This is a genomic window from Azospirillaceae bacterium, assembly GCA_028283825.1.
Lineage (GTDB): Bacteria > Pseudomonadota > Alphaproteobacteria > Azospirillales > Azospirillaceae > Nitrospirillum.
The window spans coordinates 403701-461371 of sequence record JAPWJW010000005.1 but is presented as its reverse complement, the minus strand read 5'-3'; the positions used below and the strand labels follow the sequence as shown (position 1 = coordinate 461371).

Below are 57671 nucleotides of genomic sequence, written 5' to 3'. Positions count from 1 at the left end.
TGACGGTGGGCGACGGGTCCTTCCTCTACAATCCCATCGTCCAGGGCCTGGCGCTGGCGCGGGATCAGAAGCTGCCGGTGCTGATCGTCATCCTGAACAACAAGCGCTATCTGTCGATGCAGCTGAACCACCTGCGCTTCTATCCGGACGGCGTGTCCAAGGCGGAGGGCGACTTCCCCGGCGTGGATCTGTCGAGCCAGCCGCCGCTGGAGGCCTTCGGCCAGCCTTTCGGCATGTACACCGCCGAGGCGACGACGCATGAGGCCCTGGCCGATGCGCTGCGCGACGGTATCGCCGCTGTCCGGGATGGCCGCACCGCCATCGTCAATGCGTACGTAGACAAGTAAGCTTTACCTTAAAAGAACAAACATGCCTGGCAAGAAAAACGGGTCTTGCTCGCCATAGGGGGAGGACAGCCGAATGGCTTACGCGAATTCCAAGGGCACCCAGATTTATTATGAGACGCATGGCGGCGGCCCGGCGATCCTGTTCGTGCACGGATCGGGCGGCCACCATGTCGCCTGGTACCGCCAGGTCGCCTACCTGTCGCAATGGTACAAGGTGGTGACGGTGGACCTGCGGGGTTTCGGCAATTCCGACCCCGTGGAGGGCGGCCCTGACAGCCTGGACTTCGTCGACGATATCGAGGCCGTGCTGGCCGCCGCCGACATCAACCGCTGCGCCATTCTGGGCCAGTCGATCGGCGCCGCCCCGGCCCTGCGCCTGGCCCTGCGCCGGCCGGATCTGGTGTCCGGCGTCATCCTGGCCCATTCCGTGGGTGGGATCAGCGACCCGGAACTGGCCACCCTGGTGAAGGCCAACCGGCATGAGGCGGAAAAGCTGCCGGTGATCGACCGCCTGCTGACCCCGCAGTTCCAATCCGGCCAGCCGGCGCTGAAGTTCCTGTTCCAGCAGATGGGCACCTTCAACCACGCCAAGATGCAGGACCTGCGCAACCTGCAGGCCCAGGGCCCGACGGCGGCGGAGGTGGCGGCGTCCGGCGTCGGCATCCACTTCCTGGCGGGGGAACGCGACGCCGTGCTGCGCCCCGACACGGTGCGCCAGGCGCACCGGCTGCTGCCCGCCTCCACCCTCACCATCGTGCCCAACGGCCCGCACTCGCTGTACTGGGAAATGCCGGACGTGTTCAACGCGGCCGTCCACCAGATCCTGAAGCAGGTCTATCCGGAGACGGCATCGTGACAAGCGCCCGCTATCCCCGCATCCAGCTGTACATCGACGGCGCCTGGACCGACGGCACCGCCGAGCGCTGGACCGATGTCATCAACCCGGCGACCGAAGAGGTCATCGGCCGCGTGCCGCATGCCAGCGTGGCCGACCTGGACCGCGCCCTGGCCGCCGCCCAGCGCGGCTTCGCCCTCTGGCGCGACACGCCGGTGGCGGAGCGCACCCGCATCCTGAAGACCGCCGCCCGCATCCTGCGCGAACGCTCGGCCGAAATCGGGCGCATCATGACCCTGGAACAGGGCAAGCTGGTGGCAGAAGCGACCGGCGAGGCGCAGCGCGTGGCCGGCACCCTGGAATGGGATACGGAGGAGGCGCGCCGTGCCTACGGCCGCATCATCCCGACGGAGCCCAATCTGCGCCTGTACGTGCAGCGCCAGCCCATCGGCCCGGTGGCGGCCTTCGTGCCGTGGAACTTCCCGGCCGGGTCGCCCATGCGCAAGATCGCGGCGGCGCTGGCGGCCGGCTGTTCCGTGGTACTGAAGTCGGCGGAGGAGACGCCGGGCACGGCGGTGGAACTGGTGCGCTGCTTCGCCGACGCGGGCCTGCCGGCGGGCGTCTTGAACCTGGTGTTCGGCGATCCGCCCGCCATCTCATCCCACCTGATCGCGTCGCCCATCATCCGGCTGGTCGCGTTCACCGGCTCCATCCCCGTGGGCAAGCTGCTGGCGGAACAGGCGGCGCGGCGGATGAAGCCGGCCATCATGGAACTGGGCGGCCACGCCCCGGTCGTCGTCTGCGCCGACGCCAACCCGGTGGCCGCCGCCAAGGCCTGTGCGGCCGGCAAATTCATCAACGCCGGCCAGGTCTGCACCTCCCCCAGCCGTTTCATCGTGCATGAAAGCATCCACGACCGCTTCGTGGACGCGTTTGTGGACGCGGCGCGCAGCCTGCCGGTGGGTGACGGCTTTGGCGAGGGCATCAAGATGGGCCCGCTGGCCAACGCCCGCCGCCTGGCCGCCGCCGAACAACTGGTGACCGACGCAAAAGAGCGCGGCGCCCGTGTGCGTTTTGGGGGCAACCGCATCGGCAATCGCGGCTTCTTCTTCGAGCCCACGGTGTTGGACCGGGTGCCGCTGGACGCCCGCATCATGGTGGAGGAACCGTTCGCCCCGGTGGCGCCGGTGGTGCCCTTCACCGACCTGGACACAGCATTGGACATCGCCAACGGCCTGCCCTTCGGCCTGGCCGCCTACGGCTTCACGGAAAGTGCCGCCACCGCCGCCACCCTGGCCGACCGGCTGGAGGCCGGCATCCTGTCGATCAACCACACCGGCGGATCGGTCAGCGAGGCGCCGTCGGGTGGCGTCAAGGAAAGCGGCTATGGCCGCGAAGGCGGTGCGGAGGCCCTGGACGCCTACCTCGTGACCAAGCGGGTTTCGCACAAGCTGCGCTGAGGCGCGGTCGCGAAAACCGACTTACTGGAAAGGGTATTGCTATGAATACCGAAGCGCCCCTCGTCGGGCGGCACTTCATCGCGGGCGCGTGGCATGACGGCGCCGGGCAGGTTCCGGATATCAATCCGTCCGACACGCGGGAAACGGTCGGCCTGTTCCCGGCCGGCACCGCCGATCTGGTGGCAGAGGCGGCACGGGCCGCGCAAGCCGCCCAGCCGGCCTGGGCCGCCACCTCCCCCCAAATCCGCCACGACGTGCTGCAACGCATCGGTGCCGCGCTGAACGACCGCCGGGAAGAGATCGGCCGCGTGCTGGCGCGGGAGGAAGGCAAGACCCTGGCCGAGGGCATCGCCGAGACGGTGCGCGCCTCGCAGGTCTTCACCTTCTTCGCCGGCGAATGCCTGCGCACGCCGGGGGAACACCTGGCCTCATTGCGCCCGGGCGTGGAGGTGGAGATCACGCGGGAGGCCGTGGGCGTGGCGGGCGTTATCGCCCCCTGGAACTTCCCCATCGCCATCCCGGCATGGAAAGTGGCACCGGCCCTGGCCTACGGCAACGCCGTGGTGTTCAAGCCGGCGGAGGTGGTGCCGGCCACCAGCCTGCTGCTGACCCGGATCATCGCCGACAGCGGCCTGCCGGCCGGCGTGTTCAACACGGTGTTCGGCGCCGGTCGCGTCATCGGCGAGGCCATGGTGGCCAGCTCCGACATCAACGCCATCAGTTTCACCGGCTCCGTCGCCACCGGCCGGCACATCGCCAAGGGCTGTGTGACCGCCAACCCGATGAAAAAGGTGCTGACGGAACTGGGCGGCAAGAACCCGCTGGTGGTGCTGGACGACGCCGACCTGGACGTGGCGGTGGAGGTGGCGGTCAACGGCGCCTTCTTCTCCACCGGGCAGCGCTGCACCGCCTCCTCCCGCCTGATCGTCACCCGGGGGATCCATGACCACTTCGTGGAGCGGGTGGTGGCGCGCATGGCCCAGCTGAAGGTCGGCAACGCCCTGGATCCGGCGACCCACATCGGCCCGGTGGTCGATGCCAAGCAGCTGGAGCAGGATTTGCGCTACGTGGCGCTGGGGCGGGAGGAAGGGGCGGAACTGGTCACCGGCGGCCAGCGGCTGGAGTTGGCCGAGCCCGGCTTCTACCTCAGCCCGGCCCTGTTCACCGGCGTGCGCAACAGCATGCGCATCGCCCAGGAAGAGATTTTCGGGCCCGTGGCCGCCGTGATCCAGGTGGCCGACTATGAAGAGGCGCTGGCCACCGCCAACGACACCGAATTCGGCCTGTCGTCCGGCATCTGCACCACCAGCCTGAAGTACGCCTCACACTTCAAGCGCGCCAGCAAGGCCGGGATGGTCATGGTCAACCTGCCCACCGCAGGCGTCGATTACCACGCCCCCTTCGGCGGCCGCCGCAACTCCAGCTACGGCGCGCGTGAGCAGGGCCGTTACGCGGTGGAGTTCTACACCACGGTCAAGACCGCCTACACCCTTCCAGGTTAATCGGGAGTCCACGGAACATGTCGGACCAGAACAAGACCATCCCCGCCGCCGACCTTAAGACCTTCGTCGCCGGTCTTTTCAAAGCCAAGGGCCTGGATGCGGAGTGGTCGGCGATCATCGCCGACGCCCTGGTGTGGGCGGAACTGCGCGGCGTGGAATCCCACGGCCTGGGGCGCGTGCCGCGCTATCTGGAGCTGTTGGACTCAGGGGAGGCCAACGCCCGTGCCGATCTGCGCATCGAACAGCCGCGCGCCGCCACCGCCATCGTGCACGCCGACGGCGCACCCGGCCCCGTCGCCATGACCCTGGGCATGCGCCGCGCCATCGACATCGCGAAGGAGGCCGGCGTGGGCTGGGTGTCGGTGCGTGGCACGGTGCACACCGGCGCCGTCGGCCACTATGCCGACCAGGCGGCCCAGGCCGGCCTGATCGGCATCGCCATCGTCGCCGGCATGCCCAACATGGGCTACACCGGCGTCAAGGGGGCGGCCGTCGCCACCAGCCCGTTGGCCATCGCGGTACCTTCGTCCGACCACGGCACCGTGCTGCTGGACATGGCGACCGCCACCATCGCCCTGGGCCGCATCGCCCAGCACCTGCAAAAGGGCATCCCCCTGCCCGAGGGGGCGGCGACCACCAAGGAGGGCGAGCCCACCACCGATCCGGCCGTGGCCGCCATCCCCACCCCCATGGCCGGCGCCAAGGGATCGGGCATGTCGCTGATGTTCGAGTTCCTGACCAGCGTACTGACCGACAACGCCATCGTGGCGCCCTTCCATGAGAAGGCGCCGGGCGGGCGCAAGCACCGCCAGAACGCGTCGCTGATCGCCGTGGACATCGCGGCGTTCCGGGAGCCGGCGGGCTATCGCGCCGCCATCGATGCCGCCATCCTGGCCATCAAGGGCCTGCCCCGCGCGGATGAGGGCACGGAGATCCTGGTACCGGGTGAGCGCGGCGGCCGCACCCTGAAGGCACGGTCGGCCAGCGGCCTGACCGTGCGGCCCAAGCTGTGGGCCCAGCTGGAAAAGGCGGCGGCCGACAATGGCGTGGCCCTGCCATGATCCTGGAAATCGCCCGTTTCGACATCAAGGCCGGGCAGGAAGATGCCTTCCTGACCGCCGCCACCGGGGCGGTGGCGACGGTGTTCAGGGACGCCGCCGGCTGCCGCAGCCTGCGGCTGGAACGCTGTATCGAACAGCCGTCGCGTTTCTACCTGCTGATCGAGTGGAACACGCTGGAAAACCACACCGTGGACTTCAAGGCATCCGGCCGCTGGGCCACCTGGCGCGCCCTGGTCGGCGACTTCTTCGACGGCACACCGGAGGTCCGGCACACACAGCTGGCCGCCCGTGGCTTTTGAAGATGCGGGGCCACAGGAGCGGCCCCGCTTTTCGCGTCTTTCTTGGCACGTCCCATACTGCCCCCGCCCTTCCCGGCGGGGGCTTTTTTATCGGGCCGCCGGTGGGCCGGCGATGCCGCTTGACAGTGCCACCGCCATCACTCATTCCAATTATATCGCAATCGCTTACGGCCCATGACCACGGGCCGCCGGCACATAAAAAAAGCGATAGGGGGATGAGCGCGCCAGGCCCGAAAAAGGGCCCGCCCAATGCTGATCACACGCGAACGACAACCGGAAGCGGGCTGATACCCGTCTCTCAAGCGGCAGGATGGCGATGGATCTTTTCGGCACGATGACGACCTTCGTGCAGGTCGTGAAACAGGGCAGCTTCACCGAAGCCGCCCATTCCCTGCGCATCTCACGGGCGCTGGTGTCCCGCCAGATATCGGACCTGGAAAACCACCTGGCCACGCGGTTGCTGGTCCGCACCACCCGGTCCGTCAGCCTGACGGAGGCCGGCAGTTCCTATTACCAGTTCTGCCAGCGCATCCTGGAAGAGGTGTCGGGCGTCGAGAAACAGATCTCCCAACGCATCGCCGAGCCGGCCGGGCAGTTGTCCATCATCGTGCCCAAGTGGATCGGGTCGCTGGACGTGGCCGACGCCGTCGTCGCCTTCTGCCAGGAATACCCGCGCATCTCCGTGGAGATGAATTTGGGCGGCATGTCGCGCAAGACCTACGATTTCATCGAGCGCGGTTATGACGTGGCCTTGCAGACCCGGCGCATCCCCAATTCCCTGGTCAAGGTGCGCAAGATCGCGGCCATCCGCTACGCGCTGGTGGCCTCCCCCGCCTTCATCGAGAAACACGGGCCAGCCGGCGAAGGCCAAGGACCTGCAGAACCTGCCCTGCGTCACCCAGTCGGAAGACCAGCATTGGGACCTGACGGAAGATGGCAAGACCGTGCGGGTGAAGGGCCAGATCGCCTTCGCCTCCAACACCTATCTGGTGTTGAGCAAGGCGGTGAAAAGCGGCCTGGGCGTGGGCCTGATCCCTTTCCACATGGTGGAGAAGGACTTGAGCGACGGCAGCCTGGTGGCCGTGCTACCCAACGAGAGCATCCCCGAGCGCCCGTTCTATGCCGCCTTCGCCCCCGGCGACGCCACCCCGGAAAAGGTGCGCGTCTTCGTCAAGTTCCTGGTGCAGTGGTTCCGCACCCATCCGCTGGACTAACCCGTCAAGCCTGACGGGTGGTGGATTGATCACGGAGGGTGACCTTGTCATTCACGACAAGGGGCCTTAACGCGCGGGCACCCGGCTGCCCTAATCGTTCCCCCGGCCCCGGGTGCGGGCCGCCTTGGACCCAGGGTTACCATGCTGGACTTTTGCATCGTCGGCGGGGGCATCGTCGGCCTCGCCACCGCCTACACGCTGATGGAACGGTTTCCAGGCTGTGAACTGGTGGTGCTGGAACAGGACGACAGCCTGTGCCGGCACCAGACCGGCCACAACAGCGGCGTCATCCATGCCGGCGTCTATTACGCGCCGGGCAGCCTGAAGGCCATGCTGTGCAAGGCAGGGGCGGAGGCGACCAAGGCCTTTTGTGCCGAGAACGGTATTCCCGTCATCACCTGCGGCAAGCTGCTGGTGGCGACCAACCCCCTGGAACTGGAGCGCATGCAGGCCCTGTTCGGCCGGGCGCGGCAGAACGGCATCGACTGCCGCCTGATGGGGGCCGATGAACTGCGCGAGGCGGAACCCAACATCATCGGCCTGGGCGCCATCCACGTCAGCGCCACCGGCATCGTCGATTACAAGCAGGTGGGTGCGGCGCTGGCCGCCCGCATCACCCAGGGTGGCGGCCAGGTGATGCGCAACGCGCGGGTGACGCGGATCGAGGAGACGCCGGGCGCCGTCGTGGTGCATTCCGCCACCGGCACCCACACCGCCCGCCAGCTTATCGCCTGCGCCGGTGCCCAGGCCGACCGCATCGTGGAGGCCGCGGGGCTGGAGACCGACTTCCAGATCGTGCCCTTTCGCGGCGAATACTTCCGCCTGCCGGCCGAACGCGCCGGCCTGATCAACGCCCTGATCTACCCCATTCCCGACCCGGACCTGCCCTTCCTGGGCATCCACCTGACACGCATGATCGACGGCGGCATCACCGTCGGCCCCAACGCGGTGCTGAGCCTGGCGCGCCAGCGCTATCCGAAGTTCGCCGTCGATGTCGCCGACGTGGCGCGCATGCTGGCCTTCCCCGGATTCTGGCGGGTGATCGCCAACAATTTCCGCTCCGGCCTCACCGAAATGAAGAACTCCCTGATGATCCGGGGCTACCTGGAGGCCTGCCGGAAGTATTGTCCCTCGCTGACGGTGGATGATCTGCTGCCACAGGAGGCCGGCATCCGCGCCCAGGCGGTGATGCGCGACGGCACCCTGGTGCACGACTTCCTGCTGAAGAAGACGGCGCGGTGCATCCACGTCTGCAACGCCCCCTCACCCGCCGCCACCTCGGCCCTGCCCATCGGCGCCATGATCGCCGACGACGTGCAGGCGCAGCGTGCGGCCTGGTAGCGGTTTCCAGTGCCTTTGGGCATAGGGGTCTTTATGGTGCGGGCATGAAAGCCCACTTCATAGGGCTGTCCCCGAGGAACCATCCCCATGCTGTTGCACCTGTCGACCTGGGCCGAAGTCGGCCAATTCCTGGAACGGTCCAAGGCGATCGTCATCCCCATCGGCTCCAATGAGCAGCACGGCCCCACCGGCCTGCTGGGCACCGACTGGCTGTGCCCGGAAATCATCGCGCATGAGGCGCACAAGTCGGGCGCCGACATCCTGGTGGGCCCCACCTTCAACATCGGCATGGCCCAGCACCATCTGGGTTTCCCCGGCACCATCAGTCTGCGCCCCTCCACCTTCATGGCCGCCATCGGCGATTGGGTGCGGTCGCTGGCCGGCCACGGTTTCCAGCGCATCTATTTCCTGAACGGCCATGGCGGCAACATCGCCACCATCGAGGCCGCCTTCTCCGAACTGTATGCCGAGGCCAGCTTCGCCCGCCGCCCCGCCGGCTTCGCCTGCAAGCTGCGCAACTGGTGGGATCTGCCGGGCGTCAACGCCCTGGCGCAGCGCCAGTTCCCGGTGGGCCACGGCAGCCACGCCACTCCGTCGGAAATCGCCGTCACCCAGTGGGCCTACCCCGACGCCATCAAGAGTGCGACCTACACGCCGCAGATCGCCGGTTCCGGCCCCATCCGCGAGGCCCTGGACTTCCGCGCCCGCCATCCCGACGGCCGCATGGGCTCCGACCCCGCCCTGGCCACCCCGGAAAAGGGCGGCGACCTGGTGCGCCTGGCTGTGACCGGCCTGGTGAGCGAGATCGCAGCCTTCGGGGCCGAAGCACCGGTTCTGTAAAGCAAAGGGGCTTTCCAGCTGGACACCGGAAAGCCCCTTCCCCATCCGCCGGTTAGAGCAAGATGCGATCAGGCATGATCGCATCTTGCTCTAAAGCTGTTCATGATAGAGCGGAACGCGATCAGGTGATTCCACCTGATCGCGTTCCGCTCTAAGGCGGCCAATCACATCGCGAAGCCCCACCAGCGCAGGGTGATGTCCACCAGTAGTTCCAGCTTGCGGCGCTGGTCGTCCCAGGTCAGGCCGCTGTCGCGCTGAAAGCCGCCACGGGGGCTGAGCGCCAGGCGCAGGCCATCACCCACCGCCGCCGCCGCGCGGTCGATGGCCTCCAGCACAATGTCCTGCTCTTCCAGCTGCTGCCTGGTGCTGTCGATCAGGCCCACCACCACCAGCTTGTCGGCCGGCACCGCCGCCAGGAAACCGAAGTCGGCATCTGTGCAGCCGATGTCCAGCAGCAGGCGGTCAACCGGCAGGTTGAACAGCGTTTGCAGGCCCTCCGGCACCACACCCGTGGGCCAGCGCGGGTTGGGACCGGGGCGGCCGATGCGAAAGCCGATGCGGGCCTTGTCCGGCCGCGTGACGGCGCCCAGCACCGCCGCGTCGAAGGCGGCGGCCGTTTTGATGGCGTCCAGCGCGCCGGGCTTGGATTCATCGTCCAGCAGCTTGGCGTAGGCGGAGCCGTTGAACTGGATGTAGGCGATGCCCGCCGCCAGCAGGCCGTCGATCTCACCGGCGTAGGCCTTGGCCAGAGCCGCCTGCGCGGCAGCCGCATCGAAGCCAGGTCCCGCCTTGTGCGCCAATTGGTGCAGGGCCGATGCGGGCGAGGGCAGCGAAACCTTGACGCCCAAATTGGTGGCGCGCAGCAGGAAGGCGCCCTCCTCATCCACCAGGGCGGGCGGTTGATCGGTCAGGCCGCGTTGCAGCAGCGCCTCGGCCAGGCCATGGCGGCGATATTCACCGTCGGTGACGACGGCCAATCCGGCGGCGCGCTGCACGATCAGGGCGCGTTTGACCCACTCATCCACCGTGGCGGATGACGGCGCCTCGGCAATCTCCGGTGGGATCAGCGCGCCGATGATGTCGGCATGATAGGTGTAGTTGTTGGCCATGATGCGGCCCTCCCCTTCATCCGCGCGTCACTTGCGCAAGCTGTTCCATTCGGCGAAGTTCAGGTCGTAACCCAGCTCGGCCAGCGTGGCCTCGGCGATCTGCTGGTCCTCATCGCCGGTGCCGCCGGAGATGCCGATGCCACCCAGGATGGGGCCGCCCCGGCGCAGGGTCAGGCCGCCGTCGGTGGCGACGATGGGCAGGTGGCCCATGGTGGACACCTGGGCGAAGAACTCCGGCTGGGTCTTGCACCATTGCTTCAGCATGTTGGTGGGGCGCTGCATCACGGCGGCGGTGTAGGCCTTGCTGGCCGCGATGCTGGGGGTCAGCGGCCGGGCGCCGTCCAGGCGTTCGCTGACGACGATGAAGCCGCCGGCATCCACCACCACCACGGTGATGGGCTTGCCAATGGCCTCGGCCTTTTGCTGGGCTGCGGCGACAAGTAGCTTCGCCTCTTGATGGGTAATGCTCATCCAAATGTTCCAATGTGCGGGTGGCGAACGGGCATGGCGGCCAGGCGACGAAAAGAAATGGCTGGGTCAGCCTTCCATCTTCACCGAGGCTTCGGTGTGCAGCTTGCCGTGGTAGGTCAGCTCGATGGTGTGGCCGTTCGGGTCGGCGATGTAGCAGTAGCGGGAGTTGTTCTGCGGCCGCTCCACCGTCATGCTGTGGCGCACCTTCAGCTCATTCAGATGGGCCAGGAAGCCGTCCCAATCCTCCACCTCGATGGCGAAGTGCGACGGCGCCATGCGGTGCCACTGGTCCTCCGGCACCGGCGTGAAATGCAGGTCGAACCCGCCCCGGGTCAGCAGCAGCACGTCGGTGTTGCTCTTGGGATCGACCCACTTCATCGAGAACACCTTGCAGTACCATTCCTTCGTGGTTTCCCGGTCGCGCATGGGGAAGTTCACGTGGTGAATCGAATGGGGTTTGTTGCTCATTACTTTCTCCCTAATACGTCCCTCAGTCGGCGGGCACCGGTATCCGCCGGCAGGCATTGCTTACTTTTCCGCCACGACCCGGTTGGCCAGGGTGGCCAGACCCGTCACCTCGACCTCCACCAGATCGCCCACGTTCATGGCGTGGGTGGCGTCGGTGCCCAGCCAGAGGATGTCCCCCGGCACCATGGTGATGTAGCGGGTGATCTCGACGATGAAGTCGACGGCGCTGAAGATCATGGAATCGGTGCCGTACTCGCTGGACTGCACGCCGTTGATGATCACCCGCGTGCGGGCGCCGGCGGGATCGAAGTCGGTCTCGATCCATGGGCCCATGGGCTTGAAGGTGTCGGCGTTCTTGCCGCGCCAGAAGGTGCGGTCGCTGCGCTGCCACTGCCGCGCGCTGACGTCGTTGCCTACCGTCCAGCCGAAGATGCCGGCCTGCGCCTCATTCCGGCTGGCGTGACGCAGGGGCCGGCCGATGACGGCCACCAGTTCGCCCTCATATTCCAAATTGCCCTCCATGTCGGCGGGCCGGACGATGTCGGCCAGATGGCCGGAAAGGGCGTTGTTGGCGCGATAGCCGATGTCGGGCCGCGTCGGCACCTTGGCGGCCTGGTAACCCTTGGCGGCGGCCGCCTGGATGTGGCCGGTATAATTCAGGCCGGCGCAGAAGAAGGTGTTGGGGATGGACGGGGCCAGCAGGGTGGTGCCGGACAGGGCGACGGCGCCGCCCCCCTCCCGCCAACCATCGGCGAAGGTGCCGTCCAGCGGCACGATCACCTCCCCCTCCACCCGGCCAAAGCGGGGGCTGCCCTGATGCAGGAAGCGGCAGAGCTTCATCGGGTGGCCTCCGGCCGGGTCAATGGCTCGATCCGGCTGCGGGAGGAGGTGCTGCTGCCGTCGCGGGTGGGGGCCGGCACGTCGCGCAGGCCGGGTGCCGTCGCCGGGGCGGCGTGCAGGGCGGTGGCGCGCAGCCACACCGGCAGGCCCGCCAGGTTGATCAGCAGGCTGAGGCCGATGAAGGTCAGCATGGGGCCGGGCGTGGGAGCGGCCATGGCGGAGAAGGCCAGCGGCGCGCCGGCCAGGACGCCCATCAGCGTGATCTGCGTGACCAGGCCGCTGGTGGCGCCGGCACTGCTGGGCGACGGGGCGCAGACGGGCAGCAGGGCCCACATGCCGACCAGCAGGCCACTGCCGAAGGTGAAGACCCAACTGGCCGCGACCGCACCCTCAAAACCCAGGTCGGCGGCGAAGATCGCGGCGGCCCCGGCGCCGGTGACGATGGTGCCCACGGCACCGATCAGCCAGGCCGGAACCCGGCGGTTGATCAGCACGCCCACCAGCAGGCAACCGGCGATGTTCACCGCCATGGCCACCACGTTGCAGTTCTGGGCCAACACCTCCGACACGCCATACCGCTTGGCCAGATAGGGGGCCAGCACGGCCATGATGCCGGTCTGCAAGGCGGCGTCCGCCCCGAAGGAGATGCCCAGGGCATAGGGCCAGGGGGAGCGCAACACCGCCTTCAGCCCCGCCGTGCGCGACGGCAGCACCCCAGTGGGCGCCGGCTGGGCCCGGCGCAGCGCCGGCACGCCGATGGCGACGAACAGCAGCAGCAGGATGGCATGGCCGCCGAAGGCCCAGCGCCAGGAGCCCGAGGCCTGGATCAGGCCGGCCGCCAGGAAGGGCACGATGAAACTCATGGGCACGAAGCTGGACCATAGGGCCAGCGCGAAGCGCCGGCGCGGGCCGGCCGTCACACGCACCAGCATGGTGACGGCAGCGATGGCCACCAGGACGTAACCGACGCCGGAGATGACACGGCCCACGAACAGCACGTTCAGGCTGGGCGCCAGGGCCGACACGCCATCGCCCAGGGCGGCCAGGATGGCGCCGGCGAAGATGAAGGGCTTGTCCCCGAACCGGTCGACCAGCCAGCCCACGAACAGGGCGCCCAGCGCCACGATCAGCGACGGCAGCGACAGCACCGCCCCCACGGCGGCATGGGAGGGGGGATGGAATTCCCGGGCGATGGAACTCAACACCGGCACCGCCTCGCTGACCGCCATGGCCGCGGTGACGCCGAACCCATATAAGACCGCAATTTTCCAACCGCTGCCGTCGGCGCTGCGCAAGTCAGGCGCACTTGTCATGCGTAACCTCCCGTTTTGGGCCTCAGGCGCAAACCGACACAGGCGGAAACTTTGAAAATCAGGCACTTGGGTGAACTCGTGCCCTGTCCTCCCGGGACGGCCGCTGGGCCTTATTTTGACGAGAAAAGGCTAACACGGTGAACCGCAGCCGGATGCGCCAATTTCAGGGATATTAATGTTCACCGGGACGAACTAATGGATTGGCATCGCAACCAATGCCTTCCGCCAATCATATCAATACTTTACAGAAATTATCGCGGCGCTTCGGGCCCATTCCGGCGGGTTTGACAATCATCACCCCGCCGATCCACATAAGGGGAATGAGAACACGAACAAAACGGCCGGCCGCACCCGGCCGTGGGGAGGGGACCATGAGTATCGCCCAAATCATCAAGATCGATGACGTCAAAGTCATTTCACGCGGCAGCGGTATCGAGACTTGGCCGCTGGTGGTGCCCAGCAAGGTTCCGGGCGCGCAATTCACCACCGGCATGAGCTGTTATCCCAAGGGACAGGGCGCGCCGATGCATTCCCACAATTGCGATGAGCAGGTGACCCTGCTGGAAGGCCAGGGCGAGGTGGAGATCGATGGCGTGGTGACGCCGCTGGTGCCGTTCGACACCACCTACATCACCGCCAACCGCATGCACTGCTTCCGCAACACCGGCGACGCGCCGATGCGCATCCTGTGGGTCTACAGCTCCCCCATCGTGTCACGCACCTTCGCCGACACCGGCGAGACGGTGGTGCATTTGTCCCCCGCCGATCTGATGGGCGCGGAGGAGAAATAAGACCAGCGGCGTGGGACGCGTCCCACGCCGCTGTAGCCCGCGACTGCGGGTGCCGGAGATTTTCGGGGAGCCGCAGGCGGACTGGAAATCGAGGATAAGCCAAGCCCGCGGATGCGGGCGCCCGGCGTTTGAAGTGTCCAAAACAACAACGCCCCCGCTGGCCGGCGGGGGCGCCATCGCCGTTCATAATCAATCCGCGTTGGTCTTGATCATCCACAGATGATGCGGCGGGCTGGTTTCCCAGACGCGGGTGGGGATGCCCTTTTCCACCTTGTCCATGTCGCTGACATATTCGAAACGGCAGCCGATGGGCGTGTGGAAGAAACGGAAGACGTTGGAGCCCAGGGTGTGGCGGCCCAGGCGGCGCGCCTCCTTCCAGCCCTTTTCCACCAGATGGTTGCCGCCCTCCACCACCTCATCGAAGTCGCGCGCCTCGAACGCCACGTGGTTGATGCCGGGCCGATCGGTGCGGTGGCAGAGGAACAGCTGGTGGTGGTCCTCCTCCCCCTCGCATTGCAGGAAGACGCCGGTGGGCACCACCTCCTCCACCGCGCGGAAGTGCAGGCGCTGTTCATAGAAGGCGCGGGCCTTTTCCCGCCCCTCCTTGGGCAGGTCCAGCGCCACGTGGATGGCGCGCCGGGGTGCCGCCTGGCCGTAGGAGGACAGGGCCGCGTTATAGCGTTCCGTATGGCCATAGGTGTTCATCAGGCGCCGGTCCACCGTGGCGGACAACGGCGTCTGCACCCGGAAGGCGATGGCGAAGCCGGTCTCATCCACGCTGTGCACAGTGCCGTCCCCATCCACCGTCACGGCGCGGTCGCGCGACAGTTCCGCCGTGATCCAATCCAGGTCGGCGGCGTCCGACACGCCCCACACCACCTCACGGATGCCGGCACCCGGAACCACGCCAGCCGGCAGGCCGGGACTGTCCACCGCCGCGCAGACGATGCGCTGGCCGGTCGCCGTCTGGAAGACGATACGGTCGTCCCCAGCGCTCAACCGCACCAGGCCGAAATCTTCGCAGAAGCGGGCACACTCACCCAAGTCGTTGACCGCGAAGACGATTTCTTCCAACCGGCTGATCGCCATGACGCAAAACCCCTCCCATGCCGCGGGGCCTGAAAGCCCCGCTTATTGTGGATTGATGTTGCCCCACGCGCGCGGATAGTCAACGTCGGACCGTTCAACCGCCTTAGACATTAGCGTCACGAATGCCGCCTAACGCACGGGTCCCCGCGCGCGGGATAATCAGGGCCTTATCTGCCTCAACATCAGAAAAAAGGCCGGGAGATCATGCGTCTACCAGATTTGGACTTGTCCACCCTCAGCGACCAGCAGCGTGTATTGTACGACCGCATCGGCGGCAAGCGCGGCCATGTGCGCGGCCCCTTCCTGATCTGGCTGCGCAGTGCCGGCCTGTGCGACCGGGTGGAGGCCCTGGGCGCCTATCTGCGGTTCGATACCAAGCTGCCGGAACGCATCCGCGAACTGAGCATCCTGGTCACCGCCCGCTTCTGGGACGCGCAGTATTCCTGGGCCGCCCATTCGGGAAAAGCCATCCAGGCCGGGGTGGACGCCACTGCGGTGGAGGATCTGGCGCAGGGCCGGGTGCCGCGCTTCACCCATGATGACGAGCAGGTGTTCTACGACTTCGCCACCGAACTGCTGACCACCCATTTCGTCAGCCAGGACACCTATGACCGCGCCCACGCCACCTTCGGCGAGGAGGGGTTGGTCGACATCATCGGCGCCATGGGCAACTTCTCCATGCTGGCCATGTGCCTGAACACCTTCCAGGTGCAATTGCGCGCCGAGCAGAAGGCGCCCTTCCCCGACATCGTCGATTTCAAGAAGGTCAAGGCCTGACCCCGCCGGAAGCCATCTTGAAACAGCACGGGACGAAGCGGCCGCCCCCGCTTCGTCCCGTTGCTTTTTCAGGTGAGCTCCGTGCCCTCGGCCGGAAGCGCCGCCTTGCGCTTGTGGCCGCTGACCTCGTGGCCGGCGTCAAGCGGCAGTTCCAGGAACACCAGGCTGGACGCCACGCACAGCAACGACAGCACCAGGAAGGGCATGATGAAGTCGGACGGCGCCAGGCCGCCGCCGGCATCGTGACGGAACCCCACGCTGATCTCCGTCAGCACGGTGCCCACCACCACGCCCAGGGCCAGGGACACCTGCTGGAACACGCCGGCCAGGCTGGTGGCAGCACTCATGCGCTCACGCGGCACGTCGGAGAAACCGAACGTCATGATGGCGCTGAACTGCAGGGAGCGGAACAGGCCGGCGACGAACAGCAGGATGGCAATCACCGCCGCCGGCAGGCCCAGCGAGAACAGGCCGTGCAGCGCCACGAATGCGGCCGTGGCGCTGCCGCTGGACAGCAGGACGGCGCGGAAGCCGAAACGGCGCAGCAGTCCAGTGGTCACCGGCTTCATCACCAGGGCGCCGGCGGCGCTGGCGAAGGTGATCAAGCCGGATTCAAACGCGCTCTGCCCGAAGCCCACCTGCAACAGCAGGGGCAGCAGGAAAGGCAGGCCGCCGGTGCCGATGCGGAACAGCGACCCGCCCACGGTGGTGGTGCGGAAGCTCTGGATGGCCAGCAGGCGGAAATCCAATAGCGGCTGCGACCGCCGCAGGGCATGGCGCACACAGGCCCAGGCGGACAGGACGGTCACGCCGAACAGGGCGACCAGCACGGCCGGCCCGGTGTGGATCAGGCGCGCCGCCTCCGCCCCCAGCAGCAGACTGACCAGGGCCGTGCCGCTGAGCACCAGGCCGATGCCGTCGAACCGGGGCGGCGTGGGATTGCGGAAATTGCGGATGTAGAGGTGCGCCATCACCAGCGCCACCAGGCCCACCGGAATATTGATGAAGAAGATCCAGCGCCACGAGACATAGGTGACGATGAAGCCGCCCAGCGGCGGCCCCACCACCGGCCCCACCAGCGCCGGGATGGTCAGGTAGCTGAAGGCCCGCACCAGGTGGTTGCGCGGGATGGCGCGCAGGATGACCAGGCGCCCCACCGGCACCATCATGGCCCCACCCAGCCCCTGCACCACCCGGGCGGCGACGATGGCGCCCAGGCTGTCGCTCATGCCGCAGGCGGCGGACCCCAGCAGGAAGATGCCCACCGCCGCCTGGAACACCGTGCGCGCGCCGAAGCGGTCCGCCACCCAGCCGCTGGCCGGGATGAACAGCGCCAGGCTGATGATGTAGCTGGTCAGGCAGACACCGATGTCGGTGGGCCGGACGCCGAAGGATGCCGCCATGGCGGGCACGGCGGTGGCCAGCACCGTGCTGTCCAGGTTCTGCAGGAACAGGGCGCCCGCCACGATCATCGGCAGGATGACGATCAGGGCGGCGGGCGGACGGTCATCCCCCTCCGCCGGCGGGGAACCAGGATGGTCAGTCATCTCAACGCCACACCTTATGAGACAGGCCAGAAAAAACGGGCCGGGGGAACCCTTGGGGGATCACCCGGCCCGGAGAAGCCGCGCATGGAAGACAGCGGGAGGAAGACGGGCCCGGTTGGTCAGCCGGGCCCAGGCCATCCCCACGGCACGGCGCAGGATCAGAACTTCGCCGACACCCGCAGGCCGTACAGCCGCGGCGGCAGGTAGGATCCCAGGAAGTCGTTGGTGGAACCGGCAAAGGCGTAGGACTTCACCACCTGGTCCTCCAGGTTGCGGACATAACCGGTGATGGTCCAACGCTCATCCGCCGTGGTGTAGCTGAGGTTCAGGTCGGTCATCTCATACCCAGCCTGGCGGGTGATGGGGCTGTTGTCGGTGAACAGCAACTGCTGGCTGCTGGCCAGGTGCATCTTGGCCTCACCCGTCAGGGTTGCGCCATTGGCGAAGTCCCAGCGGTGTTCATAGGCGATGGTGCCGGTCCAGCGCGGCGACTTGGGCAGGGGGTTGCCGGTCGCCACCACCGGCGCGCCGCCGAAGGGGGAGGCCGGCAGGATGAAGGTGCCGAACTCGCTGTACACATAACTGGCGACCACGCTCAGCTTGTCCTGGGCGGTGATGGCGAACTGGCTTTCCAGTTCGGGGCCGTAGACGGTGGCGGAACTGGCGTTGTAGGTGACGCGGCCGGTGGCGCAGGGGGTGCTGGGCGTGGGCGACACGATGCAGCCCAGCTGGGTCGCCTGGTAATTCTGGTAATCGTAATAGAAGAAGTCGGCGTTGATCTGGACCCGGTTGTTGAACAGCCGGTTCTTGGACCCGATCTCATACGCCTTCAGCTTTTCCGGGTTGTAGCTGTTGGGCGCCAAGCCGTCATAGACGCCGCCCGCCTTGTAGCCGGTGGAAATGGTGGCATACAGCATGGACTGGGCGGCCACATCGTATTCCAGGCCGGCCTTGTAGTTCAGGGCGTGCCAGGTCTGGTCGGCGATGCTGGGCACCGTGTTCAACGGAATGGTGCCCTTCAAGGTCTGTTCGAAGCCGTTCTGGGTCTTCTGATCCTCGGTATACCGCAGGCCACCGATGACGCGCAGATCGTCCAGCAGCGAATAGGACACCTGGCCGAACGCCGCCTTGGATTCCGAGGTGATGGTGGGATAGTCCTGGCGCAGGTTGAAGTAACCGGCCGGGCCGGCGTTGACGGCGTTGTAGATGGTCTTGTCGCTGCGTTGGTCTTCCTTGTCCCAGAACAGGCCGATCAGCCAACGGAACTTGTCATCCTTGCCGTTGGACGACAGCCGCACCTCGGTCGAGGTTTCGTTGTCCGCCTCGTTCAGGATCAGCGGCACGTCGGTGTAATACAGCGACGACAGCGAATAACGGTGGAACGCCGGCAGGATGGTCAGGGTGGCGAAGTCGAGGTCGTAGGAAATGTCCCCGTGCGCGCCGTAGTTCATGTTCTTGTTATAGCCGTCCGACTTGGCGAACGGGTTCTGGCGCGGATCACCCGTCACGCCCAGCAGATAGGCCCCCGGTCCGACACCGCCACGATAATCGTAGTCACCGGCGATCAGCACGCGCAGGCGGTCGGTCGGTTCCACCAGGCCTTCGACACGGACGGAGCTTTCGTCCTGGTCTTCGTACGCCGTCTTGCCGTAGGGATCGTGGTTGCGCGTCTCGAACGCGATGCGGAAGGCGGTATTGTCCGCCGGCGTCACGTTGGCCATGCCGGAGAAGGAATAGAGCCCGAAGTTGCCGACCTCGGCCGAGCCGGCGAACTCATTGGTGTATTTGGGCTGGTTGGTGATGACATTGATGGCGCCGGCGGTGGAGTTACGGCCGTACAGCGTGCCCTGCGGCCCGCGCAGCACCTCGATATGGTCGATGTCGTACAGCGCGGCACCGGCGGAATTGGGCCGGCCGAGATAGACGCCATCGACATGGAAGGCCACGGCCGGGTCGGCCTGCGCCTGGTCGTTGGTGCTGAAGATGCCGCGGATGGCGAAACCGGTCGCCTGGTTGTTGTTGTTGATCTCAAGGTTGGGCACCAGGCCCTGCAGGACCGGTGACGTCGCTGTTGCCGCGCTGGGCCATGGTGTCGCCGGTCACGGACGTCACCGCCACCGGCACGGTCTGCGAATTCTCCACCCGTTTCTGCGCGGTGACGATGACCTCATCCAACTCGGCCGTGGCCGACTTGCCCGGCACGGCCGGTCCCTGGTCGGCTGGTTGGGCCGGGTTCTGCGTCTGGGCCCTGGCCAGCGCAAATGGCTCCGCCGCCGCGAGCACGCATGCCGCCATGCAGAGGTCGCGCACGTTCTTCCTATGTAGCTTGTACATAAGTCCGAAATCCTCCCTTTTTGTTTTCCTGGCGCGACATCTGGGTTCACGCCCCGCGACGCCTTTTCGGTCCCCGCATTATTGAGGATGTTGCCAATGGTCCGCCGGGCACTAGGCGATTTCGGCTGCACGTAATGTTGTGCAACCGTGAATAATCGCGACGTCACTTGCACCAGCCCAGGCACAGGTGGAATCAAAATGGGCCCGCCGGCGTGATACCGGTGGGCCCAGAATAACGTAAAGCATACTTTACTCTTGGTCCGGATCAGTCCCCGGTGGACGGCAGCGCGTCGGCCGGGGCCCGCACCGGGGCCGGCACGCGGCGGACCAGCCACAGGTAGAGGCCGCTGCCCAGCACCACGATGGTCACCAGGTCCAGCAGCGCCCACAGGATCTTCAGCGGCAAGCCGCCGTAATCGCCGAAGTGCAGCGGCCGGGAAACCTCCAGCGCCCGCAGATACCAGGGCATGGCGACCACGCCCGACAGGTCGCCGCTGCGCGCGTCCACCAGCACGGGGCTGAACAGGCGGCTGGTCAGCGGGCTGGCGCCCTTGGCCCACAGCACATAGTGGTGCGGGCTGCCATCGGCGGCGCCCGGGTAATCCACGCTGGTCACCTGCATGCCGGGCAGGGCGGCGGTGGCCGTGTCAAAGGCGCGCTGCAAGGACGCCAGCGCGTCCTGCGCCGGGGCCGGCTGGCCCTGCCAGGGCTTCAGCATCTCCGCCACGTCGGTCATGCGCCACAGGCCGAACAGCGGGGTGGACAACTCGTTCACCACGCCGGTGGCCCCCACCACCAGCGCCCAGGCCAGGGTCACCACCCCCAGCAGATTGTGCGTGTCCAGCCAGGCCAGGCGCCGCGTGCGGCCGGTGCGCAGGGTGCCGAAGCGGTCCTTGGGCGCGAATGGCGCGTACAGCACCACGCCCGACACCACCGCCACCACGAACAGCAACGCCATGCCGCCCAGGAACAGCTCCCCTGTCAGGCCGGTGAACAGATCGGTATGAAGGTGCAGCATGACCTCCATGAAGGTGGTCGGCTGGTCGCCCTGCGGCTGCGAATTCTCCAGCACCGCACCGGTGCGGGCGTCGAAGCGCAGGAAGTGGGCGGCGTTGAAGTCATCCTTGATGGCGTCCCACGACGGCGCCATCCAGAGATAGACCTGAGGCTCGTCATCATCGATGAAGGCCGACACCATCACCTGGCCGGGGAACAGGGCCCGCGCCTGCCCCACCATGCCGTCCAGGTCGGCGCGCGGCGTGTCGGCCGGCAGGTCGGCATAGTGGTGCGGTTCCAGCCAGTGGTTGATCTCCTCCGCGAAGATCAGGGGCAGGCCGGTCAGGCAGATGAGCAGCAGGAACAGGGTGCAGACCAGGCTGCTCCACTTATGCACCCAGGCCCAACGCTTGAGCCTGATCCCCGTATCCCCGGCCATGACGGCGCCCCTTCAAATGCCCCGAACCGGGGCCCTGAAAGTAAGACGATTCAGGGGCCTGAAACTTTCATGGAAAGGGCGGGCTTCAGAAGAACCAGGGATTGGCCTGGCGGTGACCGGCCTCAAACACCCGGATGGCACCGGCATGGCGGGCCAGAGTGGCGCTTACGCCGTCCAGGCCCTGGACCAGGGCATCCTTGCGCACCGGATCGATGGCGAAGGGAATAATCCGGCCGTCGGCGTTCACGATGATGGTCTGCGCCGGCAGGTCCACGGTCAGGCCGTTGGCCCCGGCTTGGCCCGCCACCGCCATCAGGTCCGCCACCAGACCGGCGTCCAGGGTCACGGTCAGGATGCCGTTGCGCTGGCAGTTGTCGTTGAAGATGCCGGCGAAGCTGGTGCCGATCAGGGCGCGGATGCCCAGTTGCGCCAGGCCCCACACCGCGTGCTCACGACTGGAACCGCAGCCGAAATTGGGGCCCACCACCAGGAAGCGGGCGTTGCGCCAGCCGGGCCGGTTCAGGATGAAGTCCGGGCGGGGCTGGCCCTGGGCGTCGAAGCGCAGGTCGAAGAACACGCCCCGGTCCAGGCCCCGGCGGTCCACGCCCTTCAGGAACTGCTTGGGCATGATGACGTCGGTATCGATGTTGGGCTGGGGCAGGCATGCCGCCGGACCACTGATGCGGATGAGGGGTTCCATCAGGCGACATCCTCCTGCGGGGCGAAGCGGCGCACGTCGGCCAGGCGGCCGGCCACGGCGGCGGCGGCCACCATGGCGGGGCTCATCCAAGTGGGTGCGGGCCCCCTTGCCCTGCCGCCCCTCGAAATTGCGGTTGGTGCTGGAGGCGCAACGGTCACCGGGCTTCAGCACGTCATCGTTCATGGCCAGGCACATGGAACAGCCGGACTGCCGCCATTCGAAGCCGGCGTCGATGAACACGCGGTCCAGCCCTTCCCGCTCCGCCTGGGCCCGCACCTGGGTCGATCCCGGCACGATGATGGCGCGCACCCCGGCCGCCACCCGCCGGCCGCGCAGGATGCGGGCGGCGTCACGCAAATCCTCGATGCGGGCGTTGGTGCAGGACCCGATGAAGGCATGGTCGATGGCGATATCCTCCAGCGCCGCGCCCGCCGCCAGGCCCATATAGTCCAGGGCACGGGACAGCGCGGCACGCCGGCCAGGATCAGCCTCGCCCTCTGGGGCGGGCACGCGACCGGTGATGACCGCCGCCTGGTCGGGACTGGTGCCCCAGGTCACCATGGGCGCCACCGCGCTCGCCACAATCTCCACCTCCCGGTCGAAGACGGCGCCATCGTCCGTCTTCAAGGCCAGCCAAGCCGCCGCCGCCCGGTCCCACATGTCGCCCTTGGGCGCGCGGGGGCGGCCCTGGATGTAGGCCAGCACCTTCTCATCCGCCGCGATGACGGCACCGCGCGCGCCGGCCTCCACGATCATGGTGCAGACGGTCATGCGGCCCTCCACGCTCATGGCGGCGATGGCGGGTCCGGCGAACTCCACGGCGTAGCCGGTGGCGCCGTCGGCGCCGATGCGGCGGATGACCTCCATCACCAGATCCTTGGGCGTGACGCCGGGGGCCAGGGTCCCGTCCACGGTGACGCGCAGGGTCTTCAGCCGGCGGTACACCAGGGTCTGGGTCGCCAGGTAATGCTCGATGTCGGAGGTGCCGATGCCGAAGCCCAGGGCGCCCAGGGCGCCGTAAGCGGTGGTGTGGCTGTCGCCGGCGGCCACCACCATGCCCGGCATGACCAGGCCCTGTTCCGGCGCCACCACATGCTCGATGCCCTGGCGCGGGTCCAGGATATCCAGCAGCTCAACGCCGAAATCGCGCGCGTTCTCACGGAAATAGGCGATCTGCGCCGCCGCCTCGGCATCCGCCACCTCCAGGGTGCGGTGGGCGGCCGTGGGGTTGACGTGGTCCACCACCATCAGCGCCGCCGCGGGATTCCACACCGGCCGTCCCGCCTCGCGCAGGCCGCTGAAGGCCTGGGGGCTGGTGTATTCGTTCAGGATGGTGCGATCGACGTACAGCAGCAGCTGCCCGCCCTCATCCAGGCGGCAGACGGTATGGGCGTCGATGATCTTGTCGTACAGCGTGCGGGGCATGCGGCTTCTCCTGGAAGCCACTATGAGAGGCAAGCCGGCCCATGGCCCAATGCCGTCTCCGCATAAACCTATGTCTGTTATCTTTGCTCCCTCATGCGCCGGGCGGGCGCATCCGCGCCCTGGGCTATCCTCGCATTCCAGTCCGCTGACGCTTCCAGGAATGCTGCGGCGGACGCCGTCGCGTCCTACAACGGCATGACCACAGGCTCATGCCGTTGCGCCGCCACATGCGCCCAGAACTTTTCCGCCACCGCCGTCTGCCGCGCGCGGGAGCGGTAGAGGTGGATTTCCATGGGGATGTCCCAGCCCTCATCGCCGGCCCGCACCAGTTCGCCGCGCGCCAGATGGTCCCCCACCAGGCTCAGGGGCGACCAGCCCAGGCCCCGCCCCTCCAGCGCCATGGTGACCAGCAGCTTGGCCAGATGCGAGGTGAAGGTGGGTTTCAGGCAGGTGGGCGGCAGGCCGGTCTCCAGCGCGGCCGCCACGATGCGGCCCATGCCGGATTCCGGACGGTAGGCCAGGTAGGACACCGCCGCCGCCGCACTTCCCGGCAGGACGAACAGGGGCCCGCCCTCGCCATCGGGCGCGCTGACCGGGACCAGAACGTCGTCGCCCACATGGATGGACCGGAACTGCCCCGGCGCCAGCAGGGTGGCGGCACCCGGGTAATGGTGGCACAGCAGGAATTGCGCCTGGCCCTGGATCATCATCCGCTCGCAGATGTCCATATGGTTGGCCGCCATCTGGACATTGATGGTGAAGGGCAATACCGCCTCCACCCCCCGCAGCCAAGCGGGGAAGAAGGTCAGCGACAGGGCGTTGGTGGCGGCGAAGCGCAGCTGTTCGGCATGGCCCTGCGCCACCTCACGCGCCTCATCCCGGCCGCTGGCCAGGCGGCGCAGCGTTTCCTCCGCCGTCACCTGGAAGGAGTCACCGGCGGCGGTCAGTTCCACGGAATGGGTGGTGCGGTGGAACAGGGGCGTGCCCACCCAATCCTCCAGCGCGCGGATGCGGCGGCTGAGCGCCGGCTGGGTGATGTTGCGGTTCTCCGCCGCGCGGGAGAAGCCGCCGTGCGCCACCACCGCCAGGAAATCCTTCAGCCACGCGATTTCCATGTCCGCTTCCCGTTCCCGAGGGGCACGCCGGCCCTTGCCTGGCGACAATGGCCCAAGGGGTGCTGGATAGACAACCCGGACGGCTTGCGCGGCGCCCCTTCCCCGGGTATGAGTGGTTCTGCAATCAATTCGCAATTTCATAGTGCCCGGCCCAGCGCGGCCCGGGTTCGCAGAGGGGCCGGTACCGATTGGTGCGGCGCGATTCAAAGATCCTGGGCCTGTTCATGGCCCACCGCGCCAGCCTGCTGAACTACGCCAGCGGGATCGTGGGCGACCATGCCCGGGCGGAGGATCTGGTGCAGGAGGCCTATCTGCGCTTCGACAGCGCCGCCGGGCCCGACGCCGGCGCCACCCTGGTGCAGGAGCCGGTGGGTTATCTCTACCGCATCGTGCGCAACCTGGCGGTGGACGGCCGCCGCCAGCAGGCGCGTGAGGCCCGGGTGATGATCACCGGCGCCGACACCCAGGCGGAACAGGCGGCGGCGGACCACCCTTCCCCCGAATCGCAGGTGGCGGCCAAGGCGGAACTGCGGGCCTTGCAGGCGGCCATGGCCGAACTGCCCGAACGCACCCGCGTGGCGCTGGAGATGCACCGCTTCGGCGGGCACAAGCTGAAGGACATCGCGGCCCATCTGGGCATCTCCATCGGCCTGGCCCACAAGCTGGTGGTGGACGGCCTGGAACATTGCCGCGCCCGGCTGCATCGCCAGAAGTGATGCGCTTTTTTTGAAAACACCCTACTGATCCGGCGTCTAAGTATAGGGTCAAGGCCACACGGCCGGCCGCCTCAAGGAAACCCGCATGGGCACGACATCAGAACCGGCGAACGACCTCACGCCCACCCCCGGCACGGCGGCGGAATGGTGCGTCGCCCTGACGGAGGAGCCGGCCGACCCGGATTTGCACCGCCGCTTCCATGCCTGGCTGGACGCCAGCCCGGCGCACGCGGCGGACTGGGCGGAGATCAGCCACACGGTCGCGGTCATGGCGCGCCTACCCACAGCGAACACCGCCCCACGCCGCTGGCGCGCCGCCCCCGTGGTGGCGGCCCTGGCCGCCTGCCTGGTGCTGGCGATGGCCGCCCCGTCGCTGGTGCGCCACCTGACCGCCGACCAGGCCACCGGCACGGGCGAAGTGCGCACCCTGCGCCTGGCCGACGGCAGCACCGTGCACCTGGGTCCGCAGAGCGCCATCAATGTGGAAGATGATTCCGGCGGTCGCCGCGTGCGCCTGCTGCGGGGCGAAGCGTTCTTCGAAGTCACGCACGACGCCGCCCACCCCTTCGCCGTGCGCACCCGCGACGCCGTCGCCACCGATATCGGCACGGCCTTCGAGGTGAGGATGGACGATACCGGCACCAGCGTGGCGGTGCGTGAGGGCCGGGTGCGGGTGGCAGGCGACGCCGGCCCGCCGGTGGACCTAGGCGCCGGCCAGGCGGCCCGGGTGACAGCCGGCACGATCCGCCAGGACCAAGTGTCCCCCGATGAGGTTGCCGCCTGGACCCAGGGCCAGATCGTCGCCAAGAACCAGCCGGTCGCCGCCGTGGTGGACGCGCTGCGCCCCTATTTCAGGGGCGTGATCCTGGTGCGGGGGGGCGATCTGGCGCGGCAGCCGCTGACTGGCGTCTACAACACCGCCAACCCGGTGGCGGCCCTGCGCGCCGTGGCCCAGGCCCAGGGCGCCAGCGTGCGCCAGATCACCCCCTGGGTGTTGGTGCTGAGCGCCGGCTGAAAAAATATCGGAAATTTTTGAAAATCACCGAAAGCGCCGGCGTCTCCTGACAAACGGGTGATGTTGCGTCGCATTTTCATCGATGCCCAAACCCGTGGGTCACGTTTCGCAGGAACTGGAGTACGGGGAAATGAGGATGGGGATGCGGGGATGGGCGCGCACGACGGCGCTGTGCATGACGACGGCGCTGGTGCCGGTGGCCACGCTGTTGGGATCGCCGGCCGCCACGGCGCAAACCGCCAGCGGCCAGGCGGTGCATGACTTCGCCATTCCGGCGCAGTCGCTGACCGACGGCCTGACCCAGTTCGGCCGGCAAAGCGGCTGGCAGGTGTCGGTGCATGCCGACCTGCTGCAGGGCCTGAACACCCCCGGCGCCGCCGGCACCATGACACCGGAACAGGCGCTGGGCCGCCTGCTGGCCGGCACCGGCCTGGGCTATGAAGTGGATGCGGCCCACACCGTCACCCTGCGCCGCCTGCCGCCGCAGGCCCGCGCCGGTGTGGTGCAACTGGGCACCCTGCGGGTGGAGGGCCAGGCGGCCCAAGCGGCCACCGAAACCGCGACGGGCCCGGTGGCCGGTTATGTCGCCCACCGCAGTGCGGCGGGCAGCAAGACCGACACGCCGCTGATCGAGGTGCCGCAGTCCGTCAGCATCGTCACCCGCGACCAGATGGACGCGCAGGCGGTGGAAAGCGTCTCACAAGCCCTGCGCTATACCGCCGGCGTCAATTCCAACAGCTATGGCATCAGCCTGACCTACACCGACACGCTGATGACGGCGCGCGGCTTCAACCTGGATCAGTACCTGGACGGGATGAAACTGCTGTCCGGTGAGTTCGGCGAACCGCAGATCGATCCCTATTTCCTGGAACGGATTGAGGTGATGCACGGCCCCGCCTCCGTCCTGTTCGGCCAGGCCAATCCCGGCGGTGTGGCGGAGTTGGTGACCAAGCGCCCCACCGCCGACCCGGTGCATGAGGTGGAAATCCGCGGCGGCAGTTACGGCGCGGTGGAGGGGGCGTTCGACGTTGGCGGCGCCATGGACGCCGACGGCCATTTCCTCTACCGCCTGACCGGCATGGCGTCGCAGGCGGATTCGCAGATCGACCATGTGCACCAGCAGCGGGTGTCGGTGCAGCCGGGTTTCACCTGGAAACCGGATGAGCAGACCGACCTGACCATCATCGCCAATTACCAGCGCGATCCGTCCGGCGGCTTCTTCGGTTACGTCCCGGCCAGCGGCACGTTGTTCACCAACCCCAACGGCAAGATCTCCAGCAGCTTTTTCGAAGGCGATCCCAACTTCAACACCTTCAACCCGCACCCAGTACGGCGTGGAGTACCTGTTCAGCCATCAGGTCGATGAGAACCTGACGGTGCGGCAGAATTTCCGCTACAGCCATGTCGACGTGGGGCAAGGCGCCCTGTGGCCCTCGGGCCTGGGGGACGACGACCGCACCCTCAGCCGCTATTCCTACGGCGACACCGAACACAACGACGCCGCCGGCGTGGACACCCAGGTGGAGTTGAAGGCCAGCACCGGCCCGCTGTCCCACACCCTGCTGGTGGGCGTGGACTATTTCCATTACCACTGGGACCAGGTCAGCAGCTTCGGCTTCAGCGGCATCCCCGGCATCGATGTCTTCAGCCCCACCTACGGCTACGCGGTGTCCGACCCGCCGGTGGGCTACAGCGCCCTGACCACCATCGAGCAGGTGGGCATCTACGCCCAGGACCAGATCCGCTGGGACAAGTGGGTGCTGATGATCAGCGGCCGGCAGGACTGGGCCAACGGCAGCTATAACGACCGCCTGGCGGAGACCACCACCACCCAGGCCGACCACGCCTTCACCTGGCGCGTGGGCCTGGTCTACACCGCCGACAACGGCCTGGCGCCCTATGCCAGCTACGCCAAGTCCTTCAACCCGACGACGGCGGAAGCCAGCGGCACCGACTATGCCGGCAACCCGTTCAAGCCCACCACGGCGCAGCAATATGAGGTGGGCGTGAAGTACCAGCCGCCGGGCATGAACAGCTTCATCACCGTGGCGGGCTACCAGTTGACGGAACAGAACGTCACCACCACCGATCCGCTGCACCCCAACTTCGACATCCAGGCGGGCGAGATCCGGTCGCGCGGGGCGGAGGTGACGGCGGTGGCCAGCCTGGCGGCCGGCCTGGACCTGACCGCCGCCTACAGCTACACCGACAACGTGGTGACCGAAAGCAGCAACCAGGACAGCGCCTTCGGCATCGAGGCGGGCAACACCCCGCCCAACGTGCCGGCGCACATGGCCTCACTCTGGGCGGATTACACCTTCCAGAATGGGCCGCTGACGGGTTTCGGTCTCGCCGGCGGCGTGCGCTATGTCGGCGCGCGCCAGGGCGACCAGTTGGACAGCTTCCAGGTGCCCTCATACACCCTGGGCGACGCCGCCATCCATTACGACCTGGGCGCCCTGGTGCCGGACCTGATCGGCGCCAAGCTGGCGCTGAACGTGTCCAACCTGTTCGACAAGGAATACATCGCCTACTGCTACACGGTGAACTACTGCTCCTTCGGGCCACGGCGCACCGTGACCGCCACGCTGAAGTACCAATGGTAGAGGACACCCCATAACGCTTGCGCGGCCATGGTTGATGGGCTGAAATAATTTCAATTTCGCCCATTGGCCATGGTCATCGACATGCGTGATATCAGAACCCTGGACCTGAACCTGCTGAAGGCCCTGGACACCCTGCTGGACGAACGCAGCGTGACCCGGGCGGCGGCACGCCTGGCCCTGACCCAGCCGGCGGTCAGCGGCATGCTGACTCGCCTGCGTGAGGGCTTCGACGACCCGCTGTTCGTCCGCACCCAGCGGGGCATGGTCCCAACACCGCGCGCCCTGGAACTGGCCGGGCCGGTCAAGAAGGTGCTGGGGGAGATCGAGGCGCTGCTGCAACCCGCCGCCTTCGACCCCGCCACCACCAGCTTCACCCTGTCGCTGGCCGCCACCGACTATGCCCTGCGGGTCATCGTCGTGCCCTTCCTGGCGGCCCTGCGCCAGCGGGCACCGGGCATCAAGGTCGCGGCCCGCCCAGTGGACAACGACACGATTCTGGGCCAGTTGGAGCGGGGCGACCTGCACTTGGCCCTGATGACGCCGGAGACGACGCCCCCCGACCTGCACGCCCGCCGCCTGTTCGACGAAGGCTACGTCTGCGTCATGCGGGGCGACCACCCGGACGCGGCCGGCGACACGCTGTCGCTGGACCGCTTCTGCGCCCTGGACCACGCGCTGGTGTCGCTGGCCGGCGACGGCTTTCGCGGGGTGACCGACGTGGCGCTGGAGGCGCTGGGCCGGGAACGGCGGGTCACCCTGTCGGTCACCAGCTTCCTGCTATTGCTGGAGGTGCTGCGGGCCAGCGACCTGATCGCCGTGGTGCCGCGCCGCCTGGTCTCGGGTGCTGCCGACCTGGCGGTGATGGCGCCGCCGATCTCCGTGCCCGGCTTCACCAAGATCGCCGCCTGGCATGAACGCACCCACCATGACCCCGGCCACCGCTGGGTGCGCGCCCTGCTGTTCGAGACCTGCGGTGCGTTGGCTTGAACCGGCATGGGCGGGAACGGATCGCCCCGCCAATGCTTTAGGAAGGGCGCGGGCTTACCGCCGCCATCTGCCGATAAGGACCCTTCCCATGACCGCTCCCAGCAGCGAACCGTCCACCAGCCCGGACCGGCTGATCCCCCAGGGGGAACATCCGCGCAAGGCCCCGCAGGGCAACCCCGGCGACCACCCCGACGGGCGGGCGGCACCAGCCCCGCCCGACGCCAAGCCTTCCAAGCCCGTAAACAAAACCGGGAAAGACGCCAAGAACTGACAGGCTATTCCGGCATGAAGACGGCGCCCGCCGCGCGTACGGCCTCGACGATGAAGTCGGTGGTGATGCGCACCCGCGCCAGGTCGCGCAAATCGGAATGGACGATCAGCCAGAAGGACCGGGTCAGCGACACCGCATCCACCATCACGCGGCGCAGCCGCGTGTCCGGCGCCGCCATAAAACAGGGCAGCACGCACAGGCCATGGCCGGCCAGGGTCATCTGATATTGGGCCAACAGGTTGGAACTGGTGATCGACGGTGCCAGATCCCTGCCACCCGGGGGGCCGATCAGGGGGATGTAGTCCAGTTCCGGCGCATAGATCAGGTCCCCGACATAACCGATCAGCCGGTGGCCGCGCAGGTCGGCGCGGCGGGTGGGCTCACCATGGCGGGCCAGATAATCGTCCGTGGCGTACAGGCCCAGCTGATAGTCGGTCAGCTTGCGGGCGTGTAGCCGCCCTTCCTGCGGCGGTGCCAGGCCGATGGCGATGTCGGCCTCGCGCTTGGTCAGGCTGAACAGGCGCGGCATGGTCACCAGTTCCAGCCGCAAATCGGGATGCCGTTCGCCCAGTTCCGCCAGGTGCCGCGCCAGGAACAGGGTGCCAAAGCCGTCCGGCGCGCCGATGCGCACGGACCCCGCCACCTTCAGGCTGGACCCGGCCACATCCTCCATGACGCCCAGCGCCAGGGATTCCATGGCCTGGGCCGAGGCCAACAGTTTTTCCCCCTGGGGCGTCAGGGCGTAGCCTTGGACGCTGCGGGTGAACAACTGCGCCTGCAGCGCCCGTTCCAGGTCGGCGATGCGCCGGCCCAGGGTGGTGTGGTCCACCCCCATGCGCCGCGCCGCCGCCGTCAGCCGGCCGGTCCGCACCACCGCCAGGAAGGATTGCAGGGCATCCCAGTCAAATGAGCTTTCCATACACGCATTCCCGCACAGCGGACGGCCGTTCAGGCCTTATCGATGTGCGGGAATATGCATGCGGCCCACGAGCCGGGCAATCACTACAGCACCGTTACCAGCGGCGGCAGGGCGGCGGCGTGTATGTCCAGTTCGGGCGGTGACGGCCGGTGGGCGATGAACAGCTGCCTCAGATCCTTGATCGCCAATGCCCGACCGCCCGAACGCGTGATTGCCCCGCACCCGATGGTCGATCCCGATCATCGATCACGATTGCCGGGACCGTATATGCTTTAAGAACCATTCGCAATTGGTCATCCCGGCGCGGCCTGAGCGTATAAGACGCGCCAGACCGGCAATATCGGTAAATCAGATGCCGGCACCCTTCCTTCATCCTCCACGCGGACATGAACAGAATGACCGCTTGGGATGTTGTGGGGGTCCCCCTATCCTTGACCCCAAACGTTTCCGGCACCCCCTTGCCCCCGGGGTGCCCTTTGATAACAAGACCGGCCCCGGCCGGCGTGCCTGGAGTTTCCCTGATGCAGCCGGCCCCCGAGACACCGCCCCCCGACGTTCCCAAGGGGGCCGCGCACAGCGGCATCGGCTTTCGCGAATTCGTGCTGATGATTTCGGCGATGATGGCGATGAACGCCCTGGCCACCGACGCCATGCTGCCGGCCCTGGGCCAGATCGGCCTGTCGTTGGGCGTGCCGGAGGAACACCGCTGGCAGTGGATCGTCACCGCCTTCCTGCTGGGCTTCGGGGCCGCGCAGATCGTCTACGGCCCCCTGTCCGACCGCTTCGGCCGCCGGCCCATCCTGGCCTGGGGCATCATCTTCTACGCCCTGGCCAACCTGGCCTCCGCCGTGGCGCCCACCTTCGAACTGCTGTTGGCAAGCCGCGTGGCGCAAGGCATCGCCATCGCCTCCACCCGCATCGTCGTGGTGTCGGTGGTGCGCGACTGCTACGCCGGGCGGCAGATGGCGCGGGTCATGTCGCTGGCCTTCCTGGTGCTGCTGGCCGTGCCCATCCTGGCACCCAGCCTGGGACAGCTGATCATGCTGGCCGCCCCATGGCGGGCCATCTTCGCCGCACTGGCCGTCTATGGCGTGGTGGTGCTGTGGTGGCTGCTGCGCCGCCTGCCGGAAACCCTGCATCCGGAATACCGCCGGCCCATCAACGTGGCCAGCATCGCGTCGGCCATGCGCCGCACGCTGAGCGAACGGCAGTCGCTGGGCTACACCCTGGCCCAGACGCTGATGATCAGCGCGGTCTACGCCTATATCAACAGCATGCCCTTGATCTTCAACGATGTGTTCAAGGCGCCGGCGCTGTTCCCGCTGATCTTCGCGCTGACCGGCATGGCGCTGGCCGTGTCCGCCCTGCTGAACGCCCGCATCGTGGTGCGGGTGGGCACGCGGCGGGTGTCGCACACCGCCCTGCTGGTCTTCATCCTGTTCGCCGGCATCCACACCTATGTCGCCAGCCACGGCGAGGGGGTGGTGACCTTCACCATCCTGCAGGCCATGACCATGTTCTGCTTCGCCCTGGCGGCCAGCAACTTCGGCGCCATGGCCATGGAGCCCCTGGGCGCCATCGCCGGCACCGCGGCCTCCGTCCAGGGTTTCGTCAGCACGGTGGTGGGCGCCATCGTCGGTTTCGCCATCAGCCAGCGTTTCGACGGCACCACCCTGCCCATGGTGGCCGGGTTCCTGGCCTGCGGCGTCGGCGCCCTGGTCATCGTGCTGGTGACAGAGCGGTTCCAGCTGTTCCACCCCCGCATCGGCGCGCCCTGATACGGTTGGTCTATAGTTCCTCAGGCGCCGACGGGGCATCCGCCCCTTGGCTTGTCCTCAGTTTCCAGTCCGCTACCGCTCCCCAGAAACTTCCGGCGGACGCCGTCGCGTCCTAGCTCGCTACGCTCGCGGTTTTTCCTGGGCCGCAGGCGGGATATGGCCAATCCTGGGCTTGCGCGATGCGGCGGGCCTGTGTTTGTCATGGTTCCTGGTCTTTCTGGAACCATTTGTGATTGATGACGGCAACAACGCTTTCCGCCAACCGGCCGGCCACGCGCCTGGCCACCCGCCTCGCCTTTCTGGCGGCGGGGTTCGCCATGTCCTCCTGGGCGCCGCTGGTGCCTTATGCCCGCGCCCGGCTGGGGGTGGATGACGCCACCCTGGGCCTGCTGCTGCTGTGCCTGGGCATCGGGTCGGTGACGGCCATGCCGACCATCGCCCCCTTGAGCGGCCGTTTCGGCACGCGGTCCGTCATCCTGGCCGGCGGCTTGGGCATGGCGGCGGCCCTGCCCCTGCTGGCTACCGTCAGCACCGTGCCCACCCTGGCGCTGGCCCTGCTGCTGTTCGGCGCGTCCCTGGGCACCATCGACGTCGCCATGAACGTGCACGCGGTGGCGGTGGAGCGGGAGTCCGGCCAGCCGCTGATGTCCGGCTTCCACGGCCTGTTCAGTGTCGGCGGCTTCGCCGGGTCTGGCGGCATGACCCTGCTGCTGGCCGCGGGCTTGCCGCCCCTGGCCGCCGCCACGCTGTGCACGGCCCTGGTGCTGCTGGCGCTGACCATGGCCGCCCCCCGCCTGCTGTCCACCCGCGCGGCGGAGGGTGAACGGGCGCCGCTGTTCGTGCGCCCGCACGGCATCGTCCTGCTGCTGGGCGTGCTGGCGCTGGTGACCTTCCTGACGGAGGGCGCCTTGCTGGACTGGGGCGCCCTGCTGCTGACCGACGACCGGGGCTTCGCCGCCGCCCAGGCCGGCCTGGGCTACACCCTTTTTTCCCTGGCGATGACGGCCGGACGCCTGACCGGTGACCGGGTGGTGGCGGCCCTGGGCGTGCGGCGGGTGATGATCTGGGGCGGCCTCACGGCCGTGGCCGGCATCATCGCCGTGCTGCTGGCGCCCTTGCACATCCTGACGCTGGGCGGTTTTCTGCTGATCGGCCTGGGTGCGGCCAACCTGGTGCCAGTGCTGTTCAGCGCGGCCGGGCGGCAGACCGTCATGCCCCCCGCCCTGGCGGTGGCCGGCATGACCGCCATCGGCTACGCCGGCATGCTGGGCGGCCCGGCGCTGATCGGCTTCATCGCCCATGTCGTGGGCCTGCCCGCCGCCTTCGCCCTGCTGGCGGCCCTGATGATGCTGGTGCCGCTGACGGCCCGGGCCGTCAGCCAGGCCAACGGTTGAGGCAAATCGAGTACGGGCAAGTCCTTCTCAACGCGGGCACAAATCCGGCGTGAGAGCCCGGTGTTCAATACCGTTTAAGAAAGCGCACAACCCATCGCGGAAAGATTGAAATCGGGCTTGTTCCACCCGGTGTCCTTCCCGTTGCCCGACCACAAAATCAAGAAGGCGCTGCGAGTTCATTTCCCGGGCCACCCGCGCGGCTGCCTTATAATGTCGATCAATGGCTTTATAAAGGCCCTCAAGAATCTCAGGCTCTAACAAAGCAGCGGTCAACGTTGGCAGATCGATGCGACTTAATTTGAGGTGCCACATCACATAAGAAATAACGGCGGACTTCCCGGCATCGCCTCGCAGCAGATCGTCACGACAATCCCGCATGTCGTCAACAATGCGCCAACCCATGCAATAATTATGCAGAAATTTATTGAGTGAAGGCAGAGCGTCAGAATTCCCCTTCATAATGAAAATCGCCGCCAAGCTTGGATAACAAACTGAAACCAGATATTGAGAAAATTTACTTATATGCTTCTCCGACAGTGGATTTACTGTTACCGGATAGGATGAGAATAACGAATAAACTTCGCCATATATGTGAGATATATTTTCAACAACAAGAAGTTCATGAACTTTCAATTTGTCGCCAGCCAACTCTGCCACAAGCGATGCATGCCGAGCCCAGAAGTAGCGCGCGATAAATAGGCGATGGGAAACGGCATCCAGCGCACCTTCCAACAAATCGTCATATGCGGAAACTGAGATGGATGCAAAAATTAGGGCCAGTCCGAGTGTGCGCCGAACCCGTTCATCGTCGACCCCCAAGTCGTCACACAACCAAAACGCAAGGTACGGCAAAGGGCGTCCAACCATCGGACTTATATTGTAATAAGGCGCGTCGCTTGTCGCCTTCAGACGCTTGTTAAAATAAAAGTCGGCGACCTCTTTTACGGCCTTGGGAAGCGCGGCTAATTCCCAGTCGGCTTGGCGCTGAATCCACCGGACATTCTGTTCATAACTGTCATAAAGCGCCGCGTAACGCGCCCCCGCCTCCGCACGTGCAACCGGCTTCAGAGGCATACATCCTGAGCGCACCCCGCCCTCCCAGCTAAAGGATGATTGTCGTCGACGACTTGGGAGGCGGGCTGCCGCCGCCACCGCCGCCACCACCGGTGCCGGCATCACCTGCACCCGCATCACCCGCCCCAGCGTCGGCGCCGGCATCGGAAAGCAGACTGGAGACAATGGGGCCGGACTTGTCGAAACCTATCGGAAGAAGCGCGATACTGGGATAATGCTCCATAACTTGATCGACAAGTCCCGTTACCTGGGCCTTGAGGTCATCCGTCAAACTAATGCCGTGCCCCTCCAGAGCTTCAACCGGATTAGCCAGGAATTTAATTCTCGTCGGAAGATGAGTATTTATTTTTTTAAAAAATTCGACGCTAGAACTATCGGACATTTTTCATCTCTCCGCAAAAATTTGTCGTGAATTCATGTCACAGAGAGATCGTGGAGTCAAATTTAGGAATTATCTGATGATATACGCGCGGGTTATCATTTATGTACTTAAGATATTACATCTTCAAAAGATGATTCGATCCCAATCAACGACTTATCGCTTGAGATTTTGGGGTCGCGAAATCGTCCCGTCCGTTTGCCATACGGCAGATAAAACGGCGTATTCCGGTTGATAACACCGGATGCGTTTGCGCACTATGGTTGCGGTCCGGTGCCTCGAAAACGCCCCCTCGGCCGCGTCAAGGGCCAGAGCCATCCGTTCCCAGCACCTCACGCACCACGGTCTGCAATTGCCGACCGAACACCGGCTTGTACAGGATGGCAGCGGGATGGTCGGTCTTGATGCGTTCCAGCGTGGCCGGTTCGCGCGAGGCGGTGATGAAGATGACCTTGGAACCGACGAATTCGTGGATGGCCAGGGCCGCGTCCACGCCGTCGCCCTGCCCCTTCAGGCGCACGTCCATCAGCACCAGGCGGGGCCGCATCGCCTTGGCCATGGCGATGGCGTCGGCGGCCGTGGCCGCCGTGCCGCACACGGTCAGCCCCATGTTGCGGATCTGGATGCTGAGCGTCTCCGCGATCAGGAATTCGTCGTCCACCACCAGGACGCAATCTTCCAGCCCGTCGCTCATGCCATCACCGTCATCGCCATCACCGGCGTCGGCAGAATGATCTCCGCCCGGGTGCCCTTGTCAAACCGCATGGATATGGTCCCATCCAACTGTGCCACCAGGCCCTTGACGATCTTGCTGCCCAGGCCGCGCTTGTAGCCGCCGTTCTCTTCCGCGGCCGGAACGTCGGACGCCCCGGTGCCGTCGTCCGCCACCTCCAGCACCACACCGCCCTCGATGCGTTGGCGCAGGGCCAGGGTAATGGTCCCCTTGCCATCGGGGAAGGCGTGTTTCAACGAATTGGTGATCAATTCGGTCACCAGCAGGCCCAGCGGGATGGCGAAGTCCAGGTTGACCACCAGCGGACAGACGTCCAGCACCAAATCCACCTCCGCATCGGCGCCCGCCTGAAGGATGTTGTTCGACAGCTCATCCAGGAAAGGGGCGATGTCGAAGGTTTCCAGGTCGATCGAGGTCATCAGTTGCTGGTGCACCAGGCCCAGGGCGTAGACCCGGCTGCGCAGCCCCATCAGGGCCTGGCGCGCCTCCGGATCGGTCAATTGGTAGGCCTGCATCATCACCAGGCCGTCGATGACCTGCAGGTTGTTCTTCACCCGGTGATAGACCTCACGCAGCAGCAGGTCGCGCTGTTTCAGGGCGGCGGTGCGTTCGGCCACCACCTCCTCCAGGTCGGCTTTGGCGGACCGCAGCGCCGCCTCCGCCACCGCGCGCTCCGTCACGTCCATCAGCACGCCGGTGACCCGCGTCGGCGCCCAGGTAACGGGGTCGCGGGCCACGATGGCGCTGCGGTGCGACAGCCAGACCCAGCCGTTGCCCTTGTCCGCGTCCACCTCCTCCCCCGGTTCGGGGTCGGCCCGGCGCACGCGGTATTGCATCTGCACCAGTTCCGCCCCGCCCGTCTGCAGCAGGCGCAGGCCGGCGGCCCGGTCGTCCCGGTCGTCGGGATGGATCCAGTCGGCCCAGGCGGCGTACTCCGGCCCGTTCAGGGGCAGCCAGGTTTCCGCCGGCAGGGTGCCGCCGGTCACCGCCGCGGTGCGCCGGTCCACCCAGCACAGGCCCTTGGCCAGGTCGATTTCCCAGATGCCCAGCTTGGCGCCCTCCGCCGCCAGGCGCAGGCGCGTCTCGCTTTCCTTAAGCGCCGACGCCGTCTTGTGCATGGCGTCGATGTCCTCCACCACCGCCAGCAGCAGGGGCGGCAGCTTGCTGGTGGCCTTGCGCACCACGGTGGCGGACACGCGGCCCCACACCGGGGTGCCGTCCTGGCGCTGGAAACGCAGTTCGCGGACATAGACGTCGATCTCACCGGCCAGCAGGCGGGCCAGTTCCACCTCTTCCGCCGCGCGGTCCTCCGGCCACAGCACCGATTGCCAGCGCCGCCATCCCGCCAGATCGTCGTGCTCATACCCCATCATGCGTGCGAAGGCGCTGTTCACCCGCAGCAGCAGGCCTGTCTCCGGGTTCACCTGCACCTTGCCCACGGCCGCCGCCTCGAAACTGGCGCGGTATTCCGATTCACTGCTGGCCAGCGCCTCCAGCGCCGCCGCGCGTTCCGCCAGCACCGCCGTCAGCTGGGTATTGGCGGCGCTGAGTTCGGCCGTGCGCTCCGCCACCCGCCGTTCCAGCGCGGAATTGGCGGCCAGCACCTGCGCCTCGCTTTCGCGCAGCAAGGCGGCGGTGCGTTCCTGTTCCTCGATGGTGCGGGTCAGCTCGGCATTCAGGCGGCTCAGTTGCGCCGGCGTGGGCAGGGCCAGCACGCGCGGTACCAGCGGCCACAGCATGCCGGCGGTGGCGACCGACAGCAGGGCCGTCACCGCCTTCACCACCCCCTCCACCCCATAGGCCGGCACCCACAACGTCATGATGGCCAGCACGTGGGTCAGGCCGCAGGCCAGGATGAAGGCCACGAACAGATGGCCGACGAAGCGGTAGGCCAGGTCGTGCCGCCGCCGCACGAACCAGGCCAGCGCCAGCGGAATGGAGAAATAGGAGAGGCCGATCACCGCGTCGGAGCCGGCGTGCAGCCAGATCAGCCCGGGTAGCCAGCTGAGGCAGAAGCCGTGGGGTGTCAACCCGGAGGGGTCCAGCAACCAGTCGGAAATGGTCATGAACCCGCCTCTCCTCGTCATCAGGCGCGCCCACCGTACGAATGTCCGGCACACACCCGTTGAAACCCCTGCGAGCGTGGAACGGTGCCGCGCGACCGGACGTCCGTCAAGCAGCGCATTCGTTTACATTTGTAGGTTTCCATGCACGCGCAAGGTGAACGCATGTGCCATGGCGGGGGCCGATGCCGCCACAGCCCGCCGATGGAACAGATGATCCCCGGCGGTCGTTCTATCCAGACGAACGCCTGATGGGCTTGGCGGAAAAGCGATGAGCCCTAAATCATTGTTCCGGCGTTGTTGTTTCGACGTTCACCGATGAAGCCTCCTGAGGTGCGCCTGTGCCCCCTGATCCTCCGCCGACCGACATGGCCGCGACCGACCGGACCGCGACCAGCGGCGCGGGGCAAGGTCGATGTCCGCCGCCCGGTGATCCTCCTTGAAGCCCGGCCCCCATTCCCTGCGTGCCCTGATCCTGACACCAGGCGGCGGCCGCGACGCCCAGGTGGCGGCGGACCTGCTGCGGGATGCCGGCCAGGCCAGCCAGATCTGCGCCGACATCCAGGACATGCAATCCCAGTTGCAGGCCGGTGCCGGCCTGGCCCTGGTGGCGGAGGAGGCGCTGCTGGCCAGCGACCTGACGGCCATCGGACGATGGGTGGCGGAACAACCGTCCTGGTCGGACTTCCCTTTCCTGGTGCTGACCCTGCGCTCCGCCCTGGCCCAGCATCCCGTGACGACCCAGTTGAGCGCCAGCCTGGGCAACGTCACCTTCGTGGAGCGGCCGTTCCATCCCACCTCGCTGCTCAGCCTGGTGCAGTCGGCGGTGCGCGGCCGGCGCCGGCAATATGAGGCCCGCGCCCGCATCGAGGATCTGCGCCTGGGCCAGGAACAGCTGCGTTTTTCGCAGGAGGCCGGGCGCATCGGCACCTTCGAGCTGGAGCCGCGCGCCGGCATGCTGACCGTGTCGCCCGCCTTCTGCCGTATCTGGGGGCTGACGCAACGGCCGGCCATTTCCCTGTCCAACCTGTTGACGCATGTGGTGGCGGAGGACCGGGAAGGTGCCCGCATCCCCACGCCCAACCCGCCGGACGACGCCCTGGATTATCTGGAATACCGCATCAATCGGCCCGACACGGGCGAGGTGCGTTGGCTGGCCCGCCAGGGGGAACCCATGGTGGATGCGGAAACCGGCGCCCGCCGCTTCTTCGGCGTCACCTATGACATCACCGAGCGCAAGCGCACCGAGGAAAGCCTGCGCGAAAGCCGCGACCGCCTGACGGTGGAAACCCGCACCCTGGAACTGCTGAACCGCACGGCATCGGGCGTGGCCGCCCAGCTGGACCTGGAAAAGGTGGTGCAGCAGGTGGTGGACGCGGGCGTGGAACTGACGGGTGCGGCCTTCGGCGCCTTTTTCTACAACAAGGTCGATCCCGCCGGCGAAGCCTACATGCTGTACGCCCTGGCCGGCGCGCCACGGGAGGCCTTCGCCCAATTCCCCATGCCCCGCAACACGGCGCTGTTCACCGCCACCTTCGCCGGGCTGGGCATCATACGGTCGGACGACATCCGCCAGGACCCGCGCTATGGCCACCACGCGCCCCATCACGGCATGCCGCCGGGGCACCTGAAGGTGGTGAGTTACCTGGCGGTGCCGGTGGTGGCGCGGGACGGCCAGGTCATCGGCGGCCTGTTCTTCGGCCATCCGGAACCGGGTATCTTCACCGAACGGTCGGAACGGGCGATCACCGGCCTGACCGCCCAGGCCGCCACCGCCATCGACAATGCCCGCCTGTTCCAGACCGTGCAGAACGCCAACGCCACCCTGGAAAGCCGGGTGGAGGAACGCACACGCGAGCGCGACCGCATGTGGCGCCTGACCGACGACCTGATGGCCGTCTGCACCGCAGACGGGCGCCTGACCGCCGTCAACCGCGCCTGGACCACCCTGCTGGGCTGGCCGGAGGAGGATTTGCTGGCCATCGGCATCCTGAACCTGGTGCATGCCGACGACGTGGGTGCCACCCAAGGGGAACTGGCCCGCCTGAACGCCGGGGCCGGCGCCCGGCAGTTCGAAACCCAGGTGCGGGAGCGCACCGGCGGCTATCGCCACATCGCCTGGACCGCAGCACCCGAGGACGGGCTGATCTACGCCATCGGCCGCGACATCACCGGCCAGCGCTTGGTGGAGGACCAGTTGCGCCAGTCGCAGAAGATGGAGGCCATCGGCCAGCTGTCCGGCGGCATCGCCCACGATTTCAACAACCTGCTGCAAGGCATCATGGGATCGCTGGACGTGGTGCAGCGGCGCGTGGCCCAGGGCCGGGCGGCGGAGGCGGAGGCGTTCGTCACCGCCGCCATGACCTCGGCCCAGCGGGCGGCGGCGCTGACCCACCGCCTGCTGGCGTTTTCCCGCCGGCAACCGCTGGACCCCCGGCCGGTGCGGGTCAACCCGCTGGTCTCCAGCATGGCCGACATGCTGCGCCGGACCCTGGGAGAACGGGTGGAACTGGACCTCAGCCTCCAGGACGGCTTGTGGCAGACACGCTGCGACCCCAACCAGCTGGAAAACGCCATCCTGAACCTGTGCCTCAACGCCCGCGACGCCATGCCGGAGGGCGGCACGCTCACCATCGAAACACGCAACGTCGATTCCGAAGGCCCCAAGGCCGTCGAACCCGGCCCCTATGTCCGCATCGCCGTCACCGATACCGGCACCGGCATGCCGGCCGATGTGCTGAAACGCGCCTTCGACCCTTTTTTCACCACCAAGCCGTTGGGCCAGGGCACCGGCTTGGGCCTGTCCATGATCTACGGCTTCGCCCGCCAGTCGGAAGGCCATGCCAAGATCGCCAGCGAGGTGGGACAGGGCACCACCGTCAGCCTCTACCTGCCGGGCTTCGTAGGCGAGGATGAGGCGGACGCGCCGGCCGTCGCGGCCACCTTCACCGTCGCCCCGGCGGAGACAGCGGCGGTGCGGCGTGCCGAAACCGTCCTGGTGGTGGAGGATGAAAAGGTGGTGCGCGGCCTGATCACCGAGGTGCTGGCCGACCTGGGCTATCAGGCGCTGGAGGCCGCCGACGGGCCGGAAGGGCTGGAAATCCTGCGCTCCACCGCCGCCATCGACCTGCTGGTCACCGACATCGGCCTGCCCGGCCTGAACGGCCGCCAGGTGGCCGATGCCGGCCGCCAGCTGCGCCCCGACCTGAAAGTGCTGTTCATGACCGGCTATGCCGAGAACGCCGCCTTCGCCAGCGGCTTCCTGGAGCCGGGCATGGAGATGATCACCAAGCCCTTCCCCATGGAGACCCTGGCCCAGCGCCTGCGCCACATCCTGGAGGGATAAGCGCTAAACCGAGTGCACGAGACTTTGACTCGTGCGCTCGGAGGCCGGCGACTACCGGCCCCGCAGCGAGCACCGCAGGGCGGAGCCGAGGAAGCCAAGCCAGCGGATGCTGGCGCCCGGCGACTGAGGGGGCCATTGATCAGCCAGGATCAATGGCCACAGGTGGCATTCAGGCGTCGCCGGAAAAGGCGATGTCGCGCTGGGCTTCCAAATCCGCCAGGCGGCGGCTGAGGTCGGCGTGCATGAACTGGTAGGCGTCGGAGCCCAGGGCCAGGCGGCGCGGCGCCGGCGTCTGTTCGGCCGCCCGGAGGATGGCGTCCGACATCTTGGCGGCGTCGCCGCTGATCGCGAACGCGCCCGACGCGATGGCTCGCCGAACATCGCCGGCCGGCGTCCTGTCATAGAGTTCCGTAATCGGCGGCGACACCAGGGAGCGGCCGAAATCGGTCTTCGTGGCGCCCGGTTCCACCAGCGTGAAGGTGATGTTGAAGGGCGCCACCTCCTGCGCCACCGTGTCCACGAACCCTTCGATGCCCCATTTGGTGGCATGGTAGAGGCTGAAGTTGGGGAAGGTGGTCTTATATCCCGCCCCTGAGTTTCGTAAACTTAGGGTGCGGCGAAATGGCATAAAGCACGGATAAATCTAGGTTTTTCGGCCGTCGATATCGTAAACAGCCCCGAACGGGGTATGTGGCATTATCGAGACGGGACGAAAAACGTAAAGATGCTTCCATTTCAAGTTAGACGGTTCCCAGGGCGATCCGGGGATGAGGTGGTGATCCTGGTTGACCGGGACGGCATGCCGCCGTTTTGGCCCAACGTTTACGCCATGAATGAGTACCGTAACGCGGGGAAATCACCGAACACAACGGTGAAGGTTTTACGGACTTTGGGCCTGCTACGGACGTGGGCCAACGCGCTGGGCCGCGACGTTGACCACGATTTGACCGTGGGCCAATTTCTGAGCGTCGAAGACGTAGAAAGCTTGGCCAGCTTCCTGGGATTGCCCGCCCGCGAGCAGGAAGAATGGGCTGAGCAACAACGGCGGCCGATCAAAAAATCGAATGTGGTTCGTTTGGAATCATATCGGCCGGATCCCAAGGATTTGGCTGATGTCGAAGGTGTGGTGATCAACACCTTCGAGGTTGCGACGCGGATCAAGTGGGTTGCCGCGTACATCGAGTGGCATTACGCGAGACGCCTGGGGTCGTTGGATCGCCATAACGCGGCGGCCAAGACCTTGAAGGATGTCGGTCAGATTGTGATTGAGCGATTACGGCGACTGGCCCCCCGTGTTGACTCTGCCCACGATGACGAAGTTTCGCTTGAAGGCGTGGATCGCGCCACCACTGACCTGATCGAGGAAGCGCTACGGCCGGGTTCGTCCTCAAATCCGTTCACGCCTGGGTTTGTTCAGGCCCGCAATTACCTGATATGGCGGTTTCTGAGTGACACGGGCGCTCGGCGTGGGGAAGTGCGCGAAGCCTTGGTTTCGAACGTGGACTATGCTGAACGGCAGTTCACGATCCACATTTCCAAGACGATTCCTAGGACGGTCCCAATCCGGCGTGTGACTGCGGAGGCGTTCGATTTTTTCATAGAAAACTACTGGTCGAAGTTGCCGAAGGAAGCCAGGCGCCGAGGTCATCTTTTCACGGATAAGCAAGGGGTTCAGCTATCGTTGAAGGCGTTCAATCGGCTTTTTGAGCGGGTGCGCGAGAGTGTTGCGGGCGTTCCGACATTTATGGCGCCGCATTCAGTACGGCGGACCTGGAATGATCGTTTCAGCGAAATGATTGATGCGATGCCGCCGGAAAAGCGCCCGAGTCCTGCTCAGGAGATGGCGATGCGCAACCGCTTACAGGGCTGGGTGCCAACATCGTTAATGGGTGCCCGATATGCCAGACGCCACATAAAGCTGGCAGCAGACAAGATCGTGGAGGCAATGTTCGCGGACACGCCCATCCCACCTAAGAGAACAAAAAATAAGAGCAGCGGAGATAATAAATGAAAACAAACGCGAATCCAGCACCAGAAGACCGTAAACTAATCACCCTCCTGGACGGGCGTCGGGTATTGATCAGAATTTCTGGAGAGAATTACATAAAGAGCGACACCTATAACCACATATTTGACTTTTCCAATGTTGACACGACGATAAAATGGTATGAATGCGCGCGTGATTTCACGATAGGCGTTTTACAGACATATTCTTCTTCGCATGCATACAAGACATGGCGCACGTGCCAGAATTTTGCCGAATGGCATTTTGATAACAACTATACATCACGGCATGAAATACAAATAAACGACGTTGATTATTGGTTAAGAGAGCGTGGTTTTCACCATTGGCACCGTTTTCGAAGGTTCTTACAGTATTATACAACCGAAGTTGGATCGACGACGGACACAGAACTATATGAGTTTGTTCGCGATCCCGAGATGTTCGAAGAAAAACATGGAGGCCGCTACTTCGCTTTGGTCGTGAATGATCCGGAGCGTGGTGCGTTAACTGAGAAAGAACTGAGAAGCGTTCAGGAAAGCGTGAACCGTGCTTACGAACGGGGTGTCTTAACCCTCAAGGAGTGGGCATTGGCTTGGTTCCTGATCGGAACTGGTGTTCGGCCGGTCCAAATTGCCCGAATGAAGTGGGATGATATTAAAATATCAGACGGCCCTGAAGGATTGGAAGTTACACTTAATATTCCACTGGCAAAGGGGCGCAGCGCAGGGAGAATCCAACACTGGAAGAGGAAGGCGCCATCGGTGTTATCCGATGTTTTGATTCGTTATCATGGGGATCGAGCCAACGTTTCGTCCGAAAGCGACTTCTTATTTGAACAGAATTCATCTCTTGTCACCAAAAAACTGTTGGATATCTTCTCTCGACTGGACACTTATTCGGAACGCCTTGAGGGTCCGATCCCTCTTTTTGCGTATCGATTTCGTTACACGTTGGCGACGCGAGCGCTGGCCCTCGGCGCATCCGATCACGAGGTCGCGAGATTGTTGACCCATCGTTCGGTGGGCAGCATTCGCTTCTATCGGGCAGCCCTACCCATGATTCAGCGACCTATTGCCGATGCGATAGGCCCCGAACTGACCTACATCGCGCAGGCTTTCCAGGGGCGGTTGATTGACGACCTAACTGAAGCCAGCCGTAGGGGAGATTCCTCGGCGCTGATCCGTGATTTCGCGGACTTGGTCGGGCAATCATTGGGGGCCTGCGGCACGACGGCGAAGTGCCACCAAAACGCTCCCAGGGCTTGTCTGTCTTGTCGGAAATTTGAGCCGTTCAGGGCCGCACCTTGGGAAGAGTTGCTGAAAGTCTTAGAAGACGATTTGGCGGCAGAAACCGAAGACCGGATTAAGTTGATCACCGCACAGCAAATTGAAGCCGTGCATGGGATAATTATAAATCGCGACACCTTAAACGGAAAGAATGCATAATGGCCGGAGTCGTTTTACCATTTATTTCGCCAAATGAACGTTCGGCGCGCGACAATCTCGAACTATTTGTCGATCATGCCAAATACTATCATTGCACATCCGCCACCTCGACGAAAATCGACTGGGATGATGCCACATGGGACCTGAGTGATTTCTTTACGAGCAGGAACAGGAAAAGAAAGCACGTTGCTCGCTTTTATAATTACTCTGGCAAGTCTCATGGAGTGAATTTGGCAGAACTCGGCCCGCTTCCCCAGCCTTTTTCAGATCAGGCGAAGGCCATATTCATAGAATACATCCGAACTAATAACGTCAATAACTTTACACATATTGTCTCAGTACTCCGTATTGTGGCGAAAGCATTCGAGAATCTTGGATCTCCACCAGATATCTACGACCTCACACCACAGGTACTCGACGAAGCGATCAATATCATTTTTGATACATACAAAACAAAAGACTCGCATGTCTGGTGTCTCGACAAGATCGTGAGAGAGATTATTAATACGGCCCGTATTACGAGGAATTACGTCATATGGAAAGCACCTTCGGCACGGGATCATGAGAACGAAAACAGAAGATACCTAGCATGTAACGTTCTAGATGGAATATCTGATAAGCTTCCACACATAAAGTGCATCCTGGATCTCGCTGGAGTGTTCAACTCTTCCAGTGATGATGTCGATGTGGTGGTGAGTTCTTGGTTTGCCCTAGCGTTGTTTTCGCCAACGCGAGCGATTGAGATTTTGACGTTGCCATTGAAGTGCATGACGTCTATGGACGACACCTTTGGCATTTCCTGGCGGCCAGCCAAGGGTGGGATGCCGCTGACCAAATTTTCTACGTCGGATGAATGGACGGATGTTGCCGAGGAAGCCATTCGGCGACTGGAGGTGTTGGGGCACAGCAGCAGGCAAGCCGCGAAATGGTATGAAGAGAATCCCAATGAGTTATATCTTCCGCCGGGCCTGGAAAGGCTTCGTGGGAAGCCTCTGACGAAATGGGAGATTTCTTTAATTCTTGGAAATCCGAATGAGCGAGTTCCTGGGTATTTGTTAAATCACCTTACATCGACCAGAGAATTCACAGACGACGAAAGCCGATTCGGAAAAATCGACGTTCGGAGAAAGAAGAAATCTAGAGTTATGTACACGTTTGATTCACTGGAGAAGGAAGTCATATCTCGCCTTCTGAAGGATTTTGGCCCCGCCGATCCCTCTCAAGATCTTAGGGCGAGCGAAGCCTTATTCTGCTTGCCTTACAATATTTGCCATGGTCGTGGCGACACGCTGCGTCATGTTCCATCTTTGATTTCCTATAACCAAATCCGGCTTGAGCTTGGTGGCAAGGTGTTGGGGAAGACGATTTTTGACCGGCATAATCTCCTGGATCCGCGAACGGGCAAGTCATGGAGGCTGAGCACGCATCAGCCTCGGCACCTTCTAAATACCCTCGCGCAATCAAAGCACGTTTCCCAGGAGCTGATTGCGTTCTGGAGCGGTCGCAAGAGCGTGGCACAGAACGCTTGGTACGATCACATCCCCCAGGAGGTGTTCATCGAGACTTTCGTGGCGATGGGCGCTGACGATGCCCCTCGGCCGATTAAGGTGATCGGTCCTTTGGATGCTAAGGCGACCCAACGGGCGCACAAAGAATCCATCAGCTATGACGACGCGATGCGGTTGGAGCTTGGTTCGATCATCAACACCCGATATGGGCTTTGCCGCCATAACTATGCGTTGACGCCGTGCCCGAAGGACAAAGACTGCATTGGCTGTGGGGAGAACACTTTCATCAAGGGCGATCAGCGGCATCTGGATGAGGCACGGCGCCAGTTGGAGGTGAGTCGGCGCGCTGTGGAAAATTGTCGGCGGGCGATTGAGGAAGGTGAGCCAGGTGTTGAGGGATGGCTGGCAAAGCACTTGGAGAAAGAGGAACGGTGGGCTATGGCGGTGGAGAAGCTGACGGATGATGGGATCGTGAAGGGAACTTTGATAACGCTTTCTCCTCCAAAGATCTCACAAACACGGGCTGGTTTGGCGGCCGAGATTCGGAAGGTGGAGATGCCGGTGGGCGTGTTGGATGACATGGGCTTCGATGATTTCGATGTGGAGGGTATGTGATGGGTGCGCCGCGACTTTCGGATGCTGATATCGAGCGGGCTGTCCAGATTCTGGATGGATGGTCTGGGAAGCTGACTTGGGATCGGTACCTGGCGGTGCTGGCGACGGAATTGGGGCATCTGTACACGAAGCCAGCGATGCATAAGCAGGCCCGCATTATCGGGGCCTGGGAAGGCGCCCATAAGCGGCTGGCTGAGGGGAAGGATGCGGTGGGCGCGTCAGAGGCCGGGGACGCGGCCATTGCGCATGCTTATCGTAAGGTGGCCCGGCTTCAGGCTGAGGTGGATCGGCTGAAGCAAGAGAACCGGGATCTGCTGGAGCGGTTTTCCAGGTGGTCGCTGAATGCGGCACGGGCGGGATTGTCGCCGGAGCAATTGGATGCACCGATAGTGAGCTTTGGACGTCGGAAATGAAGCTCAGACATCGGGCATAGCCCCTTGCTGAGGCCGATTCAGACATCGCTGGCGCGGCCAATGAAGTTAGGCAGCCGGAACTAAGCTCCCTACGGTTAGTTTATATTGAGGAGCGTAATTACAAGTGATCGCTAGTTGGTACTTTTCAAGAAAGTAAGGGTTCCCGTATCCAGTTCGATGTTAATCATTGGGAGCATTGAACGAAATAGGTTTTTCAGTAGTTGCATTCCTTCAGCATCGGACGAGATTATAGACTCTACATCAGAGGAAAATACCCTGGGGTTCGATAAGAACGCCTTTTGATTGTTGATTATGTACTTGAACCTGGATCGGCACCATTCTGCAAATATGTTGATAGACCGAACAGCTATTCTTACATTTTCTAGATATAGAGTAACCTTTAACGCGGCAACAAAAAATTCACCAGGTGAAAGTACTTCACTATTTAAAACACCGACAGCATGCGCTGTATAGCGATCGCGATCGCTTATATCTCCCATGCCACTCACCATTAAAGAATGTACATCTACCATAGATTTAACAGAACTCATCTTCGGATTAATTTGCTCGACGCAACTGAATTTATCGTTAACAACGGCGACAACGCCGAATAATATTAGAGCCTGATGTGCTAATGTAGCGAAAAACTCCAAATCATTGTTATTCATTCCATTAAAATGGCTGTCGGTTAGCTCGACAAGAGGCGGCAATTCTTCTTTTAATTGATATTTGCTATGGATCCATCGCCAGGCCATCAAGTAGGCATCAACGGACATGATGAAAGTGCTATGGTCACTTGTCCTAATACAGTGGGATATTTCGGAAGACCTAACCCAATCCTCAAAACTGGGGACGACCTTTCCCTTGAGTATGGCCCGTAGATTGGTATATATAGCTCCGCCGCCGCATAGTTCTATCTCCGCTGCCGCAAGAAAATATCTACCGGCAACCGGACTGATATTTGTCAAATCCCTCAAATCCGCAGGATCCGGATTACTGCACAAACCAGGAACGGCAATGAATTTTGTAACATCATTATCAAATGAGCGGCCAGAAATGCTGCTCAACATCCAAGCGACGGAATAGTTCACTGCACGAGAGCAGAAAACAAATCGAACTGAAGTCGTATCTATTTCGGCACAGATCTTATCGACGGCCCCTTCCATCATATAGAGCGCTGATTCTCGTTCGCCACTCTTGAATAACGCCACGGCCTCGTCCGCGATAAACCCAATAAACATATAATGCAACGTGGGAAACTTTGCCCCCTCGGCGCAATCGCGCCCCTTACGGAACCAAGCGACAGCAGTTCGCCAGTCACCGATCTCAGCGGCAGAGATACCAGTTTCTCTACAAAAATAACAATATTCGACAGAATCTAAGCCAGCACCGCCAGCTGGGACCATTTTTGCTGCCTCAAGCGACAAAGAATATTTCTTCTGTCGGAAGAAGATTTTTGCTAGCGCTCGATTTATTGAGGGAGTTATGCCACATGTTCCCAGTGCCTCATCAAGACAAGACAGTGCCTCATCCGCTTTCCCTTGATACTGATCCAGTATGATGCTGATGCAGATGAAGCATCCGGCCGCAAGCGCATTATCGCCCCAGCCAAGCGCCTGGTGAGCCATTCGCCGATAGAGTGCGATGGAGCAATCCCAGTCAGTCTTTTCCTTGGAAGCGTCCTGGAACCAGCCACGATCAACCAAAAGTCCATACCCGCGATCACAGGCCAGGAGGTTATCAAGCAAAACCCGTCGTCCGCGCTCATCCTCTTTATCCAGAGAATCAAAAACTTCGGCCAACTCTTGCGTACTATCTATCCCCATACATTGGGCGCCAAACAATGCTCCTAGGGGAGTCTTAAATGCAGAACCCTCAGGTGGTGGAAGTGAAAGCCAATTATCTTCTCGATTTCCGCCATCGACCATCTCGGCAAGTCTCAAAATAAGAGAAGGCCAATTAGGAAGTTTCCCAGCCACTTCTGGATTAGTTAATGCCCTAGTATAGGCGATCTTTTCAAGGTTAGCCCTAAAATCAAGGCTCGTGGCACCCAATTCTTGCGTAAGAGCCGACCAGCACTTTCGCAGTGCTTTAATGTTCTTTGAGTACATTAGGATATGGAACTGAGCTAGGCGCAAGAAAGCCGATACTTCAACGTCCCTGTCAAATATCGGAATGGAAAAATCTAAAACTTTTATAGTTTCGCACCAGTCGGATATGTGCTTCAGATCCTCCGAAGAAGATCTAATGATACCTAGTGCGGCATACCTTAATGCTTCTGTAGATTTTCCTAAAATAGCATGAAGTACCGCAGGATCAAAATCTGCGACATCTATACTTTTCTTCAGAAGCACTTCTTCAGCAGCTATTCTATAAATCTTCTCCATTTCCGGTGCTGACAACATCTCCGCTCCGGCATTGAACAGAAGGGGCGAGATACGGAGACGTTCACCCACTGTGTGTTCTAGCCAAGGACCAATCAGTGAATCGAGATGTTCACCTGCGCTTGGCACCGACGGCGCGACATTTCCGATGGCAAGTGCCACGGAGCGGCTAACGCGGCCTACCAATATGCTAGTACGATAAAGAAGAGTACGTGCTTCAGGTGAAGCTGAACGAATTAGCTGCTGACGGCTAGCCGCCTTTTCATTCTTAGCGTCTACTGAACCTTGTGGGAAAATGAGGTCTTTCCTCTCAGATTCTGGCCAGGAGCGCTTGATGAAGCCCATGATCATGGCTTGTGTGATCTGAGGATGACCAAAGGAACTGGCCAGGTGGATCAGATTTGCCCAGTCGTCCGCAGATCCTCCAGCAAATGTTACCATATCGCGAACTTCATTTAAGGTCAGATCAGGTACCGCCTTGGTTGCTTCCGGAGAAATCCCTAAAATAGAACCAGTTTTCGCAGATAGATCACGATAGGCGGTCACTATAAAAGCGCCATCTCGGCGCAATAATAAATTCCTAAGGCGAATGAACGCGCGGGCAACCGATGGAATTTCTATTTCATTTAAGTCATCAAAAACTATCGCATTAACAGATCCTGAATTCGCCGCCCTAAAAGCTGCGTCCAGTCGATTAATACACTCGGCCTCCCGGAGATCTCGGCAATCTAACACCTTCCAAATGAGCATAGGAAACTGAAGCGAAGCGAGCCTTGCAACGGTCGTCTTCCCTTTCCCGGTGGCGCCCGTCAGTAGGACGCCACCGAATTGGCGTATAATGCCAGCCACATCTCTAGTAAAATCTTTTCTATAAGATAATACGCGTGGTAGCTGAAATTCATCCAGGTCAGACAAAACAGATATAGTATTTTCGAGCCCAAGACCTCTCCCCTCCAAGGTTGTCGGGGCCAAAAGCCGGTTAAATTGCTTACGATCCAGTGTAATACTGCATGCTTTTTTAAGTAAATTTTTAAGATCATCCCTTATAATGGCTCTTTTCTTATTTTCTATTATCGTTTTAATAATGTAATCTAGTATTATGGAGGGTAGATATTCAGAGTCCTCGTAAGGTACACCCAATGTATCCTCAGCATAAGAACCGACCCGCTCCCGCAAATCTTGCCTTACATCATTAATTGGCCTTTGGCCGCAATCCCAATGGATTTTTCTCAACAACTCGCGACGCAAGCTCTCGTCATCGCGCGCCATAATAAAATTATGAGTCTTTTGTGATAAATTAGCTTCTAATAAAATACCCCTCAGGGGTTCAACATCAGCAGAAGATGCTGCTTGCCTCCAATACTCAAGGGTTGGAATATTACCTACCCTATCTGATTTATCGCGCTCCATAGAAATATTTGACGAACATATAAATCTAATTGATACGTTATAATTCAAATTTCTTTCTGATAAATCAACAAGGGCATCTATGGTATCAAGAACATCTTTTGAATTGATTGTAACGCGCCGCGAAGGCGTGTCCTTTACCTCGACGGCGTTCAGGTGATCTTCTATAATCGTGGCATAATCTTTTGTTACTTCTAAATATAGTTTATGCGTCGGCTGCAAATCCAGCCAAGCCAAGCCACTCAGATATAGTTGATAAGCATACCCTCGAAGTGATGCGATTGCCTGGGTTGATGGGTTTCCCTCTGGTTCGCGAAAGAGACCGACGTCAAGTTCGAGATTTGATATCATTTTAAAAGCGCCGCCCTCCTCGAGCCAGGGGACCCGTGGCTTATTTGCTCAAAGCCCTGCGCATATTAGCGGATCCAAGACCAATCTCCTTGGCCAAGCCCGAACGCTTCTCAGCATAATTGGGGGCGACCATGGGGTAATCGGACGGCAGGCCCCACTTCGCACGGTATTCGTCCGGCGTCAGGTTGAAGGCCGTGCGCAGATAGCGCTTCAGCATCTTCAGCTTCCGGCCATCTTCCAGGCAGATGATGAAATCAGGCGTGACCGATTTCCGAACAGGTACAGCAGGCACCAATTTAGCTTCAGGAACGGGTTCTGGCGCCGGGGAATCGGTGCGAACTAAGCTTCCATAAACTGACTGGATCAACCCAGGTAGTTCCGAAGGCGGGATCTGATTCTTCGTAACATAGGAGGCAACGATGTCGGTTGCCAGTTCTAAGAAATCGCTCATGATCGGTTCCGTTATTATCTCTAGCGCTATCGTACAGGTCCGTGATGCGCCGTCTACCATCGATTATCAAAAATCTTTATGATTCGCCAGTTTGAAGGCGATCTCTGTTCGATTATTCTTTCTAACCATTTGTGATCGAGGGCCCTTATGACGCCCGGCCGTGCGTATGCCGTCGTCGGCAATAGGCCTGCCCATTGGGCGTACCGCCTCGCTCCACATTGAAGAAATAGCCCGCCATTCCACCCTTGATGATGCGCCGTGGCAGCATGCAGGAGCGGGACCAATGGATGGGCTGGAATGGCTTCGGGAAACCGATGCGGAGGCCGTGGCAGGTGACGACGGCGGCCTGAACATCGTCCTCTCCCCTGTCCAGCTATCCGCCGTCCTCCAGGGGTTATCGATCACCAGCACCGAGACCGACACCGGCCATTTCATGACACGGGCGTTCGGCGCGCTGGAGGTCGTCGGCGGCGCCATCGAATTCATGGGTGCGTCCTTCCTGATCGTCACGCCAGAGCCCACCATGTTGACCAAAGTCGGCGGCACGGTTATGGCCTTCGACGCCGTAGATAATGTCTCCACCGGCATCAAGAAGCTATGGACTGGTCGCGACTACAGCACCCTGACGTATCAAGGCGCCGCAGCTGCTGCACGCGCCCTGGGCTGTGATCCTGAAACCGCTGACGAAGTCGGATTGGCCGTAGAGATCGCCGTGCCTGTTGGGCTGGCCGCCAAATGGGCTGCGCTGCGCGTGATCTCAATCAGGAACGGATGGATCAGCGTCGCGGTCGAAGATAAGGCGGGCGGCCACATCATCGAACGACATGTTCGCAAAGAGGAAGCATACCTGCGGCAGCGCCTGATCAACGAACCAACGATCCCCGGCGCCGGGACCTTTATCACCCGGCTCGAAGCGGAGAAATTCATCAGCCAGGTGATGAAGGCCAATGCCCCGAAAATTCAGCAATGGGCTTCGACCAGTTCGAAGACGTTGCGGCTCAAGTACGACGCGGGTCAATCGGTTGGCTGGGTCATCCCGCGTGCCGCCGGTACCATGCAACACACGTCCAAGATAATCGTGGTGTTGCGGCGGGCGACCTCCGGCCCCAAGGTCTACTTCATCATCACAGCTTACCCATCGGTCTGAAGGCAATCATGGAAAGCGCTATCGAGCTTGAGTTCCCGGCACTGCTCCAGATCATCGGCGGCTACCTGAATCAGGACCACACCATCTACGGGCCGGAGTTGGAGGATGCCGTGATGGCTTTCATCGCTGACGCGTCGGCCGATGAGATAAAACAGGGTCGCGACGACATCGCCCGTTTCCTGAAGACCAAGGCTGGCGGCCTGGACGCGGCGCTTGAGGAACTAACCAGCGGCGACTGGGCGCGTGAGCCGGGTACGACGGCAGGAGAATATCTGCATTGGCTTGACGGCCTGTTGGCGCTATCTCAGGAGCATGACGGGCATCCGATTTGATCGGACTTCCGGCATTAATGAATGTGGCAGCTCGCCTGTTTTTGCTTCTGGAATCCTTGCGTATCGGCAGGCCAGACGGTGCTGACGACGGTCTTATCGATATTGGCTGGCAACGGCAGCGTGAACCCAGCGGCCTGTTCGACCTGGTTGATGGACACGGCGTATGGGGCCAGGTCACCTTTGGGCGTCGGGACGTTTTCCATGATGAAGGCGGCGACCTGGCCGGTGCCGTCTACGACCACCTTCCAATATGCGGATGGAATGGCGACTTCATCGGTGCCGATGGTTTCCACGGGCTCTTTCCAGATCGGGCCATCCATGACGATCAAAGGGCCGCGTGATAGCGCCCAGGCGCGTGTTGCCTCTTCCAAGGTTTCCCATTCCCATTGATTGAGACGGGACGCCTGCGGGCTCATGTTCGATAGAACGTTCAACCTCGCCCAATATATAAAATTTAATCGCAGTTAGCGTCATTTTGCTTTGTGCAGCGGTCCACCATTTCCTGGAGAATCCTCCGAAAAGAGCGTTCAAATCGTAATATTTGGTGAGTTATTTTCTCACCATCGCCGAATTCCTTCGCGGAGTTTCTGGCATACGAAGAAAAGTTTCTAAACTGTGGAAGCAAGAATCGGCGACGCAAACTCTTTGTCCAAATCTTATCCGCCTTACCTGCGCGTATTCTTTCTTCAGCAATTTTTCCTGTGCGTCTAACCCTGCGTCGCATTTTGCGCCATTGCCTTGACAAAGAGCTTGCTCTGATTCCAGCCCCTCCAGGATAAAAAGAAAATCCTAAATATTGGGCTGATCTTGTTCCATATATCTTCGATGTTGTCGTATCAAAAATAACTTTCTCGGTCTTGTCTGCACTTATTGCCAATCTTTCCAGCAGGATTAACTCTGAGAACTTTGATTCGGCAATATCAACGTATTCAACTGGACATATTATCAATATGTCGTCAGAATACCTCCTATAGATGCCACCAATAGACTGACAAAATTCTTGCATAGATTTATCAAAATCTATCATATAAAGGTTTGCCATGGTTGCGCTTATAGGGGTTCCTTGTGGTATTCCTGCGTGCGGCAACGGATTTTGGTGAAAATTTATTCCAGCGGCCTTTATGTCCTTAATGGAGGCGATTTGGCCACTCCCAGGGGCTGTCATGGACGCGGCAAATCTATCATGCGATTTCAGATCATCTTTATCTACGTAATGAAATTTAGTTATGTATCTAAATATATTGAACCAATCTTCCGGCAGTTTATTCAAGCCTAGAACGCGTTTCAGGCGTTCTTTGAGGAGCTTGTGATCTAGGGTGTCGAAGAATTTTGAGACATCGAACGCCAATATTCCACATGGTGCCATGTGTAGCGCTATTTTATATACCTCTGAGGAAAAATGATAATTTGCGCGACCAAGGGCTCTATAAGCAATTATTTCTTTATTTAGATTCCAATCAAGATATAGCTTATCTAACAGTCTTCCAATGACCATAGAATAGTATGATAGTATGCATGCATCGCGATGAGACGCGTACATTATTGGTCTCGACTTCACCACAGTCTCGTTCAGAGATGGCTTATATCTCTTTGTGGTTTTTATATACTTAATTAGCGGCTTGAAGTGATGGTTGGCCACGAACTCCGCGTCCATGGCCCTCTCTGTGAAGGATTCGCCGACGGGATGATCAAAGTGCTTATAGCGGCGCGGCTTAAACCACTCAGTGCTCAATTCTATTGCCCTTATCGCAAAGTCCGGAGAGTTAGTTCTGGCTCTGAACCCCAGCTTTGGGCTGGACACTCTCCGGACGCACGCACACCTTCCGACTGATTAGCGCCCCTATCGTGCTATTGGGCGCCTCACCGCCGCGAGCCTGTAAAACGCGAGGTGCTATGATGCGACCACGGAGGTCCGAGCGGTGTCACCCGATGCTGTGCTTCACGCTGCTGATGCAGATCGTGCGCCTGGTCATCGAAATCCTACTCGACGGTTCCAACGGTCCGACCAATCCGGCCAATTCCGGCGGCTCCTGACACATGGACATCAAATCAGGAGCGGACAAGGGTGTCCGGTTAAACTTTTCATCGTATTTGAAAAAAATTAGCTAGACATACAACTGAAGACCGTTCTGCGCGCGCCTGTTTCCCCGGGGAAACCCGGCTCGTGCTTGTGGCTCGAAGATGAGCGGCCCATATGCCCTTAACGTTATGAGGAGCGGCCGGACACATGGCCCGGCCGTTCCACCCTACTACCCGCGTCACGCGGGCTGACAGTTCACTGCCTCGGGCTGCCCGTTAGACCAGTTGCTTCACCAGTCCGTTTCCCAGGCGTTATCTGGATACCAACGGTGAACCCGCCGTTAGAGATGCGGCCCGGCCGTCTTCTCCTGCACGGGCGTCTTCGCCTGAAGCGTCGCCTGATCGATCAGCGTCACGCTGAGCACCAGCACACCGGCATCCCCCATGTCCCGTTGCGTGTACGTCTGGATCTCATCCACCGACGCCGAAAGCTGATAGTCCTTCGGCAAGCGGCTGGCGCTCGGCCCCCAGCCAAAACTCCGTCCATTCGCCGCCGCCGGAGGAACCCCATACTTGGCGATCAACCCCTTCCGGACTTCATCGACGGAGGCCTTGCTGGCGTTGCTCAGCACCTGCCGGACGATGACGCTGGTCGCCTTGCCGTTCCCCAGCTTGTAGAGCACGCACACCGCGCCAACGGTGGGGGCATTCATCACCGTCATAAGGGCGCCGCCACCACATTCGTTATCGCTGCCGGGGCCGCCCATGATCAGCTTCTTGGCGTCGGGGAACGATGCCTTCGCCGTCGAGGTCAGTTCGCTTTCGGTCATCCCCAGCTTCAGGCCGCTGACGTTCCAATCACCCGTGGCCACAACCGCCGGGCCGGTCGAAACAGCCGTGGGCGTGTATTCCATCAGCACCTTGCCGTCAGACTTCTTCAGCGTGATCTTATCGATGGCGAACAGCACCGTGTGGAAGCTGTCCAGCGCACCGTTGGGATCGCCGACACCGGCGAAGTGGCCGACGACCGCCGCGCTGATCCGTTCGTTGAAGAGCTTCCTGGCCTCATCCACCGGCACCTTGAAGGCGAACGCGGAACCGTTCTGGAAGCCCACCTGATAGTTCTGACCGTGAAAGGCCTGCTTCAGGTAATGGCCCGACGTGAACGCGCTGATCGTGTACTGCCCGGCGGCGACATCGTACTCACCCAGCCCGATGTTGAGATCGATCTCAAGCGGAGTCGATTCACCGAGTTGGGCCTGCTCCGCCTTCAAGCGGTCCACTTCCTTCTTCTGGGCAGCAGGCCGGTCGAAGGCGCTTACCCCAGAGACGGATCGAGACCAACCGGCGGCCTGGTCCAGGTCCAGCCATTCACCACTTTTCTTGTGGTAGTACAGCACCACCATCTCCCCGGTCATCGGAACGGGATCAGGTGCTGCCTGGGCGCCATAGGCACCGAACAGAATGCCAGTCGCCAGGGTGACTACGACTGCGGCTCGCGAAAACATCAAAGCTCTCCACGTCAGGATACTCCCGCCTAACGTGCATGACGGCCCGTCACCAAGATACGTGGGGAATTCCCCATATTCCCTTTCTCTTCAAAATGTGCATATGAGCGTGATTCCTTTATCCAAATCCTATTTCGGCTCCAGAATTCCTTTTAGAAAAGGAATTCCAATTCCTATTAAATAAATCGTAATTCGGATTTAAGGATTGCACAAGAATGTCGTCAGGAAAACCGCGCAAGTTATCCAAATAATAAGCGGCGTGTCTATATGGGGAATACCCCATATTGCTTCATCCCGAACGAGCAGCTAGCTCAAGGCCTTCTTCGGTTTGGCCTTCGCCTTCTGGGCGGCGCCAATCATCTCAACGACGACATGGCGCAAGGGATCATCCATGCTTTTCAATGCCACGACGGCACGGGCAATTTCGACGTCACGAGGCTTTTCGACCTCGACATCAAGCAGGAGATCGTTGGGGGTCATCCCCAGCAAATC

Annotated in this window: 51 protein-coding genes and 1 pseudogene (2 of these 52 cut by a window edge); 26 read left to right on the top strand and 26 right to left on the bottom strand. The window is 62.9% G+C overall.

The annotated features are described in order from the left end of the window. From PW843_28660 to PW843_28635, 6 genes are all read left to right on the top strand, one after another. A protein-coding gene (locus tag PW843_28660; GenBank protein MDE1150539.1) for a thiamine pyrophosphate-binding protein crosses the window boundary here: on the top strand, positions 1-347 show its 3' portion. 1369 nt of this gene lie to the left of the window's left edge; only the last 347 of its 1716 coding nucleotides appear in the window; the start codon falls outside the window, past its left edge; it ends in the stop codon at positions 345-347. Between the two features lie 73 nt (positions 348-420). Next, positions 421-1203, top strand: coding sequence for an alpha/beta hydrolase (locus PW843_28655; GenBank protein ID MDE1150538.1), 783 nt, complete (start codon positions 421-423; stop codon positions 1201-1203). Further along, the gene (locus PW843_28650; GenBank protein MDE1150537.1) at positions 1200-2642 is read left to right on the top strand and encodes an NAD-dependent succinate-semialdehyde dehydrogenase; all 1443 of its coding nucleotides are present in this window, start codon (positions 1200-1202) and stop codon (positions 2640-2642) included. Before PW843_28655 ends, PW843_28650 begins: the two co-directional genes overlap by 4 nt. A gap of 41 nt (positions 2643-2683) precedes the next feature. After that, the gene (locus PW843_28645; protein MDE1150536.1) at positions 2684-4144 is read left to right on the top strand and encodes an aldehyde dehydrogenase family protein; all 1461 of its coding nucleotides are present in this window, start codon (positions 2684-2686) and stop codon (positions 4142-4144) included. 17 nt (positions 4145-4161) lie between these two features. After that, positions 4162-5205: an Ldh family oxidoreductase gene (locus PW843_28640; protein ID MDE1150535.1), complete on the top strand. Its 1044-nt coding sequence runs from the start codon at positions 4162-4164 to the stop codon at positions 5203-5205. Beyond that, a complete protein-coding gene (locus PW843_28635; protein ID MDE1150534.1) occupies positions 5202-5504 on the top strand; it encodes an antibiotic biosynthesis monooxygenase in 303 nt (100 codons plus the stop codon). The genes PW843_28640 and PW843_28635 overlap by 4 nt, the downstream gene beginning before the upstream one ends. 400 nt (positions 5505-5904) lie before the next feature. Here PW843_28635 and PW843_28630 read toward each other — a convergent pair whose 3' ends face one another. Next, positions 5905-6375, bottom strand: a complete 471-nt coding sequence (locus PW843_28630; GenBank protein ID MDE1150533.1) for a hypothetical protein — start codon at positions 6373-6375, stop codon at positions 5905-5907. On the opposite strand from PW843_28630, the gene PW843_28625 reads away from it, so the two are divergent. From PW843_28625 to PW843_28615, 3 genes are all read left to right on the top strand, one after another. After that, entirely contained in the window at positions 6278-6718 is a 441-nt protein-coding gene (locus PW843_28625; GenBank protein ID MDE1150532.1) for a LysR substrate-binding domain-containing protein, read from the top strand. The genes PW843_28630 and PW843_28625 overlap by 98 nt on opposite strands. A 141-nt stretch (positions 6719-6859) precedes the next feature. After that, a complete protein-coding gene (lhgO, locus tag PW843_28620; GenBank protein MDE1150531.1) occupies positions 6860-8059 on the top strand; it encodes an L-2-hydroxyglutarate oxidase in 1200 nt (399 codons plus the stop codon). 87 nt (positions 8060-8146) lie between these two features. Next, positions 8147-8899, top strand: a complete 753-nt coding sequence (locus PW843_28615; GenBank protein MDE1150530.1) for a creatininase family protein — start codon at positions 8147-8149, stop codon at positions 8897-8899. A 164-nt stretch (positions 8900-9063) separates the two neighbouring features. Here the strand turns inward: PW843_28615 and PW843_28610 are convergent, their stop codons facing one another. From PW843_28610 to PW843_28590, 5 genes are all read right to left on the bottom strand, one after another. Continuing rightward, the gene (locus PW843_28610) at positions 9064-10008 is read right to left on the bottom strand and encodes a hypothetical protein (protein MDE1150529.1); all 945 of its coding nucleotides are present in this window, start codon (positions 10006-10008) and stop codon (positions 9064-9066) included. A 27-nt stretch (positions 10009-10035) separates the two neighbouring features. After that, positions 10036-10479, bottom strand: coding sequence for a heme-binding protein (locus tag PW843_28605; GenBank protein MDE1150528.1), 444 nt, complete (start codon positions 10477-10479; stop codon positions 10036-10038). A 66-nt stretch (positions 10480-10545) separates the two neighbouring features. Next, positions 10546-10947: a VOC family protein gene (locus tag PW843_28600; GenBank protein ID MDE1150527.1), complete on the bottom strand. Its 402-nt coding sequence runs from the start codon at positions 10945-10947 to the stop codon at positions 10546-10548. Positions 10948-11007: 60 nt separating this feature from the next. Further along, positions 11008-11787 (bottom strand): fumarylacetoacetate hydrolase family protein, encoded by a 780-nt coding sequence (locus PW843_28595; protein MDE1150526.1) that lies wholly within the window; start codon positions 11785-11787, stop codon positions 11008-11010. Next, entirely contained in the window at positions 11784-13100 is a 1317-nt protein-coding gene (locus tag PW843_28590; protein MDE1150525.1) for an MFS transporter, read from the bottom strand. The genes PW843_28595 and PW843_28590 overlap by 4 nt, the downstream gene beginning before the upstream one ends. 371 nt (positions 13101-13471) lie before the next feature. Between PW843_28590 and PW843_28585 the strand changes: the two genes are divergently transcribed. Beyond that, the gene (locus PW843_28585) at positions 13472-13891 is read left to right on the top strand and encodes a cupin domain-containing protein (protein ID MDE1150524.1); all 420 of its coding nucleotides are present in this window, start codon (positions 13472-13474) and stop codon (positions 13889-13891) included. 189 nt (positions 13892-14080) lie between these two features. On the opposite strand, the gene PW843_28580 is transcribed toward PW843_28585, so the two are convergent. Continuing rightward, positions 14081-14980 carry a VOC family protein gene (locus PW843_28580; GenBank protein ID MDE1150523.1) on the bottom strand — a complete coding sequence of 300 codons (900 nt, stop codon included), beginning with the start codon at positions 14978-14980 and terminating at the stop codon, positions 14081-14083. A gap of 204 nt (positions 14981-15184) precedes the next feature. Between PW843_28580 and PW843_28575 the strand changes: the two genes are divergently transcribed. Further along, the gene (locus PW843_28575) at positions 15185-15757 is read left to right on the top strand and encodes a carboxymuconolactone decarboxylase family protein (protein MDE1150522.1); all 573 of its coding nucleotides are present in this window, start codon (positions 15185-15187) and stop codon (positions 15755-15757) included. A 68-nt stretch (positions 15758-15825) separates the two neighbouring features. Here the strand turns inward: PW843_28575 and PW843_28570 are convergent, their stop codons facing one another. The 7 genes and pseudogenes from PW843_28570 to PW843_28540 all read right to left on the bottom strand — a co-directional run bounded on the left by PW843_28570 (position 15826) and on the right by PW843_28540 (position 24313). Next, the gene (locus PW843_28570) at positions 15826-17304 is read right to left on the bottom strand and encodes a DHA2 family efflux MFS transporter permease subunit (protein MDE1150521.1); all 1479 of its coding nucleotides are present in this window, start codon (positions 17302-17304) and stop codon (positions 15826-15828) included. Positions 17305-17462: 158 nt separating this feature from the next. Further along, complete coding sequence (locus PW843_28565; protein MDE1150520.1) at positions 17463-19346, bottom strand: TonB-dependent receptor; 1884 nt, start codon at positions 19344-19346, stop codon at positions 17463-17465. Beyond that, entirely contained in the window at positions 19333-19638 is a 306-nt protein-coding gene (locus PW843_28560; protein MDE1150519.1) for a hypothetical protein, read from the bottom strand. Before PW843_28560 ends, PW843_28565 begins: the two co-directional genes overlap by 14 nt. Positions 19639-19903: 265 nt before the next feature. Beyond that, the gene (locus PW843_28555) at positions 19904-21073 is read right to left on the bottom strand and encodes a PepSY-associated TM helix domain-containing protein (protein ID MDE1150518.1); all 1170 of its coding nucleotides are present in this window, start codon (positions 21071-21073) and stop codon (positions 19904-19906) included. 85 nt (positions 21074-21158) lie between these two features. After that, positions 21159-21773: a 3-isopropylmalate dehydratase small subunit gene (gene leuD, locus PW843_28550; GenBank protein ID MDE1150517.1), complete on the bottom strand. Its 615-nt coding sequence runs from the start codon at positions 21771-21773 to the stop codon at positions 21159-21161. Further along, positions 21773-23198: pseudogene (leuC, locus tag PW843_28545) on the bottom strand (3-isopropylmalate dehydratase large subunit). Before leuC ends, leuD begins: the two are co-directional and overlap by 1 nt. A 185-nt stretch (positions 23199-23383) precedes the next feature. Next, positions 23384-24313 (bottom strand): LysR family transcriptional regulator, encoded by a 930-nt coding sequence (locus PW843_28540; GenBank protein ID MDE1150516.1) that lies wholly within the window; start codon positions 24311-24313, stop codon positions 23384-23386. Positions 24314-24537: 224 nt separating this feature from the next. Here PW843_28540 and PW843_28535 point away from each other — a divergent pair, with 224 nt between their 5' ends. From PW843_28535 to PW843_28510, 6 genes are all read left to right on the top strand, one after another. Further along, positions 24538-25029 (top strand): sigma-70 family RNA polymerase sigma factor, encoded by a 492-nt coding sequence (locus PW843_28535; GenBank protein MDE1150515.1) that lies wholly within the window; start codon positions 24538-24540, stop codon positions 25027-25029. Between the two features lie 85 nt (positions 25030-25114). Next, complete coding sequence (locus PW843_28530) at positions 25115-26044, top strand: FecR domain-containing protein (protein ID MDE1150514.1); 930 nt, start codon at positions 25115-25117, stop codon at positions 26042-26044. A 142-nt stretch (positions 26045-26186) separates the two neighbouring features. Beyond that, complete coding sequence (locus PW843_28525) at positions 26187-27410, top strand: TonB-dependent receptor plug domain-containing protein (protein MDE1150513.1); 1224 nt, start codon at positions 26187-26189, stop codon at positions 27408-27410. Continuing rightward, the gene (locus PW843_28520; GenBank protein MDE1150512.1) at positions 27379-28650 is read left to right on the top strand and encodes a TonB-dependent siderophore receptor; all 1272 of its coding nucleotides are present in this window, start codon (positions 27379-27381) and stop codon (positions 28648-28650) included. Before PW843_28525 ends, PW843_28520 begins: the two co-directional genes overlap by 32 nt. Before the next feature lie 81 nt (positions 28651-28731). Continuing rightward, positions 28732-29637 (top strand): LysR family transcriptional regulator, encoded by a 906-nt coding sequence (locus PW843_28515; GenBank protein ID MDE1150511.1) that lies wholly within the window; start codon positions 28732-28734, stop codon positions 29635-29637. An 88-nt stretch (positions 29638-29725) separates the two neighbouring features. Further along, positions 29726-29908 (top strand): hypothetical protein, encoded by a 183-nt coding sequence (locus PW843_28510; GenBank protein MDE1150510.1) that lies wholly within the window; start codon positions 29726-29728, stop codon positions 29906-29908. A 4-nt stretch (positions 29909-29912) separates the two neighbouring features. On the opposite strand, the gene PW843_28505 is transcribed toward PW843_28510, so the two are convergent. After that, positions 29913-30827 carry a LysR family transcriptional regulator gene (locus PW843_28505; protein ID MDE1150509.1) on the bottom strand — a complete coding sequence of 305 codons (915 nt, stop codon included), beginning with the start codon at positions 30825-30827 and terminating at the stop codon, positions 29913-29915. A gap of 521 nt (positions 30828-31348) precedes the next feature. On the opposite strand from PW843_28505, the gene PW843_28500 reads away from it, so the two are divergent. Next, a complete protein-coding gene (locus tag PW843_28500; GenBank protein ID MDE1150508.1) occupies positions 31349-32605 on the top strand; it encodes a multidrug effflux MFS transporter in 1257 nt (418 codons plus the stop codon). 236 nt (positions 32606-32841) lie between these two features. Further along, entirely contained in the window at positions 32842-33999 is a 1158-nt protein-coding gene (locus PW843_28495) for an MFS transporter (protein MDE1150507.1), read from the top strand. A gap of 27 nt (positions 34000-34026) precedes the next feature. Here the strand turns inward: PW843_28495 and PW843_28490 are convergent, their stop codons facing one another. The 4 genes from PW843_28490 to PW843_28475 form a co-directional block, all read right to left on the bottom strand. Further along, the gene (locus PW843_28490) at positions 34027-35190 is read right to left on the bottom strand and encodes a hypothetical protein (GenBank protein MDE1150506.1); all 1164 of its coding nucleotides are present in this window, start codon (positions 35188-35190) and stop codon (positions 34027-34029) included. Further along, a complete protein-coding gene (locus PW843_28485) occupies positions 35102-35455 on the bottom strand; it encodes a hypothetical protein (GenBank protein ID MDE1150505.1) in 354 nt (117 codons plus the stop codon). Before PW843_28485 ends, PW843_28490 begins: the two co-directional genes overlap by 89 nt. A 298-nt stretch (positions 35456-35753) precedes the next feature. Next, positions 35754-36146: a response regulator gene (locus PW843_28480; protein MDE1150504.1), complete on the bottom strand. Its 393-nt coding sequence runs from the start codon at positions 36144-36146 to the stop codon at positions 35754-35756. Further along, positions 36143-38251: a PAS domain S-box protein gene (locus PW843_28475; protein ID MDE1150503.1), complete on the bottom strand. Its 2109-nt coding sequence runs from the start codon at positions 38249-38251 to the stop codon at positions 36143-36145. Before PW843_28475 ends, PW843_28480 begins: the two co-directional genes overlap by 4 nt. Before the next feature lie 436 nt (positions 38252-38687). Between PW843_28475 and PW843_28470 the strand changes: the two genes are divergently transcribed. Next, a complete protein-coding gene (locus PW843_28470; GenBank protein ID MDE1150502.1) occupies positions 38688-41594 on the top strand; it encodes a response regulator in 2907 nt (968 codons plus the stop codon). Positions 41595-41763: 169 nt separating this feature from the next. Here PW843_28470 and PW843_28465 read toward each other — a convergent pair whose 3' ends face one another. Next, entirely contained in the window at positions 41764-42222 is a 459-nt protein-coding gene (locus PW843_28465; GenBank protein ID MDE1150501.1) for an SDR family NAD(P)-dependent oxidoreductase, read from the bottom strand. A 147-nt stretch (positions 42223-42369) separates the two neighbouring features. Between PW843_28465 and PW843_28460 the strand changes: the two genes are divergently transcribed. The 4 genes from PW843_28460 to PW843_28445 are packed head-to-tail and all read left to right on the top strand — an operon-like array spanning position 42370 to position 47580. Next, positions 42370-43605, top strand: coding sequence for a site-specific integrase (locus PW843_28460; GenBank protein MDE1150500.1), 1236 nt, complete (start codon positions 42370-42372; stop codon positions 43603-43605). After that, positions 43602-45044: a tyrosine-type recombinase/integrase gene (locus PW843_28455; GenBank protein ID MDE1150499.1), complete on the top strand. Its 1443-nt coding sequence runs from the start codon at positions 43602-43604 to the stop codon at positions 45042-45044. The genes PW843_28460 and PW843_28455 overlap by 4 nt, the downstream gene beginning before the upstream one ends. Beyond that, positions 45044-47167 carry a hypothetical protein gene (locus PW843_28450; protein ID MDE1150498.1) on the top strand — a complete coding sequence of 708 codons (2124 nt, stop codon included), beginning with the start codon at positions 45044-45046 and terminating at the stop codon, positions 47165-47167. The genes PW843_28455 and PW843_28450 overlap by 1 nt, the downstream gene beginning before the upstream one ends. Beyond that, positions 47167-47580: a hypothetical protein gene (locus PW843_28445; GenBank protein MDE1150497.1), complete on the top strand. Its 414-nt coding sequence runs from the start codon at positions 47167-47169 to the stop codon at positions 47578-47580. The genes PW843_28450 and PW843_28445 overlap by 1 nt, the downstream gene beginning before the upstream one ends. Positions 47581-47711: 131 nt before the next feature. Here PW843_28445 and PW843_28440 read toward each other — a convergent pair whose 3' ends face one another. After that, the gene (locus PW843_28440) at positions 47712-51722 is read right to left on the bottom strand and encodes a hypothetical protein (GenBank protein ID MDE1150496.1); all 4011 of its coding nucleotides are present in this window, start codon (positions 51720-51722) and stop codon (positions 47712-47714) included. Positions 51723-51762: 40 nt separating this feature from the next. Beyond that, the gene (locus PW843_28435) at positions 51763-52173 is read right to left on the bottom strand and encodes a MucR family transcriptional regulator (protein ID MDE1150495.1); all 411 of its coding nucleotides are present in this window, start codon (positions 52171-52173) and stop codon (positions 51763-51765) included. A 283-nt stretch (positions 52174-52456) separates the two neighbouring features. Here PW843_28435 and PW843_28430 point away from each other — a divergent pair, with 283 nt between their 5' ends. Continuing rightward, positions 52457-53320 carry a hypothetical protein gene (locus tag PW843_28430; GenBank protein MDE1150494.1) on the top strand — a complete coding sequence of 288 codons (864 nt, stop codon included), beginning with the start codon at positions 52457-52459 and terminating at the stop codon, positions 53318-53320. 8 nt (positions 53321-53328) lie between these two features. Continuing rightward, a complete protein-coding gene (locus tag PW843_28425; protein MDE1150493.1) occupies positions 53329-53652 on the top strand; it encodes a contact-dependent growth inhibition system immunity protein in 324 nt (107 codons plus the stop codon). Between the two features lie 14 nt (positions 53653-53666). On the opposite strand, the gene PW843_28420 is transcribed toward PW843_28425, so the two are convergent. From PW843_28420 to PW843_28405, 4 genes are all read right to left on the bottom strand, one after another. Further along, positions 53667-54068 (bottom strand): DNA/RNA non-specific endonuclease, encoded by a 402-nt coding sequence (locus tag PW843_28420; GenBank protein ID MDE1150492.1) that lies wholly within the window; start codon positions 54066-54068, stop codon positions 53667-53669. Positions 54069-54106: 38 nt separating this feature from the next. Next, the gene (locus PW843_28415) at positions 54107-55453 is read right to left on the bottom strand and encodes a reverse transcriptase domain-containing protein (protein ID MDE1150491.1); all 1347 of its coding nucleotides are present in this window, start codon (positions 55451-55453) and stop codon (positions 54107-54109) included. 559 nt (positions 55454-56012) lie between these two features. Next, entirely contained in the window at positions 56013-57179 is a 1167-nt protein-coding gene (locus tag PW843_28410) for a hypothetical protein (GenBank protein MDE1150490.1), read from the bottom strand. A gap of 306 nt (positions 57180-57485) precedes the next feature. Beyond that, on the bottom strand, positions 57486-57671 hold the 3' portion of the coding sequence (locus PW843_28405; GenBank protein MDE1150489.1) for a helix-turn-helix transcriptional regulator. Its footprint extends 156 nt past the window's final position; only the last 186 of its 342 coding nucleotides appear in the window; the start codon falls outside the window, past its right edge — the gene reads right to left on this strand; it ends in the stop codon at positions 57486-57488.

Coding starts and splice junctions, on each gene's coding strand:
- PW843_28530 (MDE1150514.1), top strand. CDS start 25,115: ATGGGCACGACATCAGAACCGGCGAACGACCTCACGCCCACCCCCGGC.
- PW843_28600 (MDE1150527.1), bottom strand. CDS start 10,947: ATGAGCAACAAACCCCATTCGATTCACCACGTGAACTTCCCCATGCGC.
- PW843_28610 (MDE1150529.1), bottom strand. CDS start 10,008: ATGGCCAACAACTACACCTATCATGCCGACATCATCGGCGCGCTGATC.
- PW843_28465 (MDE1150501.1), bottom strand. CDS start 42,222: ATGCCATTTCGCCGCACCCTAAGTTTACGAAACTCAGGGGCGGGATAT.
- PW843_28425 (MDE1150493.1), top strand. CDS start 53,329: ATGGAAAGCGCTATCGAGCTTGAGTTCCCGGCACTGCTCCAGATCATC.
- PW843_28640 (MDE1150535.1), top strand. CDS start 4,162: ATGTCGGACCAGAACAAGACCATCCCCGCCGCCGACCTTAAGACCTTC.
- PW843_28540 (MDE1150516.1), bottom strand. CDS start 24,313: ATGGAAATCGCGTGGCTGAAGGATTTCCTGGCGGTGGTGGCGCACGGC.
- PW843_28500 (MDE1150508.1), top strand. CDS start 31,349: ATGCAGCCGGCCCCCGAGACACCGCCCCCCGACGTTCCCAAGGGGGCC.
- PW843_28445 (MDE1150497.1), top strand. CDS start 47,167: ATGGGTGCGCCGCGACTTTCGGATGCTGATATCGAGCGGGCTGTCCAG.
- PW843_28645 (MDE1150536.1), top strand. CDS start 2,684: ATGAATACCGAAGCGCCCCTCGTCGGGCGGCACTTCATCGCGGGCGCG.
- PW843_28575 (MDE1150522.1), top strand. CDS start 15,185: ATGCGTCTACCAGATTTGGACTTGTCCACCCTCAGCGACCAGCAGCGT.
- PW843_28515 (MDE1150511.1), top strand. CDS start 28,732: ATGCGTGATATCAGAACCCTGGACCTGAACCTGCTGAAGGCCCTGGAC.
- PW843_28555 (MDE1150518.1), bottom strand. CDS start 21,073: ATGGCCGGGGATACGGGGATCAGGCTCAAGCGTTGGGCCTGGGTGCAT.
- PW843_28615 (MDE1150530.1), top strand. CDS start 8,147: ATGCTGTTGCACCTGTCGACCTGGGCCGAAGTCGGCCAATTCCTGGAA.
- PW843_28420 (MDE1150492.1), bottom strand. CDS start 54,068: ATGAGCCCGCAGGCGTCCCGTCTCAATCAATGGGAATGGGAAACCTTG.
- PW843_28605 (MDE1150528.1), bottom strand. CDS start 10,479: ATGAGCATTACCCATCAAGAGGCGAAGCTACTTGTCGCCGCAGCCCAG.
- PW843_28455 (MDE1150499.1), top strand. CDS start 43,602: ATGAAAACAAACGCGAATCCAGCACCAGAAGACCGTAAACTAATCACC.
- PW843_28595 (MDE1150526.1), bottom strand. CDS start 11,787: ATGAAGCTCTGCCGCTTCCTGCATCAGGGCAGCCCCCGCTTTGGCCGG.
- lhgO (MDE1150531.1), top strand. CDS start 6,860: ATGCTGGACTTTTGCATCGTCGGCGGGGGCATCGTCGGCCTCGCCACC.
- PW843_28560 (MDE1150519.1), bottom strand. CDS start 19,638: ATGTACAAGCTACATAGGAAGAACGTGCGCGACCTCTGCATGGCGGCA.
- PW843_28410 (MDE1150490.1), bottom strand. CDS start 57,179: ATGTTTTCGCGAGCCGCAGTCGTAGTCACCCTGGCGACTGGCATTCTG.
- PW843_28475 (MDE1150503.1), bottom strand. CDS start 38,251: ATGACCATTTCCGACTGGTTGCTGGACCCCTCCGGGTTGACACCCCAC.
- PW843_28585 (MDE1150524.1), top strand. CDS start 13,472: ATGAGTATCGCCCAAATCATCAAGATCGATGACGTCAAAGTCATTTCA.
- PW843_28485 (MDE1150505.1), bottom strand. CDS start 35,455: ATGTCCGATAGTTCTAGCGTCGAATTTTTTAAAAAAATAAATACTCAT.
- PW843_28505 (MDE1150509.1), bottom strand. CDS start 30,827: ATGGAAAGCTCATTTGACTGGGATGCCCTGCAATCCTTCCTGGCGGTG.
- PW843_28435 (MDE1150495.1), bottom strand. CDS start 52,173: ATGAGCGATTTCTTAGAACTGGCAACCGACATCGTTGCCTCCTATGTT.
- PW843_28635 (MDE1150534.1), top strand. CDS start 5,202: ATGATCCTGGAAATCGCCCGTTTCGACATCAAGGCCGGGCAGGAAGAT.
- PW843_28535 (MDE1150515.1), top strand. CDS start 24,538: ATGGCCCACCGCGCCAGCCTGCTGAACTACGCCAGCGGGATCGTGGGC.
- PW843_28430 (MDE1150494.1), top strand. CDS start 52,457: ATGGATGGGCTGGAATGGCTTCGGGAAACCGATGCGGAGGCCGTGGCA.
- PW843_28440 (MDE1150496.1), bottom strand. CDS start 51,722: ATGATATCAAATCTCGAACTTGACGTCGGTCTCTTTCGCGAACCAGAG.
- PW843_28525 (MDE1150513.1), top strand. CDS start 26,187: ATGCGGGGATGGGCGCGCACGACGGCGCTGTGCATGACGACGGCGCTG.
- PW843_28490 (MDE1150506.1), bottom strand. CDS start 35,190: ATGCGGGTGCAGGTGATGCCGGCACCGGTGGTGGCGGCGGTGGCGGCG.
- PW843_28580 (MDE1150523.1), bottom strand. CDS start 14,980: ATGGCGATCAGCCGGTTGGAAGAAATCGTCTTCGCGGTCAACGACTTG.
- PW843_28655 (MDE1150538.1), top strand. CDS start 421: ATGGCTTACGCGAATTCCAAGGGCACCCAGATTTATTATGAGACGCAT.
- PW843_28570 (MDE1150521.1), bottom strand. CDS start 17,304: ATGACTGACCATCCTGGTTCCCCGCCGGCGGAGGGGGATGACCGTCCG.
- PW843_28480 (MDE1150504.1), bottom strand. CDS start 36,146: ATGAGCGACGGGCTGGAAGATTGCGTCCTGGTGGTGGACGACGAATTC.
- PW843_28495 (MDE1150507.1), top strand. CDS start 32,842: ATGACGGCAACAACGCTTTCCGCCAACCGGCCGGCCACGCGCCTGGCC.
- PW843_28590 (MDE1150525.1), bottom strand. CDS start 13,100: ATGACAAGTGCGCCTGACTTGCGCAGCGCCGACGGCAGCGGTTGGAAA.
- leuD (MDE1150517.1), bottom strand. CDS start 21,773: ATGGAACCCCTCATCCGCATCAGTGGTCCGGCGGCATGCCTGCCCCAG.
- PW843_28450 (MDE1150498.1), top strand. CDS start 45,044: ATGGCCGGAGTCGTTTTACCATTTATTTCGCCAAATGAACGTTCGGCG.
- PW843_28510 (MDE1150510.1), top strand. CDS start 29,726: ATGACCGCTCCCAGCAGCGAACCGTCCACCAGCCCGGACCGGCTGATC.